The 57,671-nt window shown below is 55.8% G+C and carries 54 protein-coding genes and 1 tRNA gene (1 of these 55 only partly in view); 5 read left to right on the forward strand and 50 right to left on the reverse strand.

The genetic code is table 11. The annotated features are described in order from the left end of the window. Window positions 1-93: 93 nt before the first annotated feature. From WC683_00295 to WC683_00430, 28 genes are all read right to left on the reverse strand, one after another. Entirely contained in the window at window positions 94-1,143 is a 1,050-nt protein-coding gene (locus tag WC683_00295) for a class I SAM-dependent methyltransferase (protein ID MFA4971019.1), read from the reverse strand. Between the two features lie 37 nt (window positions 1,144-1,180). Beyond that, on the reverse strand, window positions 1,181-2,062 hold the full coding sequence (locus WC683_00300) for an N-acetylneuraminate synthase family protein (protein ID MFA4971020.1): 882 nt from the start codon (window positions 2,060-2,062) through the stop codon (window positions 1,181-1,183). Then, window positions 2,055-3,239 (reverse strand): acylneuraminate cytidylyltransferase, encoded by a 1,185-nt coding sequence (locus WC683_00305; GenBank protein MFA4971021.1) that lies wholly within the window; start codon window positions 3,237-3,239, stop codon window positions 2,055-2,057. Before WC683_00305 ends, WC683_00300 begins: the two co-directional genes overlap by 8 nt. A 31-nt stretch (window positions 3,240-3,270) precedes the next feature. After that, window positions 3,271-5,106, reverse strand: a complete 1,836-nt coding sequence (locus tag WC683_00310; protein ID MFA4971022.1) for an ABC transporter ATP-binding protein — start codon at window positions 5,104-5,106, stop codon at window positions 3,271-3,273. Beyond that, complete coding sequence (gene wecB / locus WC683_00315) at window positions 5,094-6,221, reverse strand: UDP-N-acetylglucosamine 2-epimerase (non-hydrolyzing) (protein ID MFA4971023.1); 1,128 nt, start codon at window positions 6,219-6,221, stop codon at window positions 5,094-5,096. The genes WC683_00310 and wecB overlap by 13 nt, the downstream gene beginning before the upstream one ends. A 56-nt stretch (window positions 6,222-6,277) precedes the next feature. Then, the gene (locus tag WC683_00320) at window positions 6,278-7,345 is read right to left on the reverse strand and encodes a polysaccharide biosynthesis protein (protein ID MFA4971024.1); all 1,068 of its coding nucleotides are present in this window, start codon (window positions 7,343-7,345) and stop codon (window positions 6,278-6,280) included. Between the two features lie 24 nt (window positions 7,346-7,369). Beyond that, window positions 7,370-8,254, reverse strand: a complete 885-nt coding sequence (locus tag WC683_00325; GenBank protein MFA4971025.1) for an SDR family oxidoreductase — start codon at window positions 8,252-8,254, stop codon at window positions 7,370-7,372. Then, on the reverse strand, window positions 8,254-9,555 hold the full coding sequence (locus WC683_00330; protein ID MFA4971026.1) for a glycosyltransferase family 4 protein: 1,302 nt from the start codon (window positions 9,553-9,555) through the stop codon (window positions 8,254-8,256). The genes WC683_00325 and WC683_00330 overlap by 1 nt, the downstream gene beginning before the upstream one ends. 10 nt (window positions 9,556-9,565) lie before the next feature. Beyond that, window positions 9,566-10,885, reverse strand: a complete 1,320-nt coding sequence (locus WC683_00335) for a hypothetical protein (protein MFA4971027.1) — start codon at window positions 10,883-10,885, stop codon at window positions 9,566-9,568. A gap of 7 nt (window positions 10,886-10,892) precedes the next feature. Further along, window positions 10,893-12,179: a nucleotide sugar dehydrogenase gene (locus WC683_00340; GenBank protein ID MFA4971028.1), complete on the reverse strand. Its 1,287-nt coding sequence runs from the start codon at window positions 12,177-12,179 to the stop codon at window positions 10,893-10,895. Continuing rightward, window positions 12,176-13,240, reverse strand: coding sequence for an NAD-dependent epimerase (locus tag WC683_00345; protein ID MFA4971029.1), 1,065 nt, complete (start codon window positions 13,238-13,240; stop codon window positions 12,176-12,178). Before WC683_00345 ends, WC683_00340 begins: the two co-directional genes overlap by 4 nt. Continuing rightward, complete coding sequence (locus WC683_00350) at window positions 13,227-13,871, reverse strand: winged helix-turn-helix transcriptional regulator (protein ID MFA4971030.1); 645 nt, start codon at window positions 13,869-13,871, stop codon at window positions 13,227-13,229. Before WC683_00350 ends, WC683_00345 begins: the two co-directional genes overlap by 14 nt. A gap of 333 nt (window positions 13,872-14,204) precedes the next feature. After that, complete coding sequence (lhgO, locus tag WC683_00355; protein MFA4971031.1) at window positions 14,205-15,389, reverse strand: L-2-hydroxyglutarate oxidase; 1,185 nt, start codon at window positions 15,387-15,389, stop codon at window positions 14,205-14,207. Between the two features lie 54 nt (window positions 15,390-15,443). After that, window positions 15,444-16,646, reverse strand: a complete 1,203-nt coding sequence (locus WC683_00360) for a hypothetical protein (GenBank protein ID MFA4971032.1) — start codon at window positions 16,644-16,646, stop codon at window positions 15,444-15,446. 222 nt (window positions 16,647-16,868) lie between these two features. Then, on the reverse strand, window positions 16,869-17,639 hold the full coding sequence (locus tag WC683_00365) for a hypothetical protein (GenBank protein MFA4971033.1): 771 nt from the start codon (window positions 17,637-17,639) through the stop codon (window positions 16,869-16,871). A gap of 10 nt (window positions 17,640-17,649) precedes the next feature. Further along, complete coding sequence (efp, locus tag WC683_00370; GenBank protein MFA4971034.1) at window positions 17,650-18,201, reverse strand: elongation factor P; 552 nt, start codon at window positions 18,199-18,201, stop codon at window positions 17,650-17,652. A 223-nt stretch (window positions 18,202-18,424) separates the two neighbouring features. Then, complete coding sequence (locus tag WC683_00375; GenBank protein ID MFA4971035.1) at window positions 18,425-19,114, reverse strand: transposase; 690 nt, start codon at window positions 19,112-19,114, stop codon at window positions 18,425-18,427. Window positions 19,115-19,342: 228 nt separating this feature from the next. Next, window positions 19,343-20,113 (reverse strand): class I SAM-dependent methyltransferase, encoded by a 771-nt coding sequence (locus tag WC683_00380; GenBank protein MFA4971036.1) that lies wholly within the window; start codon window positions 20,111-20,113, stop codon window positions 19,343-19,345. 9 nt (window positions 20,114-20,122) lie between these two features. Further along, entirely contained in the window at window positions 20,123-22,177 is a 2,055-nt protein-coding gene (locus WC683_00385; protein ID MFA4971037.1) for a hybrid sensor histidine kinase/response regulator, read from the reverse strand. 15 nt (window positions 22,178-22,192) lie between these two features. Continuing rightward, window positions 22,193-23,146, reverse strand: a complete 954-nt coding sequence (locus WC683_00390) for a hypothetical protein (protein MFA4971038.1) — start codon at window positions 23,144-23,146, stop codon at window positions 22,193-22,195. Then, window positions 23,143-24,027: a GNAT family N-acetyltransferase gene (locus WC683_00395; GenBank protein ID MFA4971039.1), complete on the reverse strand. Its 885-nt coding sequence runs from the start codon at window positions 24,025-24,027 to the stop codon at window positions 23,143-23,145. Before WC683_00395 ends, WC683_00390 begins: the two co-directional genes overlap by 4 nt. A 51-nt stretch (window positions 24,028-24,078) precedes the next feature. Further along, window positions 24,079-25,464: a sigma-54 dependent transcriptional regulator gene (locus tag WC683_00400; protein MFA4971040.1), complete on the reverse strand. Its 1,386-nt coding sequence runs from the start codon at window positions 25,462-25,464 to the stop codon at window positions 24,079-24,081. A gap of 408 nt (window positions 25,465-25,872) precedes the next feature. Beyond that, window positions 25,873-26,871, reverse strand: a complete 999-nt coding sequence (locus WC683_00405) for a DUF4407 domain-containing protein (protein ID MFA4971041.1) — start codon at window positions 26,869-26,871, stop codon at window positions 25,873-25,875. A 64-nt stretch (window positions 26,872-26,935) separates the two neighbouring features. Next, window positions 26,936-29,251 (reverse strand): hypothetical protein, encoded by a 2,316-nt coding sequence (locus tag WC683_00410; GenBank protein MFA4971042.1) that lies wholly within the window; start codon window positions 29,249-29,251, stop codon window positions 26,936-26,938. Beyond that, window positions 29,235-31,244, reverse strand: a complete 2,010-nt coding sequence (locus tag WC683_00415; protein ID MFA4971043.1) for a hypothetical protein — start codon at window positions 31,242-31,244, stop codon at window positions 29,235-29,237. The genes WC683_00410 and WC683_00415 overlap by 17 nt, the downstream gene beginning before the upstream one ends. A 1-nt stretch (window position 31,245) precedes the next feature. Beyond that, window positions 31,246-31,584 carry a YkgJ family cysteine cluster protein gene (locus WC683_00420; protein ID MFA4971044.1) on the reverse strand — a complete coding sequence of 113 codons (339 nt, stop codon included), beginning with the start codon at window positions 31,582-31,584 and terminating at the stop codon, window positions 31,246-31,248. 106 nt (window positions 31,585-31,690) lie between these two features. Beyond that, a complete protein-coding gene (locus WC683_00425) occupies window positions 31,691-32,215 on the reverse strand; it encodes a transcriptional activator RfaH (GenBank protein MFA4971045.1) in 525 nt (174 codons plus the stop codon). Window positions 32,216-32,218: 3 nt separating this feature from the next. Next, window positions 32,219-33,553: a UDP-glucose/GDP-mannose dehydrogenase family protein gene (locus WC683_00430; GenBank protein MFA4971046.1), complete on the reverse strand. Its 1,335-nt coding sequence runs from the start codon at window positions 33,551-33,553 to the stop codon at window positions 32,219-32,221. Window positions 33,554-33,675: 122 nt separating this feature from the next. On the opposite strand from WC683_00430, the gene WC683_00435 reads away from it, so the two are divergent. Further along, window positions 33,676-33,933, forward strand: a complete 258-nt coding sequence (locus tag WC683_00435; GenBank protein ID MFA4971047.1) for an EF-Tu/IF-2/RF-3 family GTPase — start codon at window positions 33,676-33,678, stop codon at window positions 33,931-33,933. Between the two features lie 94 nt (window positions 33,934-34,027). Here the strand turns inward: WC683_00435 and WC683_00440 are convergent. Continuing rightward, window positions 34,028-34,100, reverse strand: a tRNA-Lys gene (locus tag WC683_00440). Window positions 34,101-34,254: 154 nt separating this feature from the next. Between WC683_00440 and WC683_00445 the strand changes: the two genes are divergently transcribed. After that, entirely contained in the window at window positions 34,255-34,770 is a 516-nt protein-coding gene (locus WC683_00445) for a small multi-drug export protein (protein MFA4971048.1), read from the forward strand. Here WC683_00445 and WC683_00450 read toward each other — a convergent pair. Both WC683_00450 and WC683_00455 read right to left on the reverse strand, forming a co-directional pair. After that, the gene (locus WC683_00450; GenBank protein MFA4971049.1) at window positions 34,748-35,656 is read right to left on the reverse strand and encodes a phosphatidylglycerol lysyltransferase domain-containing protein; all 909 of its coding nucleotides are present in this window, start codon (window positions 35,654-35,656) and stop codon (window positions 34,748-34,750) included. The genes WC683_00445 and WC683_00450 overlap by 23 nt on opposite strands. Further along, entirely contained in the window at window positions 35,637-36,068 is a 432-nt protein-coding gene (locus WC683_00455) for a GNAT family N-acetyltransferase (protein MFA4971050.1), read from the reverse strand. The genes WC683_00450 and WC683_00455 overlap by 20 nt, the downstream gene beginning before the upstream one ends. A 79-nt stretch (window positions 36,069-36,147) precedes the next feature. Between WC683_00455 and cysK the strand changes: the two genes are divergently transcribed. Next, on the forward strand, window positions 36,148-37,077 hold the full coding sequence (gene cysK / locus WC683_00460) for a cysteine synthase A (GenBank protein ID MFA4971051.1): 930 nt from the start codon (window positions 36,148-36,150) through the stop codon (window positions 37,075-37,077). Here the strand turns inward: cysK and hcp are convergent. The 3 genes from hcp to gnd all read right to left on the reverse strand — a co-directional run bounded on the left by hcp (window position 37,074) and on the right by gnd (window position 41,182). After that, window positions 37,074-38,720 (reverse strand): hydroxylamine reductase, encoded by a 1,647-nt coding sequence (hcp, locus tag WC683_00465; protein ID MFA4971052.1) that lies wholly within the window; start codon window positions 38,718-38,720, stop codon window positions 37,074-37,076. The two genes, cysK and hcp, sit on opposite strands and share 4 nt — an antisense overlap. A 92-nt stretch (window positions 38,721-38,812) precedes the next feature. Continuing rightward, window positions 38,813-40,261, reverse strand: coding sequence for a glucose-6-phosphate dehydrogenase (gene zwf / locus WC683_00470; GenBank protein ID MFA4971053.1), 1,449 nt, complete (start codon window positions 40,259-40,261; stop codon window positions 38,813-38,815). A gap of 18 nt (window positions 40,262-40,279) precedes the next feature. Continuing rightward, complete coding sequence (gene gnd, locus WC683_00475) at window positions 40,280-41,182, reverse strand: decarboxylating 6-phosphogluconate dehydrogenase (GenBank protein ID MFA4971054.1); 903 nt, start codon at window positions 41,180-41,182, stop codon at window positions 40,280-40,282. A gap of 120 nt (window positions 41,183-41,302) precedes the next feature. On the opposite strand from gnd, the gene WC683_00480 reads away from it, so the two are divergent. Then, on the forward strand, window positions 41,303-42,241 hold the full coding sequence (locus WC683_00480) for a phosphatidylglycerol lysyltransferase domain-containing protein (protein ID MFA4971055.1): 939 nt from the start codon (window positions 41,303-41,305) through the stop codon (window positions 42,239-42,241). 3 nt (window positions 42,242-42,244) lie between these two features. On the opposite strand, the gene WC683_00485 is transcribed toward WC683_00480, so the two are convergent. The 15 genes from WC683_00485 to WC683_00555 form a co-directional block, all read right to left on the reverse strand. Beyond that, window positions 42,245-43,342, reverse strand: coding sequence for a hypothetical protein (locus WC683_00485; GenBank protein MFA4971056.1), 1,098 nt, complete (start codon window positions 43,340-43,342; stop codon window positions 42,245-42,247). A 119-nt stretch (window positions 43,343-43,461) separates the two neighbouring features. Beyond that, complete coding sequence (tkt, locus tag WC683_00490) at window positions 43,462-45,450, reverse strand: transketolase (GenBank protein MFA4971057.1); 1,989 nt, start codon at window positions 45,448-45,450, stop codon at window positions 43,462-43,464. Next, window positions 45,447-46,547, reverse strand: coding sequence for an SO_0444 family Cu/Zn efflux transporter (locus WC683_00495; protein MFA4971058.1), 1,101 nt, complete (start codon window positions 46,545-46,547; stop codon window positions 45,447-45,449). The genes tkt and WC683_00495 overlap by 4 nt, the downstream gene beginning before the upstream one ends. A gap of 1 nt (window position 46,548) precedes the next feature. Continuing rightward, on the reverse strand, window positions 46,549-47,217 hold the full coding sequence (locus tag WC683_00500; GenBank protein ID MFA4971059.1) for a fumarylacetoacetate hydrolase family protein: 669 nt from the start codon (window positions 47,215-47,217) through the stop codon (window positions 46,549-46,551). Window positions 47,218-47,229: 12 nt separating this feature from the next. Further along, complete coding sequence (locus tag WC683_00505) at window positions 47,230-47,394, reverse strand: rubredoxin (GenBank protein MFA4971060.1); 165 nt, start codon at window positions 47,392-47,394, stop codon at window positions 47,230-47,232. A 12-nt stretch (window positions 47,395-47,406) separates the two neighbouring features. Next, a complete protein-coding gene (locus WC683_00510; protein MFA4971061.1) occupies window positions 47,407-47,940 on the reverse strand; it encodes a flavin reductase family protein in 534 nt (177 codons plus the stop codon). Next, window positions 47,940-48,791, reverse strand: coding sequence for a 2-oxoacid:ferredoxin oxidoreductase subunit beta (locus WC683_00515; GenBank protein ID MFA4971062.1), 852 nt, complete (start codon window positions 48,789-48,791; stop codon window positions 47,940-47,942). Before WC683_00515 ends, WC683_00510 begins: the two co-directional genes overlap by 1 nt. An 8-nt stretch (window positions 48,792-48,799) precedes the next feature. Then, complete coding sequence (locus tag WC683_00520; GenBank protein MFA4971063.1) at window positions 48,800-50,500, reverse strand: 2-oxoacid:acceptor oxidoreductase subunit alpha; 1,701 nt, start codon at window positions 50,498-50,500, stop codon at window positions 48,800-48,802. Then, on the reverse strand, window positions 50,488-50,865 hold the full coding sequence (locus tag WC683_00525; GenBank protein MFA4971064.1) for a desulfoferrodoxin: 378 nt from the start codon (window positions 50,863-50,865) through the stop codon (window positions 50,488-50,490). The genes WC683_00520 and WC683_00525 overlap by 13 nt, the downstream gene beginning before the upstream one ends. 19 nt (window positions 50,866-50,884) lie before the next feature. Continuing rightward, window positions 50,885-51,457, reverse strand: a complete 573-nt coding sequence (locus tag WC683_00530) for a rubrerythrin family protein (protein ID MFA4971065.1) — start codon at window positions 51,455-51,457, stop codon at window positions 50,885-50,887. A 66-nt stretch (window positions 51,458-51,523) separates the two neighbouring features. Beyond that, entirely contained in the window at window positions 51,524-52,729 is a 1,206-nt protein-coding gene (locus tag WC683_00535) for an FprA family A-type flavoprotein (protein ID MFA4971066.1), read from the reverse strand. 52 nt (window positions 52,730-52,781) lie between these two features. After that, on the reverse strand, window positions 52,782-53,933 hold the full coding sequence (locus WC683_00540; GenBank protein MFA4971067.1) for an aminotransferase class V-fold PLP-dependent enzyme: 1,152 nt from the start codon (window positions 53,931-53,933) through the stop codon (window positions 52,782-52,784). A 12-nt stretch (window positions 53,934-53,945) separates the two neighbouring features. After that, window positions 53,946-54,332, reverse strand: coding sequence for a response regulator (locus WC683_00545; protein ID MFA4971068.1), 387 nt, complete (start codon window positions 54,330-54,332; stop codon window positions 53,946-53,948). A gap of 31 nt (window positions 54,333-54,363) precedes the next feature. After that, complete coding sequence (locus WC683_00550) at window positions 54,364-55,899, reverse strand: PAS domain-containing sensor histidine kinase (GenBank protein MFA4971069.1); 1,536 nt, start codon at window positions 55,897-55,899, stop codon at window positions 54,364-54,366. Next, window positions 55,899-56,432, reverse strand: a complete 534-nt coding sequence (locus WC683_00555) for a LemA family protein (protein MFA4971070.1) — start codon at window positions 56,430-56,432, stop codon at window positions 55,899-55,901. The genes WC683_00550 and WC683_00555 overlap by 1 nt, the downstream gene beginning before the upstream one ends. A 133-nt stretch (window positions 56,433-56,565) precedes the next feature. Between WC683_00555 and WC683_00560 the strand changes: the two genes are divergently transcribed. After that, on the forward strand, window positions 56,566-57,042 hold the full coding sequence (locus tag WC683_00560; GenBank protein MFA4971071.1) for a hypothetical protein: 477 nt from the start codon (window positions 56,566-56,568) through the stop codon (window positions 57,040-57,042). 13 nt (window positions 57,043-57,055) lie between these two features. Here the strand turns inward: WC683_00560 and gpmA are convergent, their stop codons facing one another. Further along, window positions 57,056-57,671 carry the 3' portion of a 2,3-diphosphoglycerate-dependent phosphoglycerate mutase gene (gene gpmA, locus WC683_00565; GenBank protein ID MFA4971072.1) on the reverse strand. Its footprint extends 131 nt past the window's final position, so only the last 616 of its 747 coding nucleotides appear in the window; its start codon lies off the right edge, out of view; it ends in the stop codon at window positions 57,056-57,058.

Consider the following 57,671-nt stretch of genomic DNA (forward strand, 5'->3'; position numbering starts at 1 on the left):
AGCTGATTCACTAAGGATTCAAGAAGCACCGATGCTTTATTAGTATTGAAATCAGAGTTCATTGCTTAATAAGCCCTTACATCAACTATCCGTTCACTTCCTCATCTTATAAGCAAATTCTCTAATATGTTCTTTGATTCCAACTAGCTCAATTGCTCTTATCAACGCCTTTTTTGCATACCATGCTATGTGATATATTGGCAATATCCTGTATATTAAGCGCAAAACCTCGGAAATCCTGATACATCTCATTGCGTCCGCATAATCACTATCGTAACTATTATTTCGCTTATCCGATTTCCTAAATATGCATCGCACGTCCTCAGTTCCGATCATTAATTCAAATCCATTATTTTCGACTAAGTTACATAGAGTCCTCATCGAAAAATAATAGGTATGCGCAATCTGAAAGCATCTCAAAAGATCTGCATCATAGAAACCTTTTAATACTTTTTTATATGATGGCACATGTATGAATATCAAACCATTCTCATTTAAAATGTCATGAGACTTACTCAAGTCCCTGTTCGGCTCAAGGAGATGTTCAAATGTATGGCTGTATATTATTATATCTGCTTTTAAAGAGTGATCATGCAGTTCAATACCGCCACACTCTAAATCGAGCCCATGTTGAACTCTTCCATAGTTCAAATATTCTGTGCCATAGTCATATCCCTTAATAGTACAACCTTTATTTTTAAAATATTTTAAAATACCGCCAGCGCCACATCCAATTTCAACAACATAACAACCATCATATTTATTTATTCCAGAATATCTCTCAATGTCCTTGAATATGCTTTTACCTCTTTGATATTGTTTATCAAAATAAGCACCTACTGATCTAGAATCAAATAGTCTATATTCGGTGTTATAGAATGACTCATATGATTCCTTTGTCATCCTTGGATTTAATTGAATCAAGCCGCACTCAGTGCATAAAACAACCCGACAAGGTATGCCTAAGCGGTCCTTTTCAGACAATGTCTGAAATGAAGTATTTCCGCATACCGGGCAAATAACCTTTTCATATTTATATGTACCGAGCGATAATTTATTTAGCACAGAATCTCTAGCGCTCAATTGAGCCTGATTAAGTTTCTTGGCAGCAACTCCGTCATTTATATACCAATTGCTAATCACAAATCCCCTTATGAACATATGTGCACATTATATTTGACTAGCGAACACGCCTTAACTTTTCGAGCTGCGCCATTTCCGCGTCATAGACAACCTTTTTACCGTCTCCCATCGCCTTTTCAACTACTCGTATATCGCGCACGAGACGTGACAGGCCTTGCGGCTCTACTGAAGCTGCGTGGTCGGTACCCCACATAGATCTACCTAAAGTAATATGCCTTTCTACCGAATTAGCGCCAAGTGCAACAGCGGCTATTGTAGTTGATAAGCCAACCTCGTGGCCTGAATAGCCCACTGGTCCTTCATATGAAGTACGCATCTTTTGAAGCACATTCAAATTGAGGTACTCCGCAGGACAAGGATATGCGCTTGTGCTATGCATTATTATAAGTCTACGCGAGTCAATTAAGGATTTTGCATGCTCTATCTGCTCCTCATTAGACATGCCCGTAGAGAGAACAATCGGTCTGCCTTTGCTATTGATGTGCTTAATGAGATTATCATCGGTCAATGAAGCTGATGCGACTTTGTAACAGACAGGTTGGTATTGTTCTATGAAATCGACCGCATCCTCATCCCATACTGAAGCAAACCAATCAATGCCAAGCCGTGCGCAATAATCTGATATCGCATCATATTCGGCTTTTCCGAATTCAAGTCTCCTTTTATATTCCAAATATGTCATCACGCCCCATGGAGTTTCCTTCTCTTTATGTGCCTGAGCCTTTGGTACGCAAAGCTCAGGAGTTCTCTTTTGAAATTTAACCGCATCGCATCCGGCGTTCTTGGCCGCATCAATCAGCTTCTTGCATGTCTCGATGTCCCCATTATGATTGATGCCTATTTCAGCGATAACATAGCATGGGTGCCCATCGCCGACCAACCTATCGCCTATCGGTACCGGATATCTCGCGTTATTCATCATGTCCTCCCAATTTGGTAGCTGCAACTGTGCGTATTAGCGCCGCAATCTCTCTGAACACGCCTTGGCCGCCTTTGCTTTCCAAAACCGCATCGGCAAATCGCAGGACTTCGTCTGCCGAATCCGATACGGCCAGTCCCCATCCAGCAGAGCGAATGCAATCCAGATCGTTCAAATCATTGCCGACATAGACCGCGTCATCTTTGGTCATGCCGTAATCCGCCAGAATGGCCTTGAACGTGTTCAGTTTGCTGTCGCATCCCGAATAGCACTTGACACCCAGTTTTTCACACCGCCTCTTCACAACGTCATTCTTCTCCGACGACAGGACTACGACCTCAACACCCAGGTTTCGTAATATTGATATATACATGCCGTCGGCCCTGCTGCATGCCACATGTTCCGTGCCGTCGCTGTCGACCAGGACCCTGTTATCCGTCATGACCCCATCAAAATCCGTCACTATTATCCTTGGCATGCGCGGCAGAGGAAGCCTCGATTTTCCTGCGCTCATTATCCACTCGCAAAGCCGCCAATCCTCTGCGGTATCCACTTCAAATGATGACCAGTAATCCATCTCGTATATCGCTATCTTCCCTCCCAGGCGATTCTTGTACCGCTTCAATATATCTGGCTTGAATATATATATAGATCCATTCTCACGCCATTGTGATGGGCAGTCCTGTCGCCGTTGCCTATTCCTGTAATCATAGTTAATTGATTCAGGGCCGTTCACACCGGTCTTCCATAGGTAATCTTTAGAGCTTGTGACGGAAAGAAGCGAGTCGGCCCCTTCATCTCTTACCCTTTTGATTGCACGATCTATGTCTCCCTCATTTCTCAGCGGCGACGTGCATTGCAGAAAGACAACAAGGTCGACGGCTACGCCCTGACCCTCTATATGCTCGAGTGCATGCTGCAGGACAGCTTCGGATGAAGTGTCGTCTGCCGCCAGACTCTCCGGCCTTACAATGACGCCCGATCCACATTTTTTTGCAACAGCGCTTATCTCAGAGTCTTCCGTCGACACATATATTTTATCGATCAGATTAGATCTTTTAGCATGCTCAATTGTGTAATAAATGAGCGGCTTCCCGCACATCAATCGAACATTTTTCCTTTTAACCTGTTTTGATCCGCCCCGGGCCGGGATGATACATATGATACTATCCGACATAGATTCTCCCCTTCTTTAAAGTAAATCTTTTTTACGTGGCTTCGACTTCCAGAGGAAGCCCCGTCGACGCGGCCTGTGCCATTGCACGAAACATTGCGCTGCTCGACATCAACTCGTCATACGTCCCCGAATTCACGATCCTGCCGCCTTCAAGATGATATATCTGATCACAATATCTTACAGTCGTGAGCCTGTGCGCGATGAGGATGATCGTCTTATCATGAGCGAGGTTGTCGATCGCCTGCATGACAGCCTTTTCGGTCATGCCGTCGAGCGCACTCGTGCCTTCGTCCATTATCAGAATATCAGGATCGTGATAAAGGGCGCGCGCAATGCCAATGCGCTGGCGCTGGCCACCGCTCAAACGGACACCACGCTCGCCTATGACGGTATTGAATCCCTTCTCCAGACCACGTACGAAATCCCGTATATTTGCGATCCGAGCTGCATTCTCAACCACCTCACAGCTGATCTCGTCCTGCGATATCCCAAATGCGATATTGCGTTCCACTGTATCATCCGCAAGGAATATGTGCTGCGGCACATAGCCAATTTTATTGCGCCACACCCTGATATGCTCCCGGTCAAGCTCTTTCCCGTCAACCATGACTGAACCGGATATTGGCTCAAGAAGGCCTAAGATAACATCTACAAGCGTTGTTTTCCCTGAACCGGTCGAGCCGACGAATGCAACCGTACTGTTTTTCGGTATAACAACCGATACATTTGATAGCGCCTTGGATTGAGCGCCCGGATATTTGAAGTCAACGCATCTCAACTCTATGCCATAATCGTATTTTATAACGAATTCTTTTTTGTCATCTTCATGCCCAAGTTCAAGGCTCCGAAAATCATTATAAAGGATATCTACGGCGGGCAGATAAAACCTGATCTGTGTAACCGAGCGAAAGACATACTGCATCGCCGGCATTATGCGATAACCAGCCATCGCATACAGGGCCATAAGCGGCAGGGCATTGGCCACACTTCCGCGCACGGCCATATAATAGAGAATGATAAACAAAAGACCGCCGAAGACGAGGGTCTCCAGCGCATAACGCGGCAGTTGCGATATCATCTGGAAATCAGCCTGTGTCGCAGCGTAAGAATTGGCAGCTATTGAAAACCTGTGAGTAAAATCCGCCTCACGGCCCAGTGCCATGATTTCCTTGATGCCGCCGAAGAGTTCGGATGTTACCTGATACCTCTGACGGTTCATCTTCACCCTGATCTGGCCAGACTTTGCAATCCGGTGTTTAACAGCCGCATATAGACCACTATATATTCCGCCAATGAATACGACCATGACAACTGCCAGCATGGGCTCCACGGCCACTAGAAGCGCCACCATAAAGAACGAGACGACGATCTTAGCGGACATTTCAATCGATGGGAATATTACACCGGAAACAACCTGTGACACTTCGGTTAGAATATTTTTGTTGAGATCGGCGCTGTTTCTGGAGACAAAAAAGAGATACGGTCGTCTGACATAGTCCGCAACCAGCCTCGATGACAACGAACAATCAAGCCTACGCGTAAAGCGCACGATCCCCCGCGTCGTCAGCGCAGTAAACACGTTACTGAAGATAAGAATAGTCAAAACCGACACACCGAGAAACATCAGAAATGTGTGAGCGGTTCCGAATGCGCCTAGCCTATATACCCATTGTAGCCAGCGGTTGGATTCGATAAGCTCCGGCGACGCAAGCACGGCCATAAATGGCATAATTGATGCGACACCGATTACTTCAATGAAGGCCATGACAAGGATGGCGCAGGAGATCCACAACATCCTTTGGCGATCTTTGGTCGTCAGCAGGGCACTAATTTTCTTAGCGGTTTTAAGCATGATTACCTGTACCACACAGTCCGGTTCACATAGTCCGTGTAGCTCATGATGATGCGCACCACTTTTTTCGAGACATTATCGACATCGTAATCGGCCACGAATCGGAACTGACGGCCCTCCCCGGCCTGCTGCGACCTCACGACCGAGATCGCCTGCACCACCTCGTCCGCATCCAGCCCGGACATGATCAAGGTACCCTCGTCCATGCCCTCTGGCCGCTCGTGTGCCTGACGGATCGTCACAGCAGGTATATTCAGGATGCACGACTCCTCGGATATGGTCCCACTGTCCGATACAACGCAGAAGGCGTGCTTCTGCATCTTGACATAATCGAAGAGGCCGAAGGGTTTCATGAACTTGATACGCTTATCGAAGTTATAATCCCCCAGCGCGTCGATCCGGCGCCTGGTGCGCGGATGCGTCGATACGATCACCGTACGTTCGTAGGTCGATGCGATCACATTGAGCGAACACATCAGGCGCTGAAAGTTCTCTTCGCTGTCGACGTTCTCCTCGCGATGAATGCTGACCAGGAGATACTCAGCCGGCTTCAGCTGCAATCTATCGAGGATGTTCGACGCATCAATCTGAGGCATGTAGTAAGTCAGGATCTCCTTCTGAGGAGACCCTGTCTTAATGATCGTATCAGGCTTAATTCCCTCGCGGAGGAGATATCGTCTCGCATGTTCCGTATATGGCATATTGATATCGCTGGTATGGTCAACAATCTTACGGTTGATCTCTTCCGGGACCCTCAGGTCAAAGCAACGATTCCCAGCCTCCATGTGAAATATGGGTATCTTTCGCCTCTTGGCTGATATCACAGACAGGCAGCTGTTCGTGTCTCCGAGTATAAGCAGCGCATCCGGCTTCTCCTCTGCCATGACGGCATCCGCTTTTGCAATGACCTTTCCTATCGTACCAGCAGCCGTATCTTCAGCCGCATTAAGAAAATGGTCCGGTTTTCTGACACCGAGCTCCTTAAAGAAGATCTCGTTCAATTCGTAGTCATAGTTCTGACCCGTGTGAACCGAGACGTGCTTCAGGTGCCTGTCCAGTTCGCTCGTCACCCGGCTCAGCTTGATGATTTCGGGCCGTGTGCCGACAATCGTCATAACTTTGAGAGTCATAAATTCTCCTATATTATTAGGTCCACCAACCCTGCCCCTGCTCATTAAGGAGGGGATTAGCGAAGAAGCTCTTCGGCCTCACCGACAAACTTATCTTCAATCAGAAGGCGGTGTTTCTTCAGCAGGGCCACCGTCCCCTCGGCATTGAGCACGTTATCCGCCGAGCTGAACTCCTTGGTGAAGACATTGGGTTCGTAGTCGTTATCAGGCCGCAGCTCCGGCAGCATCGGCTTGATGGCGAAGTAATCGCCCCGCTTGACGCAGTGATGGACCTCTTCATCCGAGACCATGATCTCGTGCATCTTCTCGTTGGGACGGATCCCGGTGACCTTGATCTGGATCTTGCGATCGCCGATCAGCGCCTTCGCGATATCGATCACCGTTGCGGACGGCGCATTGGGGACGTAGATCTCGCCCGCCTTCGCACCTTTCAACGCTGCATACACCGTATCGACAGCCTGATTGAGGCTCAGCAGGAACCGCGTCATCTCCGGAACGGTCACCGTGACCGGACCGCCGTTCTTGATCTGGTAATGGAAGAGTGGCACCACTGAACCGCGGGAGGCCATGACGTTCCCGTAGCGGACGCCGATAAAACGCGTTTTCGGATTCAGGACATTCGCTGAGACGATGATCCGCTCCTGAATGGACTTGGTCATGCCCATCGCGGTCACCGGCTTGCAGGCCTTGTCCGTGCTGACGGCCACGACCGTTTCCACCGGGAAATTATTTTCCTCAATCGCCCTGACGATGTTCGCAGCACCGGCGCAATTGGTCATCACCGCCTGCACCGGAAAATATTCGCAGGTCGGAACCTGCTTCAGGGCCGCGGCATTGACCACGATATCCGCATCCCTCACCGCGGTGCACACATCGGTATAGTTGCGGACGTCGCCGATGCGGAATTCCAGCTTGTTCTTGAAGTTGCTGTAAATGACCTCGTCCGTCGCCACACTGGTATGCAGGTAGGACATGCGCATATCGTGCTGTTTCGCCTCGTCGCGCGACAGAACGATCAGCTTTTTCGGCGTCCCCATCTCCCCTGAGAGCACCCGTCGAACAAACGTCTTCCCGAATGATCCCGTGCCTCCTGTAACCAGCACAACCTTATCCTGAAAAATCATGCAATCCTCCTTATCGTTAACGACCTAAGAGAGGGATGACGCCCTGTATCCCTCAAACATTTGATCGATCATCTCCGGCCATGAAGGCGGCTTATAGCCCGTGGCTTTTCTGAACCGGCTCGAATCAAGAGATCTGTCCAGCTTTAAATCCTCATATCGCTCGATCTCTATATGCTTTTCGTATCGTTTCGCTATCAGTTTCAGCAAATCATATTTTGATATGGGCGATGCCGAAACATGATAAACGCCCTGAAGTGTATCATCCTTAAGAACATAATCACCGATGACCCGCACAAGCTCGGGCGCTGTAATGCCACTGTAGATTACATTCGCAAAGCCCTTTATACGACCTTCCTGCGCGAGAAACCATTCAAGAAGACCATATCGCCCCTTGAGTTCATGGCCAATAACAGATTTTCTCAGAGTGATGCAGTTTGAATAGTCTACTTCGCCAAGATACTTGGTCCGGCCATAGAGGTCATCCGCATCCGAGGACGCACTCTCGTTGTAATTCCCTCCCTTGCCGCTGAAAACGCAATCCGTGCTTAGATGAATCATCCTTGCACCCACATTATTGCAGATCTTTGCTATATGGTGCGGAAGGAGGGCATTTATCGTCAGCGCTGGAATCGAATCATTCGCCGTCAATATCTGTTTGATGATGCCTATGCAGTTGATGACAACATCCGGCCGAATTTCCTTAACAGCACTTATTACAGTGTCCATCCTGTATGCATCAACGCTACTTCGAATTTTTCCAACAATCTGCGGAGCAAACCATTTCTTTAGTCCCTCAGATGCACGCGCAGTCCCATAGACATCGAGATCGCCGCGCACAAAAAGCTGCTTCATCAATGTATGACCGAGGGCCCCTGTGCATCCCATTATGAGTACGCGCTTCCGCATCATCACTCCGTTTCCCCTACATCTGCTATCCGTCTCGATGTATCAATGGATGCACATCGATCGTGCAACTGAGCCGCTCCCTTGGAAGGCTCGACGTGGCCCATGATCTCTTCAAGCCGTTCTATAAGCAGATGTGGGTTGAAATGTCGCTCGCAATATGCCCTGCCGTTGATGCCCATCGCTTGCCGCTCAGCGGGATCCATCCTATAGAACTCAAGAACGCAGTTTGCAAGAACCTCCGGCTGTTCAGCTGGACAGGTCAGGCCAGCTTGAGCTGCATTGACAATGCGAGCACCCTCGCCATCGATCCCGGCAAGCACAGGCTTCCCACAGGCCAGATAGGCCTGGATCTTCGCCGGAATCGTCAATGCAAAGATAGGATCCTTTCGCAGAGTTACCAGCATGACATCAGCCAATGCAAAATATCGCGGCATCACACTGGGCTGCCGACGCCCAAGCAAGTGTACGGTCTCTTCAAGCACCCTTCTTTGGACTTCTGCTTTGACCCATGCGAATTGACGACCGTCGCCGACAATAACCCAGTGGATGCCCCTATGGCCCTTGAGCAGTTCGGCCGCGGCGAGAATCGTCTCAAAATCCTGAGCTGCGCCGATATTGCCCGCAAACATCACGCAAAATCCTTTCGGAAATTCCATTCGTTCAGGGGCTTCTGCATCCAGCACCGTCGGCACATAGAGGGCCTCAGCATTGTTCGGGTAGTATTCAATCTTGCGCGGATCAGCACCGAGACGCTCTATCGGCGCCCGGAAGGCCTCGGACTGCACGAGGATGCGATCACAGCGACTGTAGATGAACCGCACTAGACGGCTCACAAGGTTCAGGATGAAGGCGGAGTTGATGGCGCCGGTTGCAGAAATACTTTCCGGCCACAGGTCCTGCACCCAGAATATGACGGGGATCTTCCGCAACCATTTGAGCAGAAGTGCCGGCAGGCAGACGGTGACCGGCGACGGTTCATAGACAAATATGACGTCGTAGCGGTCACGGCATAGCCAGGGACCAAGAAGACAGGCAGACACCACAAACGAAAGGTAGTTGAGGACCAGGCGGATTGTCCGCCCCCTGCCACGTGTGATCAGCGGCACCCGATGGATCTTGATATTACGATAGATCTGTTCTTTTTGACCAAAACGTCCATACCCTTCAAACCGTCTACCGCTAGGATAGTTCGGCACTCCCGTCAGCACCTCGACCTCATGACCCCGCTCTTTCAATGAGGCTGCCAGCTCACTGATGCAGAACGTCTCGGGCCAGAAATACTGTGAGACGATCAGAATTTTCACCAGACATCACTCACGCGCAACTCGGTTGAGGCGGTGCTGAAAATCGCACCGTTGAACTCGCCGCAACCGCCAGCAGCGCTAAAAAGATGGGAAACACCTTGATATTCAAAAAAACAGAATTGCTGACAGCCAGAAACAGATAGGCTGCAAGCACCCCCGTAAAAGCCGCTTGAATGACGGGGTCATCGATGCGACGCACAACGACCTTATAGAGCACAAAATAAAACATGTAGAAGGCAACGAGGCCCGTGAAGCCATACCACAACAACATATATCCAACTTCATTATCGACCATTGCCGATTGCGCAGGCCCCTCACCCACAGCGAACTGCCAAACTTCGAGGTCAGACAAGGCCTCGAACGTCAGCCGGGATTTGACACTCATAGAGCCCTCGCCAGAGCGCTCCCCGTCGAATTTTGAAGTGTAGCGAGTCAGTCCGCCGGAAAAAATGAGGACCAGCATCGACATCAGGACTATGATCGCAGCGACACCTAGGACAACATGTTTGATCTTCAGATGTAATTGCTTACGCGCTGCCGACAGCCCCACAAGGGCGGCCGCCAGGGACGCAATAAGCGCCGCCCTGGACTGCGTCATGAAGACCCCTAAAAACAGGAAAATCGTGACGATGATGGCCCAAGCCCTTCTCGCAACGGAACATCCGCTGACCATCAGTATTTCGATCGTCCTCATCATCACGATCAGAACAGGGGCAACAAGAAAGGCTCCTAGAACATTGGGGTTCCCAAAGATAGACCCCGACCTGAAGTGCCCCATTTCCATGGAACCTTCCGATGTCAACGACAGAAACTTTTCATATGCCTGTTCTCCGTCTCCATACACAAGCTCGAGGGCTTCATTGACCCCCTCCACCTGAAAGTATTGGAGCAGCTGGATCACAATAATGATTCCGCAACACGCTGTGACGGTAACAATGACCGCCCTCCAGAGGTTGGTGTCCAGATTGCTGAAGACGTAGACGACCAGAACATATTTGATCAGCCTCACGTATTCCTTCAACAATTCCGTCGAGGCCGAGAGGCCGAATGTTCCTGTCGTGACATGCCCTGAGTCGAAGAAAGTATTGAGCAGGTACGCCATAAAGCTTGCACACATGAGGAAAGCTACAAAGACTGCAACAATGAGGAACACCTTTGAGGACAAGACGATCCGTCCGCTGAAGATATTTCTGAACAGAATCAGTCCTGCCATCACCACCAGCACCACATCATCGGGTCTGACCGTGATGGGCAAAACCCCTCGCATGTCCCATGAAAGACAAGCTAAAACGCACCACAGAATCGCCAGCGCTGACAGAATCGCTGTCATAGTCTTGTCACAATCGCCAATAGTTCAAACCGCATTCATCGGCCTGAGTTCTATCATAAAGCCCCTTCACATCCGCTATCACAGCCGACCTGCCGGCCAGTTTTTTAATGCCTTCTATCCCCAGCTCCCGGAACTGCCGGTGCTTCACCGCCACCACCACCCCGTCATACGGCGCGCTATCGGCAGGGTTGGCAAGCATCTTGATGCCGTATTCCTCGTGCACCTCACGGTGATCCGCATGGGGGTCGTAAACGTGGACCTCGCAGCCAAAATCGCGGAGTTCGCTGATGATGTCGACGACCCGCGTGTTGCGGATGTCCGGTATATCCTCTTTGAATGTGAGTCCCATGACGAGGACCTTCGAACCCTTGATCGTCTTGCCGCCGGCTATCATGTGCTTCACCGTCTGCTCGGCAACATGCTTGCCCATGGAGTCGTTGATCCGTCGGCCGGCGAGTATCACCTGCGGATGGTAGCCAATCTGCTCGGCGCGGAACGTGAGATAATAGGGATCGACGCCGATGCAGTGTCCGCCGACGAGCCCAGGCTCGAAGGGCAGAAAGTTCCACTTGGTGCCGGCGGCATCGAGGACCTCGCGCGTATCGATGCCCATTTTGCTGAAGAGGACCGAGAGCTCGTTCATGAGCGCAAGGTTCAGGTCGCGCTGGGTGTTCTCGATCACCTTTGCCGCCTCGGCGACCTTTATCGAGCCCGCCCGGTGGACGCCGGCGGTGACGACGCTCCCGTAAACCTGAGCGATAATCTCCAGCGATTCGGCGTCCTGGCCCGACACGACCTTCTTGATCTTCGTGAATGTGTGTTCCTTGTCGCCCGGATTGATGCGCTCGGGCGAATAGCCGACTTTGAAATCGACGCCTCCCTTTAGGCCTGATTCCTTCTCCAGGATCGGAACGCAGATGTCTTCGGTGACGCCCGGATACACCGTGGATTCATAGACGACGATCGCTCCCTTTGCGAGGTTGCGGCCAACGGTCTCGCTGGCTTTGATTACAGGCGTGAGATCCGGGCGCTTGGCATCATCGATAGGCGTGGGGACAGCGACGATTATGAAATCGCAGCTCTTGAGCGCCTTCGGATCCACAGTTAAGTCGATCTTAGCTGCGCGCAGATCTTCCGGAAGAACCTCTCCTGTTGAATCGCGACCTGACTGGAGCTCCGCAATGCGGCGCTCATTGACGTCAAAACCGACAACCGCATCGCGCTTGCCGAAGGCTACTGCAACGGGGAGACCGACGTAACCGAGACCGACCACTGCGATTTTACGTTTAATCATTCCCGCACCTCCCCATAGTAGCCTCGATACCACTCCACGAACCTTTTGATGCCCTCTTTGATCGGGGTCCTGGGAGCGAAGTCTACGTCGCGCATCAAATCGTCCACATCCGCATATGTCGCCGGAACGTCGCCGGGCTGCATGGGGAGCATGTTGAGCTTCGCCTTTTTGCCCAGACAATCCTCGAGAACACGGATGAATTCGAGGAGCTCGACCGGAGAATGGTTGCCGATATTGTAAATCTTGTAGGAAGCGGAGGGACTTGATCCGGGATCAAGGTCCCGGGAAAGCCCCCCCTCACCCCGTCCCTCTCCCACAAGGGGAGAGGGAATACGGTTGGAGACGCGGAGAACGCCTTCCACGATATCGTCGATGTAGGTGAAGTCACGGCGCATCTTGCCTTCGTTATACACATCGATCGGGTGGCCTTCGAGAATCGCCTTGGTGAACTTGAAGAGCGCCATATCCGGTCGGCCGAACGGACCGTAGACCGTGAAAAAGCGGAGCCCCGTGCACGGGATGCCGTAGAGGTGGCTGTAAGCATGGGCCATCAGCTCATCGGCCTTCTTCGTGGCGGCGTAGAGCGAGATCGGATGGTCGACGTTGTCGGATGTGGAGAACGGGAGTTTTGTATTGAGACCGTATACTGAGGAAGAGGAAGCGAAGACCAGGTGACGGGAACCGGGGCTCGGCCATTGGCGACGGCAGGCCTCGAGGATATTGAGAAATCCTACGATATTGGACTGCGCGTAGACATGCGGATTCGTGAGAGAATAGCGAACACCTGCCTGTGCGGCCATGTGGATCACGCGATCGAACGGGTTCTCGGCAAAAAGCTGCTCCACTGCCGCGCGGTCGGCGATATCCATCCTTATAAAGCGGAAGTTCTTGAGCCTGCTCAGCTCGCCCAGGCGCGACTCCTTGAGCGTGACATCGTAGTAGTCGCTCATGTTGTCGATGCCGAGGACGTCGTCGCCGCGTTCTGCGAATCTCTTCGCCAGATGGAAGCCGATGAAGCCGGCGGCTCCTGTGACCAGAATTTTCGTTTTATCTTTTTGCATAGAATTCCTTCAATGCGCTCACGTCGCCGGATGAGCTCTTCGGTTTTTCGTTCGCCTTCTTCTGCGCCTTGGGCTTTTCGCGGTGATTATGGCCGTTTGAAAACTCGTGAATGAGCTCCACGACCCTGTGGCCGTTTGCCTTGAAGGGTTTGGGCTCGGTGTTTAAAACCGCGAGCTTCGCGCTCTTGATCAGATCCTTTGGAATGATGCCGCGGTGGAGCATGCCCGCATCCTCCTCGTCGAAGAAGAGCGCGATCACCTCCGCGAGTTCGCCGTCGCCGTGAAGGAAGTACTCCGTATACCCTTCCTTCCTCAGTCCCTCGACGATCTCGTGGAGCCTGTTCTTGATCGCTCTGTAGCGACGCACGGTGTCGATGACATAGCGGTAGGACTTCATGGCCGCGTGAGCGAAACCTTGCGGAGTAAGCAGGTACTCTACGCTGCGGCGATCGAGATGCGAGGTCTTGATGTAGCCTGTGCTTATGAGCTTGCGCAGGACCGCGTTGATGAGCCCCACGGAGAAGCCGGTGCGGCGCGCGAGCTCGCGCTGGGAGATCGCCTCAGTGGTGTCTTGGAGGGATTCGAGGACCGCGAGTTCGCTGGTTGTGAGTTCCTGGGGACTTGAAGACATGGACTTGTGACAGGTTTTACAGGCTACCGCCGGGGCGCGTGCCTCCCCCGGAGGGCACCATGTGGATAACTTCTGGCTGGTACAGCGGTCGTTGTTTCACAGCCCACTGTTATGTCTTTCTGCGAAGAACGTTCAAGGTCTGAACGTTCATTGGATGAGCGTTTTAGGTTTTATGACGCGAAAGGTCAATAAAAAATCTTGGGATTTGGGCAGTTTTTCCTACAAAGAGGACATCTCTAACTAACTGATTTATCTATCATTATACAGAACGAAAGAATTGCAATCCGGTTATACGCCGCACAGCATAACCAATAGGAAAAGGCTTCGTATTGGTCAGATCTGGTCGACGACCAGGCGGGCGAAGGCAAAGGCACAGGTAAAAGCCGGTGAGACGGCGTTTAAGATATGGACCGAGTTCTCGCCGCGGCGGATGACAAAATCCATCTCAAGGCGGCGCTCCTTCTTGTTGAGCAGCTGGGCGCGGATGCCGGGCCTGAGCGATTCGCCGAACATCTCAGGCCTTGCCTTGGGCAGGAGCCTTCGGGCCATCTTTATGAAGCCGGGCTTGTAGTACTTTTTCATCTCCCTGAACGCCAGGTCGCGGAAGTGAAAATCGTTGCCTGCGAAGAGCAAGGCCTCCCAGAGGGAGATATCCGCCGCCTCGCCCAGCTTAAAGCCGTGCAGCGCGTCGTAGCATTCGCGCCAGAAGACCGGCGTAGCGGTGGGCCCCACCTTGGCCGTGCCGCCCACGCAGCGAGTGAATGCCACGCCCAGGAACGGGTTCGCGAGGTTTGGAACCGGATAGACGTGGCGCCTGAAGAGCTGCGTATCATTATATTTGTAGTAATAGCCCTTGAACGGAAGCAGCGTGTACTCCGTGCCGACCCCGTACTGGTGCGCGACCTTGTCCGCATACAGGCCGGCGGCGTTTATCAGCATGCGGTATCCGAAACGACCGACGGAGGAGAGGAGCTCGCGCTCGCCCGCCCTCTTCAAGAACTTGGCATTGCAGAGGAGGTCCACATCCGCGGTCTTGAGATCCCGGGCAAGCGCGGCGCAGACCGCCTCAGGGTCCACGACCGAGGTCGTGGGAGACCAGAGCGCCTTGACGCAGGTCGAGGCAGCCGGCTCGAGTTCGGCGAGATCCTTCTCATCGACCTCTTTCACATCGACCCCGTTCACGCGGCCGCGTCGCGCGAGCTCGCCTATGCCCGCGATCTCCGTCTCGTCCGCGGCAAGGACGACCTTGCCGCAGCGTTCGATCGGCAGGCCCTTGTTCAAGCAGTATGAGGTGAGCTCGCGATTCCCCTCTGCGCAGAGCTTGGCCTTGAGGGAATCGGCACTGTAGTAGAAACCGGCGTGGATGATGCCGCTGTTGCGGCCGCTGGCGTGCCTGCCCGGGGCCGGCTCCTTCTCCAGCACGCATATCGCAGCGCCGGGGAAACGGTGTTTCAACTCGCGCGCGACGGACATGCCGACGATGCCGGCGCCGACTATGATGTAATCGTAGGAGCGCATATCGGAGACATGGAGATAACAGGATTTGGAGAAGATGTCACGAAAGAGAGATGTTTATGAATCGAGCTCTTCGATGTCTTTGACCCGGACAACGCCGGCCGAGTCGCCCATGACTTCCTTGAAGGTCCGCACCACAGCATCGGTCCCCCTGTTTTTAGCGAGCATGGACGGTATTGTGCTCATGACGGAGGTCTCTCTGGTGGGATAGGTCTCGCTCTGTCCGTCGATGTTGATCAGGCGGTCCGCGCCATCGCCCCGATAGAGGAGCATGCCGGCGCCGACGAGTTTCTCGCCGGGTATGAACAGGTGCGGATGCAGGATCTCCAAGGTGGCGACGCGTATCTCCCTGCCTGCGCCATCCGGCAACTCGACGACGATGTACCTGAGCTTCTGTCTTGCCAGCGGAGATAGAGAATCTACGCCGCTCACCACGACCGCCTGTCCGCGACGATCTCCGGCCTGCTCCCAGATTTTGGCGAGGCGCATCTCGCCATTCACAAGACCGGGCGACTCGGCGCGAAAGGGAATCTCCTCCTTTATCGACTCGAGCCTCGTGCGGCCCATCCGTATCTGCTCGACCATATTTTTCAGCTTATCGGACTTCAAGGCGCGCCGGCGATTGGCCTCGCTACGAAGCCTCTTCGTTCTGGCGCCCAGGGCAAATGCCGAGGCCTCAACCACTGCGACAAAGACAGAGGCGGCCGCCAGCGAGTAATTCCAATCCTTCAGATAGACAAAAGAGGAAAACAGAAAGCCGAAATCCAAGGCCGCCCTCTTCATTACGGAAGCGCCTGTGAAATACGTGTTGATAGAGCGTTGAACAGCCGGCAAGGCGCTCTTCTCTTCGACCAAGCGCTTTTCAAGAGCCGCCAGAAACGCGACTGCCGCGTTGTAGCTGAGAAGGCCGAAAGAGGTGGCCTCGACGATAGTCGAGGCTTTGAGCTCCTCGCGTTCGAAGCCGCCGACGATGTCGCCCCTCGATATCTCTCTCAGCTCCTCGCTGAACCGAGGGCGAGTAGCATGTATGAGGAAAGGCACCGAGACACTGCGATACTGATCGACCCAGTCCGGATCGTTGCGATTGGGTTCGGGCAGATAGAAATCATGGTGCAGCGCGAACCTCTGACCGGTGGAGATCGCTTCGAGGATCTCCGTCGGCTCCTTCGCAGCCGCGATGCCCATGGCGAGTTGCATCCTGCAGCCCAAGGAAATCGGGGCGGCCATCGGAAGGACCGGCTTGAGGATATCTATCGCCACTGACATTGTTTCCTTTATCAGAAGACCGTACGGACACGCTCTAATGCGCGCTATTCATAGCTTTGCGGGGATTACTACAACAGCACCGCCATTTACAACAGATTTTATAGATATCAGCGAGCAAGACGCTTATCGAAAGGATTTCGCAAGGTTAGAAATTGCCCGAAAACAGCACATGCGCATATTTATGCATTTGAGCATATACAGAGAAATCCCATCGGCTCAAGCAAACACCGGGTCATACAGATCCTCGTCTCTCAGCTCAATGACGCCGGCGAACTCCGCCGCGTCCGATCCGAGCGCTGCCCTCTGCTCTTCCGCGCGACCCTTGGCCTCTTCCAGTTCAGCTACGCGCGCGGCGATTTTGCGGGCCGAGCGGCGCGCGAGGAAACGACCCAATGCAAAAGATGAGCCCTCGAGTTTGACCGCCGTTGCACCCGCCATCAAAGCGGCGAGCGCAAGTTCACCGGTGAATACAAAGGCCGCACCGAAAACAAGAGTGTCCGCAGCTATCTTGCCTGCGACCCAGCGACGCGAGCGCCAGGGATTGACGGCGAATTGCGAAGAGGAAAACTCGAGCCGGCGCGCCGCATTCTTCTCCACGCGCGAGAAGAGCATCTCCGCAACCCTCCTCTCGAGCAGGCCGGCTGCGACCGCGGCCGGGACGTCGGCGTGGATCAGCTCCTCGCTGCGGTACAAGCGCAGGACCTGCACGTTCGAAGAAATCTGCGTGACTTTATCGTCGAAAATAGACTTCATGCGCGCCGCGAAAAAAGGGACCTCGCGCTCCCTGAAACCCTTCAGCGAGCTGAACGCGTTATTGGCCCACGGCATGCTAAAGCCGTAGTGGTCGGCAAACTGAGCTGCGCCGGCGCGGGCAGCCGGCAGTTCGCCCAGCGTGGAGACGCCCACGACGTCGAGCGCAGCCATGAGCTCGGAGCCGAGCGTGGCACTGAAAAAAGGAACAGATGTCTGCGATACCAGAGCAGTCATATAAATCGGATCATCCCTTTTCGAAGTAGTCGCCCGTCTCCGTATCGACGACGATGACGTCTCCCGGCTTGATGAAAAGGGGCACCTTGAAGACCGCCCCATTCTCGACCGTGGCGTCCTTCGTGGCGCCGGTGATCCCCTTGGAAGCCGGGTCGCACGCGACGACGGAAAAGCTCATGCGCTGAGGAAGGCTCACGCTGATGTGTTTGCCTTCGCAGGAGAGCAGGATCACGGTCGCCTCGGGTTTGAGATACCGGAGCACATCCTCGAGAAACGATTCGGAGAGCTCGAACTGTTCGTAATTCTTGGGATCCATGAAATGATAGATGGAGCCGTCGTTGTAGAGAAAGGTGATTTCCCTCGATTCCGCATCGACCTGTTCGACCGATTCCACGGAACGGAATCTCATGTTCGTCTTGATCCCGGTCCTGATATTCCGGACATCCGTCTGGATCTGGGCGTTTCCCTTGCCCGGCGTGAGGTGCACGACCTTGAGGACCCGGAAAAGGCCTCCGTCAATCTTCAGGATATTTCCAACGCGGATCTGCGTGGCAGAAATCATAATCACCATCCTTCATCATGAGGGGGACAAGCGATTAGTCCATTTGGCCGATGTTCTCAACACTTTTTTATGACCGAATTCATGCTGCTATTGTCTCATCAACTCACTCTCCAGTTAAAGGGAGGACAAAGGAAAGTCCTCCAGTAATACCGCGGACAATAGGAAGCCACTTGATATTGAAGATAATTTCAGCAGTAGGAAGTGGCTTCCTACTGACATGAAATCAAACAATAGGAAGTGGCTTCCTATTGTAGATCCTCGATTCAGCATGCAAATGAGAGTAAATATCCTTGGTGACTCTTTGAACTATATTACGATAGCGCTTCGACGATGTTCTTGCATAGCTCTCAAATAGTATACGTTCGTCCTTTGGAGCTATGATTTCATCTCCGACCATGGATTTATATATCAATCGCCTCCCAAAATCGTCATTGCCTAGCAATCCATATGAAGGATGAGGCGTCAGAAAATCGCAAGGTATTCCGTTTGCATAATAATGATACCCGCTCCATCTCCATTCGTCAGGTGTCTTGACAAGCCCTGCTGCAACCGGATTTCTGTCGAGATATCGCATGCATGCGAGTGCATAGCAGTCGTTATCAATTATCTTGTTGCGATAATGGTGGCGCCAGAAGTGACCAGTACGCCCATGCCTGCGGTTGTAGTCGTGAGAATAGCATAGGCAAATATCATGCATCAGCTGATCCACTGTGCCATGCCCTTCGGTCATAAGCATCATGTGCAGATGAGACGGCATGATCACATATTGAAACAAACAACACTTATGAACGCCGATATAATAAACTATGTATTTCAACAGGCTACAACACTCTTCATCACCGATAATCAATCTGCTGCCACCATTGCATCTGGCAATGACGTGATAGTGGATTCCATGCTCTCGAATTCGCATAATCGGCCTCCAACCTGAATATAAGCAAATATGGGGCCAAGAAATTTACTATATTTTTCAATATCAGATTTTTAGGGGGTGCTGCGTTTCGCTGCAGAAGTGACCAGAAATAATGCAGTAGGAAGTGGCTTCCTACTGATGAGTCCAGTTACAGTAGAAAGCCACTTGGTATTGAAGGGCATGAACCAGTAAGAAATGGCATTTATTGTACGAAATGCAGGAATCTAGCTAAGAATTCAATTTAGCCTCTATGACAGCAAAATACTTGCCAAGAAGATGATTGAATGCCGTCATCTGATGGGTCTTTACTGTAAATCCTGCATTTGCAATCAAGGCAACGGCTTCCGTCAGTGACAAAGGATGGTCGTATTTCATTATATGAACAGCGTTTTCAGCCAGTCCTTTTTCGTCGACGTTATATTGCCGTAGGTACGCCTTTTGTTCGTCAATGAATATTTTTCTCCAATCGGAGTCCGATAGTTTATTCGTCAAAACCGTACTGCATATCTCAGGTTTGTACAAATCATGATTAAGAAAAAGGCCACTGGCAGCAAAATGTGGAATCATTCGAATAAAGAGATCTTTTATCTGGGAGCTTGAGCCATGGTGAAGATTCATGCCTACAAATATAAGATCAAACTTCCTATCAAGATTCAGTGCCGAAATGTTCCAGATATCACCCTCTAGAACCTCAAAGCGAATAACATTTTTAAGGCATTCAAGTGTTTGACTGGCTTTTGCAACCTGATCGGGATTGATATCGATACCGCAGTACTCGAATTTATAATCATCATTTCCATTGATTATTTGAAGCACTGTATAAGGCGTTCCACCACATGCCAGATCAAGTATACGAACGGGCTCTGAGTTATGCTGCGTTCTCAGCCACTTACTGACTATATTGGTCCCGATCTTTGCTGCCTCAGTATGCAGAAGTGCATTGCTGGTCAAGACGACCTGATAAAAACCACCATTTGAGAACACCTTCTCGTTTTTCATATTCGGCTACTAGCCCTTCTTGATTACCGAGTCTGCCCCGGCGGCGAGGGCGGCGGCGCGGATGGCCTGGTCTTCGGCAAAACCGGTGCAGAGGTGGATCTCGGCGAGGCCCTTCTTCTTGAGATATGAGATTACGTCGATACCGGTCTTCTGCGAGCCCTCGTAGTTATAGTCCACGATGGCGACATCCGCGGCGGCGATATCCAACCCATCGCCGCGCTCGACCTTCTCATATGAATCCGCCTCGCCCACTACCTTGCCGCCGCTCTCTTCCACTATCTTGCGCCAGCGCAGACGGATATCGGCATCGTCGTCGATGATGACGAACTTCTTGCCCTCGCATTTTATCTCAGGATCATTCCTATAGGTCCTTGCCTCTGCGGCAGATACGACACAATTCGGAATGCGGATTGTGAATGTCGTTCCTTTCCCCACCTCGCTTTGCACTTCTATGGTGCCGCCATGCGCCTCGACAACTTGCTTGCAATAGGCGAGTCCAAGACCTGTGCCGTGTTTTTTGCCAAATGTGAATAATTTTTCAAATATTAATGGCAGCTGCTCTTCCGCAATACCTTTTCCATTATCAGTAACGATAATAATAATATCAACATCCCTCTCCACCCTCGCCGAGAGAGTAACTATTCCCTGAATAGACAACACAGCATCTACCGCGTTATTAACCAAATTAATTATCGTACGCTCAATCTTTTGAAGGTCGACTTTGACACATAGATTCTCATCTACATCTATGACAAAACGTACCTTTTCATTGACTGCATTCTCACGCATCACAAGAGCTGCCGAGCTCCTAATGATTTCATCCAGACGCCCTTTTACAAGATTGACCCTAGTAGCTTTTGCGTAATCCACCAATTCATCAGCCATAGTTTGTAACTTATTAACACTCCTTTGAACAGCACCTAAGTATTCATCGGTATTTGACCGTCCCTTTGAAATTGTACTTATGTAAGCACTTATGACAGATAACGGCGTACGCATATCATGCGATAGATGAAGTACTATTTCTCCCATTGCTGCTAAGTGCTTCTTTTTACGTTGCAGCACTATCTCGCTACGCATTACATCAACAGCAGAAGACAGTTGTTGAATCTCATCCTCAACATCAATTGCATGTATAATACGATCTTCGTCGCCCGCTTTTCTTATCGATTCTGCCATCGACTCAATTGGTCTAGATACATATCTGGCAAAAAGATAAGATATTATATACGATAGAGCCATCGACAAGATAACAATAACTATCAATTGATAATATACACTTAATCCAATATCCATGTAGATATTATGATCTGAGAAAACCCTGATATCACTACCCCCCATAACCGACGAGCCAATACTCACCATTTTTGCAGTTGATTTGGCCTCTCCATTATCAATAATGCCCCCATATTGATCATTAACAATTCCATACGAATAGGCGGCCTCTTCATTCGCATCAGCAGCGAAAAGTATTCTCATTAAGTTTTTGTTAATAGTAGGTTTAAAGACCCCATAAATAATGGTGCTCTTCAATCCATCAACAATTAAGTTGGACTGAGAAAAAATACACCTGTACATTATCTCAAACTGGTCATTGCCTAAGACACTGCATGTTTCCAAATGACCTACAGGTCGATCATCTCTTCTAAATTGTTCTGGGATCTCACTTACAACAGATTCCATCCCATTATCAAAAGCATAATTCAACTTGCCGTTGTTATCATATACATATATTCGAGTATATTCATCAGCCCTTCCATAATAGAAATCTCTGATGATATCGTTATCGATTCGAATGTCTTTTTTAGTGTACGCATCCACAGCCTTCCTTACATCTCTTTCATTGGTGAGGATGCTTGCAGCCAAAACCCTCATATCCTTCAGCCATCCGTCTTCCATCGCATATAATACCCTCTCTATAATTCTTGCACGTGCAGTTAAGGTATCATTCAATCTATCATTAAGCTTCACACGAAGCAGATACACTTCCGCTGAGCACCACAACAACGCAACCGCTGCCGATGATGCTAAAAGTATTCTAAAGAACTTTTTTCTAAACGTCATATATTAGATTCAATGTTACGGCTCATACATTAATACAAAATGCGCTTTCATTGGTTCAATCTGATTGCATATGATCCGCTTCCTCTTGCCCATCGTATCGATATCGTTGAAAGTTTTCCCATCACATTTACAATCCGCTTGAACACATTTCATCAACGGATCTCCTTTTGCCAATTTGTCACCAGCAAAGGTCGCTGCGCACAACATTGTTCCACTTCCATGTACCTGAGTGATTAAGGCGCCGCTTGAATCAACAATGAGAGAACACGCTTTGGAATTACCGTCATATTCAGACACTATATTTGTGAAGAATGTCCCTATTGGCATATCAATACTCATATTACCAATAAATCTGTCCTCTTGGTATATAGGTGCTACACAGGTTACAACATATCCTAAGCCATCATGATCAAAATACACATTTGTACACTTACTTTCTCTGCCGGGATTATTCGATGGCATAACCAATGTCCATTGTGGCACCGTTGTATAGTCAACGTAGGGGCCCATATATGCAACTTCATCTAACCATGGATACGTTCTTGTCACTTTCGTTTCTGCTTCCGTAATATATTGCCATCCCATTTTAGGATACCTAGATTCCACTGCCATCCATGTCTCCTCAAGATGCTCCGTAGCGCATATTACATCCCAAGTTTTACTTGTGACCCTGACATTAGCTGGCAGATATATGTTGGTTTTGGCTACGTGTGAGTGATCCGCTAATACCTTGAGTTCATTAAAGCTGTAAATACTCCTGGGGTACTTGCACCTGTCGGGAGGGCGCGATAAGATCTCTGCAGCAACCATTGCACTTCTTTCATTGTCGGCAATTACCTTTCCAATGTGCCCTTTAATCTGCTTAAACTCCCTATCAAACAATATAATATAGTCCTTATCTTTTACAGCAGTACAACTCCATGTGCACATAATAGCTACGAGCACTGATGTTACTCTAGTCAGCTTCACAAGCTTCTCTCCATCTCATACAGAGAGACTAAATGATGAAAACCATGAAATTCTAATAGTGTAGGAAGTTTTGAACAAGATTGAGGGATATTAATGATCTCGTATTTACCATTTGTTTTTATATGATTCATAAAATGTGCTAGGATCATTTTGACAGCTTCCAACATGTCACCTTGTTTCATCTGCAATACTCCAATTTGTGCATATCTTTCCAAGATAGGCTGAAATATACCATATGCCACATACTCATAATTGTTACGCACTATTACAGACATGGTCGATCTTTCCACTGCACTAAGAGCTTCCCATGAATTCTGCCAGCTCGGCTTATAGTCCAACAAGTGAGCTGTACGTCTCCTAACCTCATTCAACCCTACGACATCCAGCTTAAAGCGACTATCCTTAACTATTGTGTAACTTGGTCGCTCTATTCGGTAAGCATCCATCGTTCTCATTATTTGGAATCCTTGTTTTGTATACATCTTTAAAGCATCATCATTATCAGTTAATACCTCCACTATGTAACGGGAAACATTATTACGCCTTAACTCGTTATCAAGACTTTCGAAAAGTCTGCGTGAAATCCCCTGTCTGCGCCACTTCGACTTAATTGCCGTACCAGCATCATATGCGACTTTTTCACCGCCTATTTTGCGTTCGCCGGACAACCAAAAACCAACCATCTCATCACCATTAAATGCCCCTACAGACAACGACGGCTCATAACTATCTTGCGCCAGTCGCACATCCATCTGTTGTAGTGTCGACTCTACAGAAACCTGATAATCTGAGAATGCAGAACACCAACAATTATGGAGCATTGCAAAGTCAGAATTGTGAAGTGCCCTAATCTGGATAGCGGAGTTGAGATTATTCACCATATTTAGCCTCCTCTGAAAAGAATGCGCCATCAGTTGTGACTAATATTCTTCTTACTCCATCACCCCCAGCTCCTTGAGTTTGGCGTAGAGGGTGGTGCGGCCCATGTCGAGGGCGCGGGCGGTCTTCGACTTGTCGCCCTGGTTGCGCTCCAGCGTGAACTGTATGTATCGGCGCTCCGCCTCCTGCATATACTGTTTGTAGGATGTTCCGGCCAGCGAAACGGGCGCAGTCGCGACGGCATGCGCCGTCTGAGGAGTCGCGGACGACGAGAGCAGCCACGGTGGGAACGCGGACTCGTCGATCACCTCGCCCTGCGTGTAGATAGTGAGCGTCTGGATCACGTTCGCCAGCTCGCGCACGTTGCCGGGCCAGGCGTGCTCCATGAGTCTTGCCATGGCGATCTCCGAGATAGTTTTCTTCACCCCGCCATTCGCGAACTTTTTCAGGAAGTGGTCGGCGAGCAAGGGAATGTCCTCGATCCTCTCGCGCAGCGGGGGTATCGAGATCTCCATCACGCGCAGCCTGTGATAAAGATCCGATCGGAAAGCGCCCTTTTCCAAAAGTTCAGTCAGCGACTGGTTGCTTGCGGAGATCACGCGAAAGTCCGCCTTGATCGGCGTGTTGCTGCCGAGCCTGCAGAACTCCTTCTCCTGCAGCACGCGCAGGAGCTTCACCTGCAGATCGAGTTTCATCGTGCTGATCTCGTCGAGAAAGATGTCGCCGCCGTCCGCGACCTCGAACTTGCCGATGCGGCGGCGGTTTGCACCGGTGAACGCGCCGGCCTCATGTCCAAAGAGCTCGGATTCGAGCAGGTGCTCGGGGATCGCGGCGCAATTGACGGCGACGAACGGCCTCTTCCCGCCGTTGCTGCCCTTGTTGATATAGCGCGCCAGCACCTCCTTGCCGGTGCCGGTTCGGCCCACGATCAAAACGTTCGCCGTGTAATCGCGCACGCGATCGGCCTCTTCGATCACCTTTCGCATCTTCCCGCTGCGATAGACGAGCTCCACATCCTGCGACGAGACGCAGCCCTGAGCGCGCCATAGCGCTTCACGCCGCTCCTGAAGGTCGCGCACGACGATCGCCTTCTCAACCAACTCAAAGAGTTCGCATGCGTCGAGCGGTTTTGTGAGGTAGTCGATCGCGCCGGCGCGAATGGCGCGCACCACGGTCTTGGTATCGCGCAAACCGGAGAGCATGGCCACGCCGACAGAGGGATGCACGCGGTGTATCTTCTTTATCCCCGCAAGCCCGTTCTCCTCGCCCAGCCCCACATCGAGCAGGACCAGGTCAACATCCTGCGACTCGAGCACGGTCAGTCCCTCGGCGATCGATTGCGCCGTGAGGATCGCGAAGTCGTTGCAAAGCATCATCTTCATGCTGATCAGAAAGTCGGAGTCATCATCGATGAAGAGCAGCCTGTGTTTGTTAGCCATGCGTCACCTCTTTGGAAGATAAAACGAACATAGCAATGCGCATGCCAAGATGGCGTTCGATAAAACGATCGATTTTTCGGTAAGTTGTATTTATGAAGCTGATCAGTATGCAGGTTTCTGCACGAGATCTGTTCGATAGCTCGAACAGCGTTTTAAATCCCGAACAGATTGTCCGCCCTCCCCCATGGCGTCCGTCCTGGAAGGCGTTCACAACGCTGGACTAGTACAATATTTATATTCTTTTCAACTACAAAAATAGGTCTACCTACTAAACCCTTCAAACACACTTGATTATTTTTATACTTAAAACCACAGACAACCCATTGTTATCATTAATAATACCGAACCTGCTTTATAGTGTTTAAGCCCGACACTATAAAGCAGGTTCATGGTGATTATTCAGAGATGCTATTGGCTCATGAACTTCACGTTTTCCTTCAGCTGGTGATCGAGTTTCGCGATCTGCTCAAGATTCACGACCTCGAAGCTGTGCTCTTCCACCTTGAGCAGGTCATCGTAGGGGCCCTTGCTTGATACGATTTTTACAAACATGGGGGCCGTCTCGATGGCTATGAACAGGAAGAGGATGAACCATGTGGCGACGTCGATGGTGCGGCTCTTCGCAGCGATGTTGTTCAAGGCGTAGAGCCTGGCCGCGAGGCCGTCGTATTTGTCCCGGCCGAGATTCGTGAGGTCGGACATGAGCGCATCATTGAACAGACGGACCTCTCCCATCTTCGCATCGATGATGGGCTGATTCATCATCATGACGTCATCCAGCTCCCTCTGCGCCATGTCGGCGAACACCCTCTTGATCTTGTATATGGGGCCGAGGTTCGCCTTCATGGAGCCGCCGGTCCCGTCCGCCTCCTGCAGGGAGGCTATGAGCTGCTCGTCGCGCAACTTTTCCTTGGCAGCGATCTCGGCCTTGAGCCCGTTGATCTCGCCGCGAAGCGCATCGATCTGCGGCAGATACCTGGCCTTGACCAGATCCTCCTGCTCCTTGAAAATGGATTGCTCCATCAAGATCAATTCGGCGTTGATCTCCCGCTCGAAAATTTTGAGCTCCAGGGGTTTTGAGATGACCACGGCGAGCAGGAGGGCAAGGACCAGACGCGGGCTGGCGACGCGCAGCTCCATCCAGAAGCGCCCCTCTTTCTTCATGCTGGAGACGATAAAACGGTCCAGGTTGAAGATCATGGTGCCCCATACCAACCCAAACAGTGCGGCTATGACGATGGAGTGAAACACCGTGTAGAGAGCGTAGGAGCCGGCAAGAAAAGCGAAAAATCCCGTATAAAATACGGTCGCGCCTATACCCACATATTTATTGTTCTCGACAGGACACCTATCGAGAATTTTTAAATCGGCGCCGGAACAGATCAGGAAGAATTTCGTTATGCTCATAATATAGAAGCCTTCTCAAGGAGAAGGGCTGTATATAGTCGTTCGAACTCTCGGACAAGGGTTTTTATTGTGCCGTCTTAGGCATCTCGAAAGATTTTTCCAGTCGCTCTATGGCGGCATCAACGCCTTCGTCGCGAAGCCCCATCCGCTCTGCCTTGAGATAGGCGGCAAGCGCTCCCCTTTTGTCGTTGCCCGCCTCCAACGTCTCGCCGAGCAACTCAAAAGGCCGTCCGAGGCCCGTTCCATACAGGTTCTCTTTCACGAGATCGGGGGGAAGCGCTTCTATCGCGTCGCATATCGCGCGAAGCCCTTCCGGAGAGCGGTCTTCGGCAGCATAGCCCGCGAGCTCAATCATCGAACCGTTGAACTGTACGATGTCCTCCTCCAAGAGCCACCTGTCTTGGGTTTTCCACGCCGCATGCATGGCGAAGACCTCGAACGGCGAGTATGCCCCGAAGGACGCGCACAGTTCGTGCAGCTTTTCCCACGCGCCGATGCGCTCAGCGACGTCCGCGATGCGCCAGTAGATCTCCGGAGGTAACATGGACTTATGCGGCGCGGCGGCGAAGCGATCCGCAAAGGAGGAGAACGCCTCCCTCGCCTCGTCCTGCGCGCCGACCCTGCGCGCCAGGACGTTCAGGTGGACAAGCTCCGCGCCGACGACGAGGGATTTATTTTCCACAAAAAGCAGCGCCGCCGCATCGGCCGCATCCCACATCCCTAGTTCGCTCACCGTCTCGGCCAACCTGTCGTAGTCCCCTATCCCTTTCCATTCGGACACGAGGTCGAGCAGGGTATGTCTGGTGAAATACTGGGCAGCCTCCCCTGTCCTCCCCAGGGCAGCGAGTTCCCTCGCACAGTTCAAAAGCCGCTGCGTGTCCATCGGAGCGTCTAGAAGGAGAGGTCTGAGATGCGCCAGCGCCTTTGCGTGGTCTCCCGCCTGTCTGCTGAGCGCATAGATCCTCTGGTGGATGTTGGGGTCCATGGGCGCAAGCTGCGACGCCCGATCGAAGAGTTCCAGCGCGCCCTTTGCGTCCCCCCCCTTCTCGGCAACGTCGGCCATGGCGGGGAGGACCATGGCGGGATTGATGCCGAGCTTCATGCCCACCTCGAGGTGTTTCCGCGCGGCAATCCAGTCCTTCCTTTCGATCGCCAGCTGCTCAAGCATGATATGTTTCTGAGCGGCATCATCGGGGAGGCTTGCAACGCACTTTTCAGCCTCGATGGTCTCCCCCCTCGCGCCCCTGATCTCGCATATCCTCATGCGCGCAGCCTCGAAGGAGGGATCCTCAGCCATGATGGAGGAGAAGAGGTCGAGCGCAGAATCAGTCCTTCCCCTGTCCTTCTTGTCCTTCGAGTAATAGATAGCCCTGTGGTAGAGGAGATTCCGGCCCAACTGAGTATCGCCCAGGAGAAGCCCGCCGTCCACGAAACGTTCAGCAACTTTGATCTCGCCCTCATCGTACAGGACCGAGGTGAGATTCGACAGGTCGCACTGAAACATCTCGCGAAGGCCTATCCTTTTCGCGACATCGCCGTAGCTTGCATTGTAGAGGAACATATTGGGCTCGAAGTAGAGCGCCTTTCCTCCGGCCATGATCGTCGCGACGACGTGGCCCCCGAAATAGTCCTCGGCAGTCACAGGGGGCTTCTTGCTGCTGCCGAAGAGGCGCATCCACACGGATTGAAGCTCTTTTAGGGTCATGTGGGCAAAACCCGCGTCGAGCCCTGCGCGATCGAATATCGCGTAGAGGATCTTGCTCCTCTCCGTGCATATCCCCGCGCGCAGTTTCAAAGCGCCGAGGGCGGTCGCCTCCCTCTTCGTGTCCGCGGCCTCGCGGCCGAGGCCGAGGCCGCCTTCCCTCGCCATGTGGCCGGCCAGGCCGGCCAGACCAATCGCCTCCACAACGCTCAGATACCGCGCGGCGGCAGGCCGGTTCTCCCGCATGGTGAAGCGGAGTTCATCCTTCTCCTGCATGAATGCGAAGCAGTAGAGCGCGGTCCCGAGGTATGTTTCGTAGTAGGCATCACCGGGCGCAAGCCCCATCGCCTTGAGGTCCTTCTTGGCGACGGCTATCGCCCTGTCTATGTTCCGTCTCACTTCTTTGTCGAATGATGTCGTCGGGTCACTATCGTCGAGGAGCCACGGCACCGGCCTTCCCGTGAGCTTCAGAAAGAAATCGCCGTAGCGTTCCCCGAAGGAGAGAGCAGCCTCCATCACCTCTTCGCAATCCACCCTGCCGTCAGGAGGGGCTCCGACCGCGCCGTCGATCTCATCATCGCGGACCCCGTCGGCCGCCATGCGCGCATACAGCTCCGCCACGTCGCTCCGGCCGCAGACCAACCCATTCACATGCATCTCGTCACTCCCCGCGGCCATCCGCACCCCCCTGGACGTACGGTCTCAACTCCGCCCACACCCGCTTCGCACCCTCGACATCCCCTGCCTGCAGGTGCGCCTCGTGCAGCCACATGAGCGACGGCACACGTCTATCGGCCGGCACAAGGTCCGCGGCCATCCTGCCGATCCTTATCGCCTCATCGCTCTTCCCGTCTGCGAGGAGATCCCTGGCCACTGCAAAGAGAATCGTGCCGACAGGCGTCGATATCTTCTCGGAGGCAAGCGAACGCTCGGGGAATGGAAACTCCCTCATCTGCGCGCCTACGACCTCCGCCCACTTCTGCGAACCCTCGAAGTTCTGCGACGACGAGATCTCATCAGCGATGAACGCGACCGCCGTATCCAGATATAAGGCGGCTCCGACGTCGTCGCCCGCGCGAGCAGCCAGAAGCGCGAGCAGCCAACCGGCCAGCGCCTGCTGTATATTCCCACCGTCCTTTTCGGCGTACGCTATGTCGAGTTTCTCGCGGGCCTTTTTCTCCCTCCCCATTCGGAGCTCGTACCATCCCCAGCTCGTGAGCAACTCGCCGCGCCTCATCGAATCGAGCTCGATCGCCTGCATCGCCTTCGCGAAATGGCGCTCGGTCTCCGCATCGCGCGCGCCTGCGGGGTCTCTTGAAGCGGCCTCCGCGAGAAAGCGATGCGCCATATGGCAGCGGGGGTCGACCTCAAGCAGGGACCTTGCGCTCGCGGCCGCCTCCTTCTCCCCCACAGCATCCTTCCCCCTCATCATGTAGAGGTCCAGGACCATGATGTCCATGTACTCGGGCGGAATGATCCCCTGCGCCTCTACCGCCTCGGCAATCGCCTTCATGTAGTCGCCCACGACTCCATTCGTAGTCTGTCCCATAAATGCCATGACGGCGCCGACGATCGGGTGGATGAGCTTCTTATTATTGAGGAAGAACTTGCTTACATCACCGACCTTGGCGGACTCCTGTCTGTCGCGGAGGGTCCCGACGGCGTTCACCATGATTTGAAGCGACAGCGCAGCCCCGTCGGCGGAGAGAAAGGCGGAGGGATCGCCGTCCGTCCCGCCTTTGGTGAGCCAGGCGTCGATCATGTCCTTGCCGGAACTCATGGAGACGACATACTGTCTGAGGCTCAGGGGATAGAATGGAAGCCTCTGCGCATCCGGGTTGTGGAACGCGGGGTCGAAGGTTCGCCATCCGGATTTCAGCTCAACGCCTACCCCGAATGTTATCGGCATCTGCACACCGCAGACGAACCTCTCGCTGCTCACATTCATTATCTCGACCAGCGACGGTTCGAGCCCCGCCATCTCGAAGAGGTAATAGAGTTTGGGCGATTGAAAATCAGGCACCACCCCGACTGAGTACGAGTAGTGAGACAGGGTGTTGGCGTCCGCGTTGTAGTTGTAGAGGTTGCCGATTCCTCCCCTTTCGGTGAGCAAACGCTTGAACCCGGAGAGACGAAGATTGTCGAGCCGCTTCATCTTGGAGAGGATCTTTTTCCTTTGTGCAGGGACGTATCTCTTCCAATCCTTTTCCTCCGGAAACTCCAAGAAATAATAGAGTCCCTCCGCCATGGCGGACCGGTATTCATCGCTTTCCGGAGTGAGCCCCTGCTTCGCCAGGTCCGCACGGATCGCGGCGATCACATCCCTGGCGAACGAATCGAACTCGGCGAGGTACTTGATCCTCAACTCCGGGTCGCCCTCGACGGGCGCAGGATCGTAGTCCCACGGCAGGCGCTGGCCCAGCCATGTCTTGAGCGGAGCCCTCAGAGAACGCCAGTCGCGGAGCGCGCGTTCAAGGACCTCGCGCTCCTCGACCACACAATCGCCGGCGCCCGCGAATGCGCCGCGGCCGCCGGGATTCGCATAATCGATCTGATAGTAGCCGGAGTCGAGGTCGGCCTCGGCCACGCCGGCCTTTTTCATAGCGTCGACGAGCGGGCGAAGCAACGACTCGTCATCGATCTTAAATTGGATGGATTTACACTGAGTCATCCTATCCCCACATCCCCTTTATGATCTCTCGTATTCGGCGATGGCGGTGAACGCCCTCGCAGCCGAAGATCTTGCGGCACTCGAAGGGTTTCACCTCGTGGATCTGGCAGAGCCTGTCCGGCGTGAGGAACACACACTCGGATTTGCCGGGTTTGCGCGCGGGCGAGATGGCGAGCACGCCGTCCTCGCGATGCTCTTCACAAAACCGGACCACGAATTCGCGCTCGGATAGATTCATGAAATGCGAGGCGAGCGGCAGGTCGTCGGGCACGAACCACCCGGGTTCGCGCTCGCAGCACTCTTTGCATTTGGGGCATGAGCAACCCTGTCGTTTGGTCATTTATTCCACGCTGTCCGGAGTTAGATAATAATTATGCGACGCTTAGCAGGGGGGTAAACCTTTGGCAAGCCCCTAATTATACGAAGCGGCTTCCTGCTGGAAGTTTCTAGACTTTTTCGATTTCAGCAGCGCTGAGGTCGCATTTGACCTGGTGCTTCATTATCTGAAGGAGCACCCGCACGCGGCCGACAGCGGAGACCGGTTTCTCAAGAATGCCGACGAGGTCGCGGAACACGCCGGAGCGTATTTTGACCTCGTCCCCCTGTTTCATGGTTATGCGCTGCTCGATCACGCCGTCGCCGTCCACGCGCTCGCGTATGATATCGATCATCTCGTCCGGCACCGGCACCGGCATGGCGCCGTCGCCGAGGATCTTGCGCACGCCGCGCGTGTACTTGATCATGCGGTGCAGGTTAGGGTCCGCGAGATCGATGCGCACGAAGACGTACGAGGGGAAGAGCGGCCTTACGCGCGCTTGAGTTTTTCTCTGGCCGCGCACCATCTGTTTGATCTTGGGCAAAAACGTCTCGAACTCCGCGTTCTTGAGGTGCTGGCGCACGTTCTCCTCGGCCGTGGGCTTGGTCTGGAGGACGTACCATGAAAGCCGTGATTCGTTCATCGCGTCACTCATCGCTCATCTTCCGACGCCGGTGTAGGTAAACCCCGCGCTGCGCACGAAATTCGGATCGTACAGATTGCGGCCGTCGAATATCGCCAGCTCCTTCATCATGGACTTGATCTTCCCGAGATCCGGGCTGCGGAACTCGCGCCACTCGGTGCAGACGACGAGAGCGGAGGCGCCCTCGAGCGCGTCGTAGGAGCTGCGCGCCCATCTGACCTTAGAGGCGTTATGCCCGAGCGCAGCCTTGCCGGTCTCCATCGCAACAGGGTCGAACGCCGAGACCCTGGCGCCGGCGGCGATGAGCCGCTCGATCAAATATAATGAAGGTGCAAAGCGCACGTCGTCGGTGTTGGCCTTGAAAGCCAGGCCCCAGACCCCTATGAGCTTGTCCTTGAGCCCACCCGCAACGCTGAAATGCGCCTCTATCTTTTTCCAGAACCACTCGCGCTGCGAATCGTTCGCCGCATCCGCGGCCTTTATTACCGTGAGGTCGAAGCCGTTCTCACGGCCCAGCCCTATCACGGCCTTGGTGTCCTTGGGAAAGCACGAGCCGCCGTAGCCCAGACCGGAGTAGAGGAAGTCCGGCCCTATGCGCGGGTCGCTGCCCAGGCTTCGGCGGATATCGCCGATGTCCGCGCCGACCTCTTCGCAGAGCCTGGCCATCTCGTTCATGAAAGAGATGCGCGTGGCGAGCATGGCGTTGGCGGCGTACTTCGCGAGCTCGGCCGAGGGCACGCTCATCTGCATAAAGCGATCCGAACGGCGCATCAGCGGCATGTAGAGCTCATGCAGTCTCTTCCCCACGTCGTCGCGCTCCACGCCCACGACCACGCGGTCCGGTTTCATGAAGTCGGCGACGGCGTCGCCCTCTTTGAGGAATTCGGGGTTCGACGCAACAGCGAGCAGCTCCTCGGAATCAAGACCGCGCTTCGCAAGCCCGTCCGAGATCGCCCGTTTCACCTTCATCGTAGTGCCGACAGGAACCGTGCTCTTCGTGACGACTATCGCCGGATGGTCGAGCAGCGATCCGATCTCGGCCGCCACCGCGAGCACGTTGGTGAGGTCGGCCCTCCCGTCGCCGCCCGGAGGCGTGTCCACCGTTATGAAGACGATCTCGGCGTCTCTCAGACCTTCGGCGAGGCTTGTGGTGAAAGAGAGCCTCCGCTCCTCCTCGTTTCGCTTCACCACTTCCTCGAGCCCGGGCTCGTAGATCGGTATGCGGTGTTCCTTGAGCGCCGCGACCTTCTTCTCGTCCTTGTCCACGCAGCAGACGCTGTTGCCCACGTCGGCCAGGCACGAGCCGCTGACCAGCCCCACATAGCCGGTCCCCACAACGCAGATACGCATAAAACCCCCTTGTGCCGGAGAACCGCTCCAATCCACAAACCGCGGCCAACCCGGAGGACCCCTCTAACAGATATTTACACGAAATTTCAATATGATATATTTTGCAGGCAAAAGGAGGGGCCATGAAGGAAATAGAGATCGGCTACGTGGAACACTATTTCGGTCATCTGAACGTCGCTGGCATGTATATCACCAGCGGCAAACTCAAGGTAGGCGACACTATCCACATCAAGGGGCACACCACCGACTTCACTGAAAAGATAGAGTCCATGCAGGTAGAGCACGCGGACGTGACCGAAGCCAAACCCGGAGACCACATCGGCGTGCGCATGGTGGGCCGTTGCCGCGAGCACGACAAGATATACGTGATCATCGAATAATATAATGTAAGGCGATGGGGGAGAGGGCCTGCGGCCAAAACCGCGGGCCTTTTTATATCCAGAAACACAAAACCCCGCGATTTGCGGGGTTCTGTGGGTCATGCAGGATTCGAACCTGCGACCCGCTGATTAAGAGTCAGCTGCTCTACCAACTGAGCTAATGACCCGAAAACATTGGGTAATTCACCTATCGCGATTTTGACGAAAAAGTGCAACCCACCATGTTTTAAGGGTGCTCTCGTAGCCAATCCGTCGATGGATGGCAAGTGATTTATGAGGCATCTTGCCAAAAGCCGAATTAAAAAATAAAGTCCGCCGACCATGCTCAAGAACGCGGCCATACTCTTCTGCGTGACCCTGATCCCGGCGCTGGAGCTGAGGGCATCCATACCGCTCGGCATGCTCTCCGGAGATCTCAATCTCCCCTTCGGAATGCAGATGCAGGGCATGGGCCTTCAATGGCAGGCCGTGTTCGCCATATGCGTATTCTCCAACTTTATCCTGGGGCTCCTCCTCTATCCCGTGCTCGGACACATACTCCGCATCCTCGAACGCATGCCGCTCGTGAACCGCTTCTGGAGCTACACGGTCGAGCGCACGCAGAAAAAGATACATCCGTACGTGGAGCGTTGGGGCACGATCGGAGTCGCACTCTTCATAGCTGTGCCGCTGCCCGGATCGGGCACATACTCCGGCGCCCTCGGCGCGTTCCTCATGGGCATGAGCTACCGCAGATTCCTGGTCGCGAACGCGATCGGCGTTTTTCTGGCCGGCGTCGCAGTGACGCTGGTCGTGCTGTCCGGGAGCGAGCTCTTCAGATGGGCTGTTTCAATGTGATCTCGTACTTCTCCTCCATGCGCACCGGATAATACGAAGACTTGTATCGTCTCAGTCCCGATATCCCCAGATCCTGCTCGAGATTGACGTATTCGAAGTCGCGAAGCGCCCCCCTGCAGGTCTCCCACAACATCGCCTGAGCGATGCCGGGATGATCGCCCGACTGATACGCGAGATGGGCGCACGCGGTATCCGGAGCGAGCTTGGCTGCGAGCATGAAGCCGACTAATTCGCCTCCGATGATCATCGCGCTGCCGAAGAGGCCCAGCTCGCGGAAGGAACCGAACGCGCGCTCCACTGCGCGGCGCTGGCAGCGGAATTTATGTTCCTCCCCCTCGCCCATGCATGCGGAGCAGCCGTCCTTGCTGTTGCTCCATTTGCCGAAGACCTTGAGCGCATCGTCGCCGTGTTCGGCGGACAGATCGACGCACGAGTAAGCGCCTGCGCTGAACATGAACCTCTTGATGTGATTTCTCTTGCCGTCATAGCGGCGTCCCTTGAGCTCGACCAGATCGTTAACCCTATAGACGTAATCGAAATGATCGCGCAGCCCCTTCAGCGCAAAACCGTTGCCGCGGACCTCCTCTACTATTCCGGCAGAGACCCGCGACACCCTGCCCGTATGCTCGATACATCTCCCGATCGTCTCCTTCAGCCGAATCCCGCCGACAGGCTGAAGGAAAAACGGCGCCTCGTGAACAGGGCTGGTTCGAACGCAGATATTTCCGTTTATCTCGGTGAGTTCGGGTTTGTCGAACTCCTGCCACATATAGAGGTTTGCGAACGCGAGCTCGCAGATGCCGGCCGGAGAGGACGCGCGCCTTCGCTCGTACTCGCACATGTCCGACAACTCGATAGGCTTGAAATCAGGAAACTCCGGTATCATCCCTGCGCCTCACCATGCATTTGCAGATTCCGGGATCGCACCTCTCACATCCAAACATTTCTTTGGGAGGAAGGCCCTTCGGCGCCGAGACCTCGGCAAAACCGAGCTTTTTGAAGAACCCGGGTATGACGGTATATGCGTAAACGTCTGCATCCACGCCCTTGAGCATGGACTCGATGAGCTGCCTGGCCAACCCCATGTTTCTGTGGGTGTCGGCAACACCCAGCGAGCTGAGGAAAAATCCGTCGGCGCAGGGCTCCAGGTTCGCCACCCCGACGACGCTCTCCCCCTCCAACACGACCCACAGGTTCCTGACGGAGAGCGCACTGTGAATCAGGTCGAGCTCGGCCATGAGCTTGACCGCGCCCCTGGCCTCCTCCTCCGTGACACGCCTGATCTCTATCCTGCGCACGAGATCCCTCCCCAAACAGATTGAAATCGCTACCAGAAATGCTAGGGTTTTACAAATTTTAAACAAGCGCGGAGCAGCCATGGCGAAGATAGCGAATAGCATTACAGAGCTCGTAGGATACACGCCGCTGGTGAAGCTCGCCCGAGTCTCGGCCGGCTGCAAGGCCACGGTGCTGGGGAAACTGGAGTCGTTCAACCCCGGCGGTTCGGTGAAGGACCGCATCGGCCTCAGCATGATCCTCAAGGCCGAGAAAGACGGCCTTCTCAAGAAAGACACTACCATAATAGAGCCCACCAGCGGCAACACCGGCATCGCGCTCGCGATGGTTGCGGCCGCTCGCGGCTACAAACTCATCCTCACCATGCCCGACACCATGAGCGTGGAGCGGCGCTCGCTTCTTGCCGCCTACGGCGCGGAGATCGTCCTCACGCCTGGCAGCGAGGGGATGAAGGGTGCGATCACAAAGGCGGAGGAGCTCACGAAGGCTGCCGGGAATTCGTTCATGCCCATGCAGTTCGACAACCCGGCCAACCCTGACGCGCATCGCCGCACCACCGCCGAGGAGATATGGCGCGACACGGACGGCAAGATGGACGCGATCGTCGCGGGCGTGGGCACAGGCGGCACGATCACGGGAATAGCCGAGGTATTCAAACAGCGAAGGCCCGGTTTCCGCGCGATCGCCGTTGAACCCGCTGACTCCCCCGTGCTCTCCGGGGGAAAGCCGGGCCCGCACAAGATCCAGGGCATAGGCGCGGGTTTCGTTCCGAAGGTCTTAAAGCGCGAGATCGTCGACGAGATAATGAAGGTCACAAACGACGAGGCGTTCGCCATGGCGCGCAGGCTCGCGCGCGAAGAGGGGATCCTCTGCGGGATCTCCGCCGGCGCCAACGTCCACGCAGCAGTGGAGGTGGCGAAGAGGGCCGAGTTCGCGGGCAAGACGATCGTCACGATCATCTGCGACACCGGCGAACGCTATCTCAGCACTCCGCTGTTTCAAGACTCCTAAGATGACAATGTCGCCTTCAGGTCCGCGTCCGGCGTGGTGATCAGCGCGATCGCGAACTTGTCCACCAGCACCTTGAGCACCGCAGGCGTAACGAACGCGGGCAAAGTGGGGCCGAGGCGCATGTTCCTGATGCCAAGGTGCAAAAGCGTAAGAAGAATCGCCACAGCCTTCTGCTCGTACCATGAGAGGATGAGCGAAAGAGGAAGATCGTTGACCCTGCAGTTGAACGCCTTCGAAAGGGCGACGGCGATCTGGATCGCGGAATAAGCGTCGTTGCACTGGCCGCAGTCGATGAGCCTCGGTATCCCGCCGATATCACCGAAGTCCTGCTTGTTGAAGCGGTACTTGCCGCAGGCGAGCGTCAGAATCACGGAGTCTTTGGGCACCTTCTCCGCGAACTCGGTGTAGTAGTTTCTGCCGCTCTTGGCACCGTCGCAGCCTCCGATCAGGAAGAAGTGTTTTATCTTGCCCGCCTTCACCGCCTCCACGACTTTGTCCGCAACGCCCATCACCGCGTTGTGTCCGAAGCCGACTGTGATTGATTTCTCCGCGCCGTCCTGCGCAAATCCCTCCGCCATCTGCGCTGCCTCGATCACAGGGCCGAAGTTGCGGTCGGAGATATGGGTGACGCCGGGCCAGGCGACGAGGCCGGAGGTGAAGATGCGCGCCTTGTAGCTGTTCTGCGGACGCTGGATGCAGTTGGTGGTCATCAGTATCGCGCCGGGGAATTGGTCGAACTCCTTTTGCTGGTCCTGCCACGCGCCACCGTAGTTGCCGACCAGGTGTTTATATTTCTTGAGCCCGGGGTATCCGTGGCACGGCAGCATCTCGCCGTGCGTGTAGACGTTGATCCCCTTGCCCTCGGTCTGTTTGAGCAGCTCCTCCAAGTCCTTCAGGTCGTGGCCTGACACGAGGATCGCCTTGCCCTTCACAGGTTCGATGCGGACCTTTGTAGGAACGGGGTTGCCATATGCGCCGGTGTTGGCGGCATCGAGCAACTCCATAACGCGCAGATTGATCTCTCCCGTGCGCAGGGCCATCGTCGTGAGCGTGTTCGCGTCCTCTTTTCCCTCGGCCAGATAGCAGAGCGCCTCGTGGAAATATGCGTAGACCTTGTCGTCCTCGCGGCCGAGTATCTGCGCATGATCAGCGTAGGCGGCGGTGCCCTTTAATCCGTACGTCACGAGTTCCATCAATCCTGCGACGTCCTCGCCGTACCTGGCCATCCTCTTCTTGACGCCGACCTCGAGCCCCTGCTTCTCCAGGCCCGCAAGATCGCCTGCGGGTTTCCATTCCGCAGGGCCTGCGACCTTGTCAGGAGTCTTGCCGGCTTTCTTGCACGCATCCTCGTAGAGCTTCTTCGCGCGGTCTCGCGCAGCAGCCGCTCGCAAGAGAACTTTGACGTACCTCTCCGGATCGAAGTTGACGTTGGTCACCGTGGTGAAGAGAGCCTCCGTGACCGCAAGATCCACTTCGCGATCGCGGGTGCCGAGCCCTCGCGCGCGATGCGCGTACTGTGCAACCCCCTTGACCGCATGCACTGTGAGGTCGATCAGCGAGGAAACCTCCGGCGACTTTCCGCACACCCCCTGTATCGTGCAGCCCGTATCCTTTGCCCTCTGTTCGCACTGATAGCAGAACATATCCATAATCCCCTCCTATGCGAGATGACCGGTTGACGACGGAGTGTATATAAGCATATCACTTATGATGACGCAAGGATAAACCAGAGAAGTCAGAACGGCCTCCACCCGCGGCCGGTCCTGGCGGGGATGGAGTCGGCTTGCAGGGGGCCTTCCGATCCCCGAACATAGGGAATGAGCGGGCAACCGAGCCCCGAATCCCAGCCCTTGCGGATAGGGTCCACGATGGACCATGAGGCCTCCAGCGCGTCGCTGCGTATGAAGAGGGTCTGATCGCCCTGCATGCAGTCCAGCAGGAGCCTCTCGTACGCATCAGGGAGATCGAGGCCTGCATCCTTATACCTGAAGTTCATGGAGAGGGTGTCCATGCAGAGCTTTGGCCCGGGGCTCTTGGCCTGGATCGATAGAGAGACCCCCTCGTCCGGCTGCACGTTGAAGACGAGGACGTTGGGATAGAGGTCATCGGGAAGAAACGGAGCGAACATCGAGTCGTGGACGCGCCTGAAGAATATCGCGATCTCGCTCGCGCGCCTCTTGAGGCGTTTGCCGGTGCGCAGATAAAACGGAACCCCCTGCCACCTCGTGTTCTCGACGCAGAGTTCGGCCGCCACGTACGTCTCGGTCTGCGAGCCCGGGGCCACGCCCTTTTCCCCGAGATATCCTTCATACTGCCCGCGCACGACTCCGGCGCACGGATTCGCGGGGTCGATAGGCCTGATAGACTTGAAGAGCCTCGCCTTCTCGTCGCGCACGCACTTCGCGTCAAAGGCCGAAGGGGGCTCCATCGCCACAGTGGCCATCATCTGGAGCATGTGGTTCTGGAACACGTCGCGCAAGGCGCCCGCCTCGTCGAAATATCCCGCTCTCCCTTCCACGCCCTCGGCCTCAGCCGTGGTGATTTCGACGTGGTCAATAAAGCGCTGATCCCAGACAGGCTCGAAGATCGCATTGGCGAAGCGGAACATGAACATGTTCTGCACCGTCTCTTTGCCCACGTAATGGTCTATGCGATAGATCTGGCGCTCCTCCAGGTGCTCTGAGAGTTTCCGGTCGAGTTCCCTCGCGCTCGCCAGGTCAAAGCCGAAGGGTTTCTCCACCACCACTCGCGAGCAGGCCGGCCCCTCTGAGCACTCCGCAAGCAATCCGGCGCCGGCAAGCTGCGAAACGATGCCGGGGGCGAGCTTCGGCGGGGTGGCGAGATAGAAGACGTGACAGCCGCTCGCAGCCCTGCGCGCGCCGATCCCGGAGAGTTTAAGGGCGAGCGATTTGAACGCCGCCTCATCGTCATAGCCTCCCCTGATGTAATGAAAGCGCGGGGCAAAGCGTTTGAACTCCGTCCCGTCCATATCGCTGCGGCCGAAGCCCACGACGTCGAATTTTTCAGGGAGCAGATCGCGCTTGTAGAGATTGAGAAGCGCCGGGATGAGTTTCCTCTTCGCGAGGTCGCCGGATGCGCCGAAGATCACGAGCGTGCACGGCCCAGGCCTCTCTTCGACGCAGAGCCTGGAAGTCTCTTTGAGCTGTGTCCGGAACTCGGCCATCCGCCCCCCGTCATTTCATCAGGCCCTCTTCACCTCGTGCCCTCCGAATTCGTTTCGCAGCGCGGCGATCACCTTGTCGGAGAAGGAATCGCCCTCGCGCGAGCGGAACCTGGCGAAGAGCGAGTGCGCGATGGCGGTGGCAGGGACTCCGCTCTCGACAGCCTGTTCCACGATCCAGCGCCCCTCGCCGGAATCCTCCACATAGCCCTTGATCTTCGCTAGCCCCGGGTCCTTTGCCAGCGCGGATTCCAGGAGCTCGAGCAGCCACGAACGCACCACGCTCCCCCGGTTCCAGAGGTGCGCCACCTTGGCCACATCCAGCGCCTTGCCGAAACGCGAGGCCTTGATGATCTCGAAGCCCTCGCCATAGGCCTGCATCAGCGCGTACTCGATGCCGTTGTGCACCATCTTCACGAAGTGGCCGGCGCCCGCGGGGCCGCAGTATAGATACCCATCCTTCGGCGCCAGCGTCTTGAGGATCGGTTCTATGAACTCGAAGTCGCGCCGCTGGCCGCCGATCATGGTGCAGTATCCGTCCTTGACCCCCCATATCCCGCCCGCAACGCCGGCATCCACGTACCTGATGCCCCTGGAGGCAAGCGCCGCAGCCCGCATCATGTCATCTTCGAAATAGCTGTTCCCGCCCTCGATGAGGAGGTCTCCTGATGCAAGTTTGAGCGAGAGCGACTCCACGTGCTGTTCCGTTGCGGAGCCTGCAGTGAGCATGAGCCATACGACGCGAGGGGGCTTGAGTTTCGCGACAAGCTCATCGATCGATGTCGCGGGGACGGCGCCCTCCTGCCCGATCTCCCTCACCTTGTCCTGGGTGCGATCGTATGCCACCACCTCGTGGCCGCCCTTGATCAGCCTCCGAGCCATGTTCATCCCCATGCGACCAAGACCTATCATCCCTATCTGCATCTTGCCCTCCGCCTCTCTCGATTCGAGGCTGAAATATCTCACATCGACCAGCATGTGACAACCTCGGGATGAAGAAGAAAAGTGCTGTAAATCTGGGGCGTTTTGTGCTTTTTACAGGACATGAAAACGCTCGGCCCTATCTCGCTCGATCACAGGGCGATCTACGAGGAGATGCTTGCGAAACACCCCGCGGAGATCTCTGAGCACAGTTTCCTGAACCTCTACGCATGGAGGGCGGCGAGAAGGATCGAGACCCTGGATGCAGGCAGGGCCCTCATCCCCTTTGAAGCCAGGGGCGAAGCTCTGGTCATCTTCGGCGGCCCTATAGGCGACATGTCGCTCGCGGAGGCGTCGGAGGCGCTGGCCAAGGCGACCGACATGCGGGTCGGAGGAATTGCCAGGGCGCCGGAGGCTCTGGCAGCGCATCTCGATGGCGGATGGTCGGCATTAGAGGACAGGGACAATTCCGACTACGTATATTCGCGCGCTGAACTTGCGGAGCTCGCAGGGAGAAAGTTCCACGCGAAGAGAAACCTCGTTTACCAGTGCTCATCTGAATACGATCCCGGCTACGAAAAGATAACGCAAGGCAATCTGGGCGAGATTGCGGAGTTCATCGACCGATGGTGCAGGCAGCGCAAGTGCGGCAAAGAGCCGGGCCTGTGTCACGAGAACCTTGCGATGAAGGACTCGGTTGCTAATTTCGCAAGCCTCGGGGTCATGGGCGCAGCGATAAGGATCGCGGGCAGGATCGAGGCGTTCACCATAGGCGAGAGGCTGAACGAAAACACGGCTGTGATCCATTTCGAGAAGGCAATGCCGGGCTTCAAGGGGCTTTATCAGCTCGTCAACCAGTGGTTCTGCCAAAACGAGCTCTCGGAATTCGAGTTCGTGAACCGCGAGCAGGACATGGGGGTCGAAGGACTAAGAAAGGCCAAGGAGAGCTACTCCCCGGTGCGCATGGTGAAGAAGTTCAATCTCTTCCCGCCGGGTTCGGATCTGACGATGCCCGCCCCCAACCTCACCGAGCGCAGGTGCGGTGATGAAGGCACTGATTAGAGATCAGGCCATAGGTCTTATGCCACCCAGCGTCATGAAGGCGCCCGTGAGGGCGACACCGGCACTTGGACCCACGGCGACGAGATCGACCACGCCCGGTTGGAATCCGAACGGGCTCCCGATGAGATTCCTAGGCATCGCTCCCACCTTGGATCTGCCTCTGGAACCGTCTATGAAGAACTTGGCGCCGGTTTTGTACTGGTGCGAAACATCATGGATAGCACCGAAGACGTCTCCTTCATTCATCCCAGGGGCAACCCTTGCCTCCACACGCATCAGGCCGGATACATAGGAATAGAAGAGCGGCTCATCCCCGGAACGCCGCATCCTGTCGAGGTCGACCAGGACACGATCCGGCTGCACGTCAACCGCACGCGCGTGCGGCTCGAGGTACTGAAAGGCGGAGAAGCCTGCCAGGTCCCTGGTCAAGATGACTCTCGGCCCCGAACCCTCGGTGAAATTACTGAACGAGAACCGAAGGCTTTCTGGAGTTTGTGCACGATACTCCATCTCAATCTCACCCAAGCGCCTGCCGGGCAGCAGTGTTTCGAGATCTAAGCCAGCCACCACAAGGCCCGCCTCGGGATCAATGGTGACCGGAACAGGTGAGGCAGAGGCCTTCAACCCTTCCGCCACCTGCATCATATTGGGCACGAAGTCCGCGTCCAGGGGGAAAACGGAGGCGACTTTTTCAAGCTCGTCGTAGATAGATGCTCTGGTGGGCATGGGCTCCCTCGCCTCGCCGAGCCTGCGCTCGAAGCTCGCGACAGAGGGCTCCTTTCGATTCAACCAGTCGTTCGCCCCGCTGCCGAAGCGGCGCGCCAGACCGCGCAACGCCTCGTAGCGGTCCATCATCTCCTGAGGTGCGGCGGAGAGGATATCCAGGAAGGCATCGATCATCGGCCGCTTGATGCCTTTCCAGTCGACCTCCCATGACCTAAATCTCTCAGGACCGGTTCCCGCGAGGGATAACTTAGGAAACAAACCCACAGAATGGTTAAAGGTGCCGGCCATAATTTCCCCGTCGAGGAAATTCCTCACCCACTCGTTACCGTCATTGAATTGAAAGACCGACATATCCAACGCATCGAGCCTAGCCATCGTGCCTCCTGTTATGTGAATAGTTTGCCCCTGTCAGATGCCGTATAATAGTCGATGAATAATAAAATTATCCGCCGCTGGTCAAGGTTTTTGATTCCGGACCTGTATGCAAAATGATTTTAGAGGATCTCTTTGACCGCCTTGATCACGGCATCTGCGGTGATCCCCCGCTTCTCCATAACGATCTCGCCGGGGGCGGAGGCGCCGAAGCGGTCGATGCCGATGACCCTGCCGCAATCGCCCACCCAGCGATGCCAACCCACGGTTGCGCCCGCCTCGACGGCCACGCGCGCCTTGATACGCGGCGGCAGCACCGAGTCGCGATACGCCTGATCCTGCGCCTCGAAGAGCTCCCACGAGGGCATGGAGACCACGCGCACAGGGATATCCTCCGAGAGGAGCCAACCCTGCGCCTCCAGCGCCAGATGCACCTCCGAGCCGGTGGCGATGATGATCGCCTGGGGTTCTCTCTCGCAATCGGAGAGCACGTATGCGCCCTTCTTGAGACAGTCCGAAGCCGCGCCGCTGTCGAGCACCGGCAGGTTCTGCCGAGAGAGCGCAAGCGCCACCGGTCCGTCGTGCGCGAGCGCCCAGCACCACGCACTCAGGGTCTCGTTGGCGTCCGCAGGCCGGATGAGCACGAGCCCTGGCATGGCGCGCAGGGAAACCAGGTGCTCGATCGGCTGGTGGGTGGGACCGTCCTCGCCCAGCCCCACGGAGTCGTGCGTGAAGACGAAGATCGAATGCGCGGACATGAGCGCCGCGATCCTGATCGCAGGCCTCATATAGTCGGAGAAGACGAGAAACGTGGATCCGTACGGGATGAGACCTCCGTGGATCGCCATGCCGTTCACGATCGAGCCCATCGCGTGCTCGCGAACCCCGAAGTGGAGATTGCGGCCGGAGAAATTGTCGGCCTCAAAGTCGCCTCCGCCGTCGATCAAAGTTTTTGTCGAAGGCCCGAGATCCGCCGAGCCGCCGATGAGATTGGGCAGCGCCTTCGCAAGGGCGTTGATCGTCTTGCCTGAGGCGGCGCGCGTGGATATCGGCTTGCTCCCCTCGAAGCGGGGCAGCGCCTCTTCCCATCCGCCCGGGAGCCTGCCCGCGATCTCGGCCTCGAACCTCGCCGCATCCTGAGGATATCTTTCCCTGTAGCGCGCCAGCACCTGCCTCCACTCCTCCTCGCGACGCCCTCCCTCCTCTGCGACGAGCGCGAAGCGCTCCCTCACCCCTTCCGGCACCTCGAACGGCGGGAGCCGCCACTTGAAAAACTCCCTGGTCGCCTTGTTAGCGTCGGGCCCAAGCGGCTCGCCGTGCACAGAGGCCGTGTCGTGCTTCGGGCTCCCAAAGCCTATATGCGTGCGCACGGCGATCAGCGAGGGCCTTTTCTTTTCAGCCCTCGCCTTCTTTATCGCCCCCTCGATCGCGCCGAGGTCGTTCCCGTCCTTCACGCGCTGCGTGTGCCAGCCGTACGCTTCAAAACGGCGGAGCACGTCTTCGGTAAAGGCGAGCTCAGTGCTCCCCTCTATGGAGATGTGGTTGTCGTCGTAGAGATAGACGAGTTTGCCGAGCCCCAGGTGCCCGGCGATCGAAGCGGCCTCCGAAGAGACGCCCTCCATGAGATCGCCGTCGGAGACTATCGCATACGTGAAATGATCGATAAGTTCCGCGCCGGGCCTGTTGTAGCGCGAGGCCATGAAACGCTCGGCTATGGCCATGCCCACGCCCATGCCGAATCCCTGGCCGAGAGGACCCGTGGTCGTCTCTACGCCCGGGGCGCATGCGCGCTCGGGGTGACCCGGGGTCTGGCTTTCGTACTGCCTGAAATTTTTGACCTCCTCGACCGCAAGCCCGTAGCCCGAGAGATGGAGCAAGGCGTAGAGCATCGCAGAGCCGTGGCCCGCGGAGAGGACGAACCGGTCGCGGTCGAACCAGAGGGGGTCCTTTGGATTGTGTTTGAGAAACTTCGTCCAGAGCACATAGGCCATGGGGGACGCGCCCAGCGGCAGACCGGGATGCCCGGATCTTGCGCGATCCACCGCATCCACGGCCAGCATCCTGATCGAATCGATGCAGAGTTGATCAACGTCGGGCTTGCGTTTCGTCATGCCGTCTTCCTCCTGGAGAATATCCCGCGCAGAGCAACGTTGATGATCAGGAGCAGAAGGAACGCAGCCGACGCCTTCCCAGCCCAGGGGGGCAGCATGAAACCCGCGTGATGCATGGCGTCCATCGACATCATCGAACCGTACCAAAGCCAGTTGAGCAGATATCCGAAAGCGATGCTCATCACCGCTATCGTCGCCACGTATATGACCGCCGCGCCCTTGCCGAGCTCCTTCGCGACCACGGTTATCGTCACGGCGTTCGTGGCCGGGCCTGCCAGCAGAAAGACCATGGCCGCGCCGGGGCTCATACCTTTGAGCATGAGCGCCGCCGCTATCGGCAGGGAACCGGTGGAACAGACGTACATAGGTATGCCTACGACCAACATGACCAACATCGAGATAAACGGCGAGCCCAGATACCGAATGATAAGCTCGTCAGGCACTGCGTAGGATATCACGCCGGCGATGAGAAGGCCTATGACCAGCCATCGCCAGATGTCGCCGAGCAGTTCCACAAACGCATAGCGGAGCATCTCGTAGATGCGTCCGCCCCTCCACCACTCCGGCTTGGCGCATCTTTCGCGCTCCCCTGTCCCGTGGCCCTCGACTCCGCACGCATGGCAGTGCTCGCCGTGATCGGCGTGGATCTCAAGCCCCCCTTCGATCGCCAGCGGTTCGTGCCTGGTTGTAAGAAGGATGTTTCCCAATATGCCCGCGATGAACGCGGTGACAGAGGCGGAGATGACGCGGAACACGGTGAAGAAGGGGCCCAGCAGCGAATACGTCGCCATTATCGAGTCCACGCCGGTTATCGGCGTGGCGATGAGAAAGCTCACCACCGAGCCCCGGCTCGCGCCCTTTTTGTTGAGCATCATGGCAGCCGGTATCACCCCGCAGGAGCAGAGAGGAAGCGGGATACCCAGGATCACGGATTTGATCACCGAGACCACGCTGCTGCGGCCGAGGTGCCTTGCGATCCACTCCATGGATATGAAGGCATGCAGGATACCTGCGAAGAAAAAACCGAAGAGCAGATAAGGCGCCATCTGATAGAACAGGGATATTGATTCGGAGAATACGCCTGTGATGTGCTGCATCTTATCCCCCCTGTTTTCGCCTGAGCAGGAATTCGAGTTTCGGGAGCCCCTTCGCCTCAGCCGCAATCCTGTCGCCGTCGCGCACCTCGCCCACGCCCGAGGGCGTGCCGCACATGATCACGTCGCCCTTCTCGAGTGTCATGAAGCGCGACACGTAGCTTATTATCGCCGCAGGGGTGAAGACCATGTCGCGGGCAAGACCTCGCTGGCGCTCATGACCGTTCACGGAGAGGGAGAACCAGAATGCCGACGGATCGAGCTCGCCGCCCACGCCCGCAAATTCGCCCATGACCGCCGCGTTGTCGAATCCCTTCGCGAGGGCCCAGGGGCCGCCGACCTTCTTGGCCTCCATCTGCACGGACCTCAGCGTGAAATCAATGCCGACCGCCCAGCCTGCTATCGATCCCTGCGCCCCCTCGATCGACAAACCGCTTCCGCCGTTTCCGATGAGGGCGCAGAGCTCTACCTCGTGATGGAGGAGGCCCAGAGATTGCGGTATGAATATCTCGGAGGGAGACGAGGCTACCGAGGAATTGGGTTTGATGAATATGATGGGTTCGGACGACGACGCGGTTCCCCCCATTTCCCTAGCGTGGTCAGGGAAGTTCCTGCCCACGCAGATGACCTTAGTGGGCTCATAGGCCTCACCGCCCAACCGGATCTGGCGCATACTACCGCCTCCTCAATTGTCCAGCCTCTCGAACTGGTCCTTGCCCACCCCGCACTCCGGGCAGACCCAGTCTTCGGGGACGTCCGCAAAGTCGGTGCCCGGCTCGACGCCGTTTGCCGGATCGCCCTTCGCAGGATCGTAGATGTAACCGCAGACCTGACACATCCATTTGTGCATATGAACCCCCGTTTATCTCTTCTTCAGCACCTTTCGATACTCATTGTACGTCAACGGCTCGCCCGAGTCGCGGGTGCCGGCGCGCACCACGTCCGCAACGAAGATCGTGTGAGTGTCCAGGCCCACGGTCTTCTCCCTGATCACCCTGCACTCGAAGAAGGCCTTTGCCTCGGGCAACACCGGCGCGCCCAGCTCGCCAGCCTCGTGCGCGCGGTCCGCGAACTTGTCCACCTTGCGTCCGCTCTGGAAACCGAAGCGCTTCACGTCCGCATAGCAGTGGGCGTACTCCCTGTCTATGACGTTTGCCGCAAAAATTCCGGACTCCATTATCATATCGTGCGTGAGCGAACGCTTGCCCACGCCGATAGCCATGCGCGGAGGCATGTTGGTCACCTGCATCAGCGAGTCGAGGCACTGGCCGTTGATGCGCCCCCCGGAGATCGAGGTGAGTATGTAGAGGCCGTGCGTAACGGAAAAGAGCGCCTGGTTGAGGCCTGCTGTATCGCTTGTGATCCTGAAGTCCATCGCAATCCTTTGGCCTGGCATCAGCCGTAGCCCTTCATCGCCTCCATCAGCGCATCCTTTGAATACGGGGTATCCACGAGCCCGCCCTGCGATATCCAGTCGAAGTGCTCCTCGAATGCCGGTCTGTCATTCCTGTAGATGACGCCGACGGGTATGCGATCCCCCCACTCCATGGAGGTTTTTATCGCAGTCTCCCAGTTCTTGGGGTCGTATCCCTCGGGCAGCGGCTGGCAGCGTTTCTTGTACCATGCGAAAGTATTGACCTTGTTGAAGGAGACGCACGGCTGCAGCACGTCCACCAGCGAGAAACCGCGATGCCCCATCGCCTGTTTGATCATCTCCACCGCGTGATCCTTCATGCCGGAGAAGCTCCGCGCCACGAATCCGGCGCGCATGGCGATCGCGACCCCGAGCGGATGGAGGGGCTCGGAGAAGGCCCCGGCCGGCTGGGCCTTTGTGACAAAGCCCTCCTCAGACGTGGGGCTCGCCTGTCCCTTGGTGAGGCCGTAGACCTGGTTGTTGTGCACTATCATCGTGACGTCCACGTTGCGCCTGATCGCGGCCATGAAGTGGTTGCCGCCCTCGCCGTAGGAACAGCCGTCGCCGCTCTCCACTATGACCGCGAGCTTGCGATTCGCGAGCTTGGCGCCGGTGGCAACCGGCAGCGCGCGGCCGTGCAGGCCGTCGAATACGTTGCAGTTGAGATAATGGGGCGCTTTGGCCGCCTGGCCTATGCCTGAGACGAATAGGACCTGATGCGGGGCGAGCGAAAGCTCGGCGAGCGCCTGCTTCACGCAGTCCAGGATCGCGAAGTTGCCGCAGCCCGGGCACCATGCAGTCTCGTATGTTCCGTAATCAGATACGTTGACCATCTCAACCTCTACGATTCCATCCCCTGTAAAATATACTCCGTGGTGATCGGCAGGCCGTCATAACGGAGTATCCTCTCCTTGATCTCGAAGCCGGTCTCTCGGCGCAAGAGTCTCGCGAACTGAGCCGTCGCGTTCCCCTCCACAGCCACCGTCCTCTTCGCGGACTCGAGCCGCTTCATGAACTGCAGAGGTTTCAGGGGCCAGACCTGAGAGAAATGCATGACAGCGGCCTTGCGCCCCTTTGCCCGGAGGATAGAGACCGTTTCCTCGGCAACGCCCTTGGTGGAGCCCCAGCAGACCATCAGAAGATCAGGATCGTCGTCGCCCGCATATGACGGCGCCTCCACCTCGGCCATGATGGCCGACATCTTGGCAGCCCTCTTCTCCACCATCCTTTTCCGCACGACCAGGTCTTCGGTCAGGTGACCGTCCTCAGTATGCTCGTCGGAGTCGGTGACGACCAGGTGTTCGCTCGCCCCTGGCAGGAGCCTCGGCGAGATGCCGTCGGCGGTGAACCTGTGGCGCAGATAATCGCCTTTGATCAAAGCGGGGTCAACGCCCGGTTTCACAGGCTCAAGGGCGGCTATATCGAACGGTTCGACCGAGCGGCAGGAATCGGCGAGAAACTGGTCCGTGAGAAGGAATACGGGGCCCTGCGACTTCTCGGCCAGGAACATCGCCCTGCGCGCGAGGTGAAAACACTGCTCCACGGTGCCCGGCGAGAAGATCGCGCGCGGGAACTCGCCGTGGCCCGCGTGCAGCACGAGCTCCAGGTCCGCCTGCTCGGTGCGCGTGGGCAGTCCCGTAGCAGGCGCAGGCCTCTGTGAGACGACGATCACGATCGGAGTCTCGGTCATGGCGGCCAGACTCACGCCCTCGACCATGAGCGCGAAACCTCCGCCGGACGTTCCCACCATGGCGGGCGCGCCGGCGTACGACGCACCTATCGCCATATTGACGGCCGCGATCTCGTCTTCGACCTGCTCCACCACTATCCCCATCTTCTTCGAGTGAGCGGCGAGGGTGAGCGCGATGGATGTAGAGGGGGTCATGGGGTAGAAGCAGTAGAACTTGAGCCCTGCCGATAGCGCGCCCAGCGCTATCGCCTCGTTGCCGTCGAGCATCACGCACGAAGCACAGGGTCGAGCCTTGCCCGGGCCCTCTATCCTGCGATCCCCGTTCCACTCATAGGCGCGCGCGAGCGCCGCCTCGTTGGCCTCGACCACGGAGACATCTTTGCGGCCGAATGCCGACTCGACCGCCTTGGCCGCGGCTTCTTTGGGCAACCCGAGCAACGAGCATGAGATCCCGAGCGCGACTATGTTCTCGTACCTCGCGCCGCCGGCGAGCTCATCGTAGGGGATTGCGAGGCAACGGCCGTGGTCGCAGGCGAATTTCTTTTCAGCGAGGATGAAGCCGCCGTCGCGAAGTGAATGTTTGTAGATCTCGATCGTATTCGCATCGAACGCCACGAGAAGATCCACGGCCTCCTCGGGCGAGGCGATCTCGGACACGGACGCCCTGATCCTGAACGAGTTGTGGCCGCCGCGGATGCGGGACTGGTAGTCCTGCGTCACCACTATGTGAAAACCCTGGCGCACGAGTATCTTCGAGAGCAGCCTGCCCACAGTGACAAGCCCCTGCCCCGCCTCGCCGCCTATGAGGATGTTGAGGGCGCCCTTTGGCACAACGCCGGTTATCCCTTCCATAGCCCGTGGATGTTGCAGTACTCCCGGGCAGTGATCTGGTTCGCCTTCACGTTGAAAGTCGCCTCGGGCTTTTCCCCGGGCTTCAAGAACTGTCTGCAAGTCTTGCCGTTCGCTATGATCTCGATCCACTCGATGTAGTGCTTCTCCTCCATGGGATGCGCCACGCTGCCGACCTTGACGATGAGCCCCGCGGCCGTGCGTTCGATCACGGGCACGTGCTTCTCCTTGGCCGCGTCCACCGTGTTGGCGTCCAAGCGCTTCATCGGCTGATCACAGCACACCAGCTGGCCTATGCTCGCATGCACCATCTCCACCATGTTGCCGCAAACCTCGCATTTGTAGATCTCCAGAAGTTTTGTCGCCATATCGCCTCCCCCTTTTGCGTTACCAGTTCTCTCCCAGCAACTCAAAATACGCCTGCGGGTGCTGACATGCCGGGCACTTGTCCGGCGCGCCCCTGCCCTTGTGCACATAGCCGCAGTTCAGGCAGCGCCATGTCGTCTCCTGCTGACGCGTGAATACGACGCCATTCTCGATGTTGGCCTTGAGCGACTCGTAGCGGCGCATGTGCTGTTTCTCCGCGACGGCGATCGACTCAAAGGCCTGCGCGATCTCCTCGAACCCCTCTTTGCGCGCCACCGTCGCAAAACCTGGATACATCTCGGACCACTCGTTGCGCTCGCCCGCGGCCGCCTCGGCCAGATTCTCCACCGTGGTGCCGATCTTGCCCGCAGGGAACAGCCCCCTGACCTCCACCAGGCCTCCGTCCAGGAACTTGAAGAGGCGTTTAGCGTGCTCCTTTTCCTGGTTTGCGGTCTCCTCGAAGATCTGCGAGATCTGCACGTAGCCCTCTTTCTTCGCCTGACCCGCGAAGTAGGAGTAGCGGTTTCTGGCCTGCGATTCGCCTGCAAACGCTGTGAGGATGTTTTTCTCGGTATTCGATCCTTTTAGATTCATCTTCGATCTCCTTTCAGTCCGCATGGGGACGAATCGTGGTATATATATAAGCCAATTAGTTTGCAATCACCAATTGGCCTTCAGCCTCCTAACCACGTTCCTGCCAAGATCCTCGCACTTTTTGAGGTCCTCTGCGGTGGGCGCGCAATTCGCCTCCACCACCGGCTCCACCAAATCCCATGCGCCGGCGCCTCCCTTTGCAAACTCGGTGAGCGTGGAAACGCCGCCCCCGCTCCAGCCGAAGGTGCCGAAGAGCCCGAGCACCCGTTTCATGAGCTTCTTGCGCTCGAGGAGTTTTATGAAGTGCTCCATCGGGGGATAGAGCCCGGTGTCATAGGTTGGGCTGCCGAGGATGAGGCCCCGGAAGCGCCACGCGTCGCGTATGAGGTACGAGACGTGCATGCGCGAGACGTTGAATATTCGAATGCGCGAGACCTCCTCCTCCGCGAGCCCCCGCGCCACCGCCTCCATCATGCGCTCGGTGTTGCCGTACATGGAGCCGTAGATGAGGACCACGCCCTCCTCGCCCTCGTGGCGGCTCCAGCGGTCGTACTTCTCTATGATCCAGGCCGGGTCCTTGCGCCATATCGGACCATGGGTGGATGCGACGATTTTGACGTCGACCCCCGCGAGCTTCTTGATCGCGTTCTGCACCGGCACGCAGTACTTGCCGACGATGTTGGAGAAGTAACGCAGTATCTCGTTTTCGAAGTAATCGACATCCACCTCGTCGTCGAAGATTCCGCCCTCGAGCGCGCCGAAGCCTCCGAACGCGTCGCCGGAGAAGAGTATCTTATCCGCAGTATCGTAGGTCATCATGGTCTCAGGCCAGTGGACCATGGGCGTCATGTGGAATTTGAGTTTGCGTCCGCCCAGGTCCAGCTCATCCCCGTCAGACACGACGATGACGTTATTCTTTATGTCGTAGAATTTCTCGAGGAAGAGAGCGGTCTTCTGGTTGCCCACGATCTTTACGTCGGGAAAGATGTCGAGCAGCATCCTCACCGAGCCCGAGTGATCGGGCTCCATGTGGTTGATGACGAGATAGTCCACCCTGCCGGCCGGTCCAACGGAGCCCCTTATGTTGTCGATGTAGCGGTCGAAGGCGGTGCGTTTGACCGTGTCGATGAGCGCCGTCTTGCCCGCGCGCACGAGGTACGCATTGTAGCAGACCCCGCGCGGCAGCGGCCAGAGTCCCTCGAAGAGGTCGGTCTCGCGGTCGTTGGCGCCTATCCAGGTCACCGAATCCGTTATCCGAACCGACGAATCCATCTTGCCCCCCCCCGGGATGAGTCAGACGAATTACCCTGAATATATGTGCGTGTCAAAGAGAGAGAAAGGCCTTCAGCGCCTCGATGAGGCGCGAGATGTCGGACTCGTCGTTGAAGATGTTGAGCGAGGTTCGCACGTTTCCGGCGCGAGGAGAAGTGTATATGCCCCTCCCCTCGAGATAGCGGCAGCACTCCTCGCCCCTCGCGCCCACGGATAACGTGATTATCGCGGAGCGCTCCTTTTTATTCGCGACAGGAGAGACGATCTCCACCCCTATGCCGCGGAGCCCCTCGATCAGCCGATCCCCGAGCTCCATGATCCGGGCCTCGATCTTATCGTAGCCTATTCCCTCGAGGTAATCGAGCGCCGTGCTGAGCGGGTTGACGGACTCGAAGCTGGTGGAGCCCAGCATGTATCTCTGCGCGCTCGTGTGCAGTTTGATGGGCTCGCCTTTTGCAGTGTGGATGAAGCTCTTTCCCCGAGTATCCACCGACAGCCAACCTGCGATCGGGCTTGGGTATTTGTCGCGGAATTCCTGCGAGGTGTAGAACATGGCGCCGGTGTGGCCCGCGAATCCCCACTTGTTCAGCGAGGCGCTGAGCGCGTCGATGCGCATCCTTCGCACGTCTATGGGGAAGAGCGGGAAACCCTGCGTCGCGTTGACGATGAAGAGCTTGCCGAGCCTCTTGAGCTCGCCCCCCAGCCTCTCCAGGTCCTGCCTGAAACCGGTGGAATACTGCACATACGACGTGACCACGCCGACCGTACCATCGTCCAGCTCCGCCAGGATCGCATCCACAGGATAACGCGCGGATTCGGGCTTCACGTACTTCATCCTCACGCCCTGATATTCGTACGGGACCGTGGTGGACGGGAACTCGTCCTGCACAGACACCAGGCCGACCCCTTCCCCATGCACGCCCCTGAGCGAAAGCGCTATGACGGACATGACCGTGGATGTGTTCATCATCATGGCCACGTCGTCGCCGGACGCGCCCAGGCGGGAGCAGAGCCTCCGCCTGAGGCCCAGGTGATCGTCGATGTCCTTATCCCAGTGGATGTCGCCGCAGGAGTTGAGTTTTCCGTACTCCGCCGCCACCCGAGCCAGCACCTGATTGGGCAGCGGAGACATGCCCGCTGATATGAGATAGACCTTGTCCCGGGTGACAGGGAAGTCCGCCCTCACCTTTTTCCAATCGACCATACGCATGCCCTTTCAGCCAATGTGTTGATTGATAGCGGTGATGAGCTGAACCTCTGTGACGGGCTTCTGGAGGAAGTGCACCGCTTTGAAGCGTTTGAGGCTCTTGAGTATGCTCTCGCTGAGCACGCTCACCACTATGATAGGCGTGTTCTCCGAGCTCTTATTCTCCCTGGCGTACATGAGGAAGGCCTCGCCGGTCATGGGCTCCATTATTATATCGAGTACTATGAGGTCAAACGTCTCCTTCTTGAGCTTCTCGATCGCCACATGCGCATCGCCCTCCACGTCGATCTTGAATTCGCCCGAGTGACCTTTGAAGAAAGATTTGTAAATCTCCCGCATATCACTGCTGTCGTCCAAGATGAGGATGCGCTTCGTCTGTCTCTGCTCTGCATTCATGCGGCCTCCTTGGCGGGATATCCGCCAAAATTCATCCCTGCGCAAGCGGCAAGAGCGCCACGACGGTCGTGCCCTTGCCAAGGCCTTCCGACTCGATCGTTATGCTGCCGCCCGCATCCTCGACAATCTTCCTGCATATGGAAAGACCCAGGCCTATTCCCTCGATGGCCGGCGTGCGCTGATAGAACATCTCGAATACCTTGCCCAGCTCCTCCTCTGCGATGCCGCAGCCGGTATCCTTCACGGAAATGGACATGAATTTTCCTTTTCGGATGACATCGACCGTTATGCGCCCATGTTCCGTGAATTTGATCGAGTTTTCGATGAGGTTCGCTATCAGGAAGCGCAGGTCCATCTCCTTGACCGCCGCCCGTTCGGGCGCATTCGACAGATTTATCTTCAGTTCCACCCCTTTGCCCCTGGCGATATCCTGGAATAGCTCCTCGATCGGGCCGAAGACGTCCTTCACACGAACGTACTCGTCGACTTCGAGTTCTTCCTTCACCCCCCGCTCGCGCCTGTAGAGCTCCATGATCTTCGAGATGTCGGCGCCAATGGCCTTGGCATTGCGGTCGATTATCTCCACGTATTCATGTACCAAAGCCAGGTCTTTCGCCTCGATCGCCTTTTTGCAGACGTCCACCGCCATCTGTACGGTGAACACAGGGGTCTTCAGGCCGTGGGAGACATTCCTTATGAGGGTTCCCTTCATCGCCTCGGCATGCTTGCGCTCGGCGATGTCGCGCACGATCGCAAGCACCCGTTCGCGTCCCCCTATCATGGCGGACCTGAGACTCACCTCGGTCCAGAAGAGACGCCCCTTTTTGTCCTTGGCCATCCATTCAAAGACCTGCGATTTTCCCTGCGACGCCTTCCTTATCCACTCCTTCGCTTCAACCTGGGAGTAAGGCGACTCACCCAAACTCAGCGACGTCACATCGAGCTTTTTGGCCTCCTCGACCGTATAGCCGAACATCTCGCACATCCTCCGGTTCACATCCAGGATGCCCCCGGTCTTCGGATCATGCACGAACATGGCATCGTTTGCGGCATTGAAGATGGAACGGTAATTCTCCTCCGAAGCACGAAGCGCCTCTTCGGCCCGCTTGCGTTCGGTGATGTCGCGTACGATGGCCAACAGGTAAGATTCATCTCCCAATTTGAGAAGGTTTAGGCTCACCTCGGCATCGAACAGAGTTCCGTCCAGCTTCGTGTGCCTCCATTCGAAGAACTGAGGCGTCCCGGAGAACGCGGCGGTGATCTTCTCGATGGCCTTATCCTTGGATTTGCGTCCATCGGGCTGAAGTCGGGGTGAAAATTTGTAGGGACGCTCGCCGACGATCTTCCTTCTCGTGCATCCGAACATCTTGAGCGTCCGCTCGTTGCAGTCGACGAACCTGTCCTTTTGCATCAGGAATATGGCGTCGTTGGCGTTCTCAAACAACGTCTTGAATTTCGTCTCGCTCTTCCGCAGCTCCTCTTCAGACCACTCGCGATCGGCGATATCGCTCATCTCCTTACGGTGCACAGGAGTTTCCCCCGTCTTTTTCATGCCGCGCTTTGCCATTACTTCTCCTCCTGGAAATATTCGTAACCCGCAGGAAAGCCGAACGCCGCTGCAACCAGATTGGCGGGGAAACGCCTGGAATAGGAGTTATAATCATCCACCGCCTTGTTGTACGCGGCGATCATCGGCGCCATGGCGGCCCCCGTGCCCTGGGCGATCTGTCGGATCACGTCGAATTGGTGTTGCCCGCTTATCACGGGAAAGCGCTCGGCGAGGACCTGGGCGAGCTGCTGTACAGCCGTCTCCACGCCGTTTGCGGCCTCGACCTGTTCCGCGAAGGTTCCGGCCCCTGTGAATTTGGCCATAGCAGCGGAGAGCTCCATGGCCTCGGTGAGCTTTGCGCCCACGTAGAGGTTGACCTCAGGGACGAGCCTTGGGAGCGAGGCATACCTCTTCTTCAGCTCGCCGCCGAGCGGAGTCCAGGATTTGGTCACCTGTTCATCGACCATGCTCAGACCGTTGTATTTGACGATGCAGATGCCTGCGACGATTATGAGGACTACGACGACGATGGTCCAAGTAGATTTTCCCATATCTCCCCCCTGTCTGCCGCCAACGTACCGACAGGCAAGGGCGAAGTCAATCCCGAGCAAACCAATCTCGCATGATTGGCGTTGAAGTCTCCGATCTCCTCGGCTATCCTCTCACCCGTCAAAGGGGGAGCATATGAATTCCCGTTTCCCGTCACTCACCTTCCTTTTCATCGCAGCCCTGGCGCTCGTTGCGTGCACCAGGACGGCCGACAAACTGCCGGATCCGGGCACCACGGCGCCCGAGCTCACGCATCCTGCGCCGGCACCGGGCCAAGCCGCCGCAGGCGCGGCGACCCCGGATGTGCCTCTGCACCATTCGCGTATAATACCTATCCCCTCCGACTTTACGTGCAAAGACCGCGTTGAATGCACCTTCACAAAGTACGCCAACTCGCCCAGGTCTCATAACGACTGCAAATGCGCAGCCGAGTGCACACCTTACGTGGTGAACTCAGCGGAGAAGGAGCGCAGGGAGACTGCGAACAAGCGCTTCTGCACCAGTGAAGATTGGTTCGGGGACGATTGCCCTGAGATACCGTGCAGCTTCATGGAGTTCGAGTCGTTCAAATGCGAGGCAGGAAAATGCGTGGGCATGGCGCTGGGAAAATAGGACAATTCGCCTATTATTTCGCCTTGCCCTGCGCAGCCACCGCCGCCATTGCAGCCTTCACCTTCTCAGGGTCTCCCAGATAGTAGCGGTTCGAGGGCTTGAGGTCCGCATCGAGTTCGTAGACAAGCGGCATCCCGGTGGGTATGTTGAGATTCACTATATCCTGGTCCGAGACGTCATCCAGATACTTGACCAGCGCTCGCAGCGAATTCCCGTGCGCCGCTATTATCACCTTTTTCCCGGACTTGATCGTGGGCGCGATCGTACCGTGCCAATAGGGCAAAAACCTGTTCACCGTGTCCTTCAGACACTCGGTGGCGGGCAACTCCTCCTTCGTGAGCCCCTTGTAACGCGGATCGCGGCCTGACCATCGCCTATCGTCCGGAGTGAGCGCGGGCGGCGGGATGTCGTAGCTGCGCCTCCAGATCTTCACCTGTTCCTCGCCGTGAGCCTGAGCCATCTCCGCCTTGTTGAGGCCCTGGAGGGCGCCGTAGTGGCGCTCGTTGAGGCGCCAGGAGATCTCGACTGGTATCCACATCAGGTCCATGTCGTCCTGTACTATCCAGAGCGTGCGGATCGCCCTCTTGAGCACGGAGGTGAAGGCGATGTCGAACACGAAGCCGGCCTTC

The sequence above is a fragment of the bacterium genome, from assembly GCA_041648665.1.
GTDB lineage: Bacteria > UBA10199 > UBA10199 > 2-02-FULL-44-16 > JAAZCA01 > JAFGMW01.

What these genes read in the sequence shown, in the direction of transcription:
- WC683_00300 (MFA4971020.1), bottom strand. Translation starts at nt 2,062, where the DNA reads ATGAATAACGCGAGATATCCGGTACCGATAGGCGATAGGTTGGTCGGC.
- WC683_00305 (MFA4971021.1), bottom strand. Translation starts at nt 3,239, where the DNA reads ATGTCGGATAGTATCATATGTATCATCCCGGCCCGGGGCGGATCAAAA.
- wecB (MFA4971023.1), bottom strand. Translation starts at nt 6,221, where the DNA reads ATGACTCTCAAAGTTATGACGATTGTCGGCACACGGCCCGAAATCATC.
- WC683_00320 (MFA4971024.1), bottom strand. Translation starts at nt 7,345, where the DNA reads ATGATTTTTCAGGATAAGGTTGTGCTGGTTACAGGAGGCACGGGATCA.
- WC683_00325 (MFA4971025.1), bottom strand. Translation starts at nt 8,254, where the DNA reads ATGATGCGGAAGCGCGTACTCATAATGGGATGCACAGGGGCCCTCGGT.
- WC683_00335 (MFA4971027.1), bottom strand. Translation starts at nt 10,885, where the DNA reads ATGACAGCGATTCTGTCAGCGCTGGCGATTCTGTGGTGCGTTTTAGCT.
- WC683_00340 (MFA4971028.1), bottom strand. Translation starts at nt 12,179, where the DNA reads ATGATTAAACGTAAAATCGCAGTGGTCGGTCTCGGTTACGTCGGTCTC.
- WC683_00345 (MFA4971029.1), bottom strand. Translation starts at nt 13,240, where the DNA reads ATGCAAAAAGATAAAACGAAAATTCTGGTCACAGGAGCCGCCGGCTTC.
- WC683_00350 (MFA4971030.1), bottom strand. Translation starts at nt 13,871, where the DNA reads ATGTCTTCAAGTCCCCAGGAACTCACAACCAGCGAACTCGCGGTCCTC.
- lhgO (MFA4971031.1), bottom strand. Translation starts at nt 15,389, where the DNA reads ATGCGCTCCTACGATTACATCATAGTCGGCGCCGGCATCGTCGGCATG.
- WC683_00365 (MFA4971033.1), bottom strand. Translation starts at nt 17,639, where the DNA reads ATGACTGCTCTGGTATCGCAGACATCTGTTCCTTTTTTCAGTGCCACG.
- efp (MFA4971034.1), bottom strand. Translation starts at nt 18,201, where the DNA reads ATGATTTCTGCCACGCAGATCCGCGTTGGAAATATCCTGAAGATTGAC.
- WC683_00375 (MFA4971035.1), bottom strand. Translation starts at nt 19,114, where the DNA reads ATGCGAATTCGAGAGCATGGAATCCACTATCACGTCATTGCCAGATGC.
- WC683_00380 (MFA4971036.1), bottom strand. Translation starts at nt 20,113, where the DNA reads ATGAAAAACGAGAAGGTGTTCTCAAATGGTGGTTTTTATCAGGTCGTC.
- WC683_00385 (MFA4971037.1), bottom strand. Translation starts at nt 22,177, where the DNA reads ATGACGTTTAGAAAAAAGTTCTTTAGAATACTTTTAGCATCATCGGCA.
- WC683_00395 (MFA4971039.1), bottom strand. Translation starts at nt 24,027, where the DNA reads ATGGTGAATAATCTCAACTCCGCTATCCAGATTAGGGCACTTCACAAT.
- WC683_00400 (MFA4971040.1), bottom strand. Translation starts at nt 25,464, where the DNA reads ATGGCTAACAAACACAGGCTGCTCTTCATCGATGATGACTCCGACTTT.
- WC683_00405 (MFA4971041.1), bottom strand. Translation starts at nt 26,871, where the DNA reads ATGAGCATAACGAAATTCTTCCTGATCTGTTCCGGCGCCGATTTAAAA.
- WC683_00410 (MFA4971042.1), bottom strand. Translation starts at nt 29,251, where the DNA reads ATGGCCGCGGGGAGTGACGAGATGCATGTGAATGGGTTGGTCTGCGGC.
- WC683_00415 (MFA4971043.1), bottom strand. Translation starts at nt 31,244, where the DNA reads ATGACTCAGTGTAAATCCATCCAATTTAAGATCGATGACGAGTCGTTG.
- WC683_00420 (MFA4971044.1), bottom strand. Translation starts at nt 31,584, where the DNA reads ATGACCAAACGACAGGGTTGCTCATGCCCCAAATGCAAAGAGTGCTGC.
- WC683_00425 (MFA4971045.1), bottom strand. Translation starts at nt 32,215, where the DNA reads ATGAGTGACGCGATGAACGAATCACGGCTTTCATGGTACGTCCTCCAG.
- WC683_00430 (MFA4971046.1), bottom strand. Translation starts at nt 33,553, where the DNA reads ATGCGTATCTGCGTTGTGGGGACCGGCTATGTGGGGCTGGTCAGCGGC.
- WC683_00435 (MFA4971047.1), top strand. Translation starts at nt 33,676, where the DNA reads ATGAAGGAAATAGAGATCGGCTACGTGGAACACTATTTCGGTCATCTG.
- WC683_00445 (MFA4971048.1), top strand. Translation starts at nt 34,255, where the DNA reads ATGCTCAAGAACGCGGCCATACTCTTCTGCGTGACCCTGATCCCGGCG.
- WC683_00450 (MFA4971049.1), bottom strand. Translation starts at nt 35,656, where the DNA reads ATGATACCGGAGTTTCCTGATTTCAAGCCTATCGAGTTGTCGGACATG.
- cysK (MFA4971051.1), top strand. Translation starts at nt 36,148, where the DNA reads ATGGCGAAGATAGCGAATAGCATTACAGAGCTCGTAGGATACACGCCG.
- hcp (MFA4971052.1), bottom strand. Translation starts at nt 38,720, where the DNA reads ATGTTCTGCTATCAGTGCGAACAGAGGGCAAAGGATACGGGCTGCACG.
- zwf (MFA4971053.1), bottom strand. Translation starts at nt 40,261, where the DNA reads ATGGCCGAGTTCCGGACACAGCTCAAAGAGACTTCCAGGCTCTGCGTC.
- gnd (MFA4971054.1), bottom strand. Translation starts at nt 41,182, where the DNA reads ATGCAGATAGGGATGATAGGTCTTGGTCGCATGGGGATGAACATGGCT.
- WC683_00480 (MFA4971055.1), top strand. Translation starts at nt 41,303, where the DNA reads ATGAAAACGCTCGGCCCTATCTCGCTCGATCACAGGGCGATCTACGAG.
- WC683_00485 (MFA4971056.1), bottom strand. Translation starts at nt 43,342, where the DNA reads ATGGCTAGGCTCGATGCGTTGGATATGTCGGTCTTTCAATTCAATGAC.
- tkt (MFA4971057.1), bottom strand. Translation starts at nt 45,450, where the DNA reads ATGACGAAACGCAAGCCCGACGTTGATCAACTCTGCATCGATTCGATC.
- WC683_00495 (MFA4971058.1), bottom strand. Translation starts at nt 46,547, where the DNA reads ATGCAGCACATCACAGGCGTATTCTCCGAATCAATATCCCTGTTCTAT.
- WC683_00500 (MFA4971059.1), bottom strand. Translation starts at nt 47,217, where the DNA reads ATGCGCCAGATCCGGTTGGGCGGTGAGGCCTATGAGCCCACTAAGGTC.
- WC683_00505 (MFA4971060.1), bottom strand. Translation starts at nt 47,394, where the DNA reads ATGCACAAATGGATGTGTCAGGTCTGCGGTTACATCTACGATCCTGCG.
- WC683_00510 (MFA4971061.1), bottom strand. Translation starts at nt 47,940, where the DNA reads ATGCCAGGCCAAAGGATTGCGATGGACTTCAGGATCACAAGCGATACA.
- WC683_00515 (MFA4971062.1), bottom strand. Translation starts at nt 48,791, where the DNA reads ATGGTCAACGTATCTGATTACGGAACATACGAGACTGCATGGTGCCCG.
- WC683_00520 (MFA4971063.1), bottom strand. Translation starts at nt 50,500, where the DNA reads ATGGAAGGGATAACCGGCGTTGTGCCAAAGGGCGCCCTCAACATCCTC.
- WC683_00525 (MFA4971064.1), bottom strand. Translation starts at nt 50,865, where the DNA reads ATGGCGACAAAACTTCTGGAGATCTACAAATGCGAGGTTTGCGGCAAC.
- WC683_00530 (MFA4971065.1), bottom strand. Translation starts at nt 51,457, where the DNA reads ATGAATCTAAAAGGATCGAATACCGAGAAAAACATCCTCACAGCGTTT.
- WC683_00535 (MFA4971066.1), bottom strand. Translation starts at nt 52,729, where the DNA reads ATGGATTCGTCGGTTCGGATAACGGATTCGGTGACCTGGATAGGCGCC.
- WC683_00540 (MFA4971067.1), bottom strand. Translation starts at nt 53,933, where the DNA reads ATGGTCGATTGGAAAAAGGTGAGGGCGGACTTCCCTGTCACCCGGGAC.
- WC683_00545 (MFA4971068.1), bottom strand. Translation starts at nt 54,332, where the DNA reads ATGAATGCAGAGCAGAGACAGACGAAGCGCATCCTCATCTTGGACGAC.
- WC683_00550 (MFA4971069.1), bottom strand. Translation starts at nt 55,899, where the DNA reads ATGGCAAAGCGCGGCATGAAAAAGACGGGGGAAACTCCTGTGCACCGT.
- WC683_00555 (MFA4971070.1), bottom strand. Translation starts at nt 56,432, where the DNA reads ATGGGAAAATCTACTTGGACCATCGTCGTCGTAGTCCTCATAATCGTC.
- WC683_00560 (MFA4971071.1), top strand. Translation starts at nt 56,566, where the DNA reads ATGAATTCCCGTTTCCCGTCACTCACCTTCCTTTTCATCGCAGCCCTG.